At 34.4% G+C, this 50,987-nt stretch carries 47 protein-coding genes and 1 tRNA gene; 17 read left to right on the forward strand and 31 right to left on the reverse strand.

The genetic code is table 11. The features are described 5' to 3' along the window. On the forward strand, positions 1 to 210 hold a 210-nt coding region (locus N3C60_03605; protein ID MCX8083988.1), incomplete at its 5' end, for a PD-(D/E)XK nuclease domain-containing protein. 216 nt (positions 211 to 426) lie between these two features. Here N3C60_03605 and N3C60_03610 read toward each other — a convergent pair. The 14 genes from N3C60_03610 to selA form a co-directional block, all read right to left on the reverse strand. Further along, entirely contained in the window at positions 427 to 1,194 is a 768-nt protein-coding gene (locus N3C60_03610; GenBank protein MCX8083989.1) for a WbqC family protein, read from the reverse strand. 25 nt (positions 1,195 to 1,219) lie between these two features. Further along, positions 1,220 to 2,233, reverse strand: coding sequence for a radical SAM protein (locus N3C60_03615; protein ID MCX8083990.1), 1,014 nt, complete (start codon positions 2,231 to 2,233; stop codon positions 1,220 to 1,222). A 10-nt stretch (positions 2,234 to 2,243) separates the two neighbouring features. Continuing rightward, positions 2,244 to 2,759 (reverse strand): GNAT family N-acetyltransferase, encoded by a 516-nt coding sequence (locus N3C60_03620; protein MCX8083991.1) that lies wholly within the window; start codon positions 2,757 to 2,759, stop codon positions 2,244 to 2,246. A 245-nt stretch (positions 2,760 to 3,004) separates the two neighbouring features. Then, entirely contained in the window at positions 3,005 to 4,861 is a 1,857-nt protein-coding gene (asnB, locus tag N3C60_03625) for an asparagine synthase (glutamine-hydrolyzing) (protein ID MCX8083992.1), read from the reverse strand. A 75-nt stretch (positions 4,862 to 4,936) separates the two neighbouring features. Then, complete coding sequence (locus N3C60_03630; protein MCX8083993.1) at positions 4,937 to 5,899, reverse strand: radical SAM protein; 963 nt, start codon at positions 5,897 to 5,899, stop codon at positions 4,937 to 4,939. A 510-nt stretch (positions 5,900 to 6,409) separates the two neighbouring features. Continuing rightward, a complete protein-coding gene (locus tag N3C60_03635) occupies positions 6,410 to 7,474 on the reverse strand; it encodes a glycosyltransferase (protein ID MCX8083994.1) in 1,065 nt (354 codons plus the stop codon). Continuing rightward, positions 7,471 to 9,240, reverse strand: coding sequence for an asparagine synthase (glutamine-hydrolyzing) (gene asnB, locus N3C60_03640; GenBank protein ID MCX8083995.1), 1,770 nt, complete (start codon positions 9,238 to 9,240; stop codon positions 7,471 to 7,473). The genes N3C60_03635 and asnB (N3C60_03640) overlap by 4 nt, the downstream gene beginning before the upstream one ends. Positions 9,241 to 9,525: 285 nt before the next feature. Beyond that, positions 9,526 to 10,827, reverse strand: a complete 1,302-nt coding sequence (locus N3C60_03645) for a hypothetical protein (protein MCX8083996.1) — start codon at positions 10,825 to 10,827, stop codon at positions 9,526 to 9,528. Next, entirely contained in the window at positions 10,814 to 11,944 is a 1,131-nt protein-coding gene (locus tag N3C60_03650) for a DegT/DnrJ/EryC1/StrS aminotransferase family protein (protein ID MCX8083997.1), read from the reverse strand. Before N3C60_03650 ends, N3C60_03645 begins: the two co-directional genes overlap by 14 nt. A 9-nt stretch (positions 11,945 to 11,953) precedes the next feature. Beyond that, positions 11,954 to 12,982 carry a GDP-mannose 4,6-dehydratase gene (locus N3C60_03655; protein MCX8083998.1) on the reverse strand — a complete coding sequence of 343 codons (1,029 nt, stop codon included), beginning with the start codon at positions 12,980 to 12,982 and terminating at the stop codon, positions 11,954 to 11,956. 35 nt (positions 12,983 to 13,017) lie between these two features. Further along, positions 13,018 to 13,155, reverse strand: a complete 138-nt coding sequence (locus N3C60_03660; protein MCX8083999.1) for a hypothetical protein — start codon at positions 13,153 to 13,155, stop codon at positions 13,018 to 13,020. A 312-nt stretch (positions 13,156 to 13,467) separates the two neighbouring features. Further along, positions 13,468 to 15,384: a hypothetical protein gene (locus tag N3C60_03665; protein ID MCX8084000.1), complete on the reverse strand. Its 1,917-nt coding sequence runs from the start codon at positions 15,382 to 15,384 to the stop codon at positions 13,468 to 13,470. An 86-nt stretch (positions 15,385 to 15,470) separates the two neighbouring features. Continuing rightward, positions 15,471 to 17,273, reverse strand: coding sequence for a selenocysteine-specific translation elongation factor (selB, locus tag N3C60_03670; GenBank protein MCX8084001.1), 1,803 nt, complete (start codon positions 17,271 to 17,273; stop codon positions 15,471 to 15,473). Further along, the gene (gene selA, locus N3C60_03675; GenBank protein MCX8084002.1) at positions 17,270 to 18,652 is read right to left on the reverse strand and encodes an L-seryl-tRNA(Sec) selenium transferase; all 1,383 of its coding nucleotides are present in this window, start codon (positions 18,650 to 18,652) and stop codon (positions 17,270 to 17,272) included. Before selA ends, selB begins: the two co-directional genes overlap by 4 nt. A 54-nt stretch (positions 18,653 to 18,706) precedes the next feature. Here selA and N3C60_03680 point away from each other — a divergent pair, with 54 nt between their 5' ends. Genes N3C60_03680 through N3C60_03705 form a run of 6 tightly spaced genes read left to right on the forward strand, consistent with a single transcriptional unit; the run spans position 18,707 to position 25,859 of the window. Further along, the gene (locus tag N3C60_03680) at positions 18,707 to 19,798 is read left to right on the forward strand and encodes a M20 family metallopeptidase (GenBank protein ID MCX8084003.1); all 1,092 of its coding nucleotides are present in this window, start codon (positions 18,707 to 18,709) and stop codon (positions 19,796 to 19,798) included. After that, on the forward strand, positions 19,791 to 20,888 hold the full coding sequence (dprA, locus tag N3C60_03685) for a DNA-processing protein DprA (GenBank protein ID MCX8084004.1): 1,098 nt from the start codon (positions 19,791 to 19,793) through the stop codon (positions 20,886 to 20,888). Before N3C60_03680 ends, dprA begins: the two co-directional genes overlap by 8 nt. 9 nt (positions 20,889 to 20,897) lie before the next feature. Further along, positions 20,898 to 21,311 carry a DUF494 domain-containing protein gene (locus N3C60_03690; protein MCX8084005.1) on the forward strand — a complete coding sequence of 138 codons (414 nt, stop codon included), beginning with the start codon at positions 20,898 to 20,900 and terminating at the stop codon, positions 21,309 to 21,311. Between the two features lie 12 nt (positions 21,312 to 21,323). Further along, positions 21,324 to 23,675 (forward strand): type I DNA topoisomerase, encoded by a 2,352-nt coding sequence (topA, locus tag N3C60_03695; protein ID MCX8084006.1) that lies wholly within the window; start codon positions 21,324 to 21,326, stop codon positions 23,673 to 23,675. Beyond that, on the forward strand, positions 23,650 to 24,966 hold the full coding sequence (gene trmFO, locus N3C60_03700) for a methylenetetrahydrofolate--tRNA-(uracil(54)-C(5))-methyltransferase (FADH(2)-oxidizing) TrmFO (protein MCX8084007.1): 1,317 nt from the start codon (positions 23,650 to 23,652) through the stop codon (positions 24,964 to 24,966). The genes topA and trmFO overlap by 26 nt, the downstream gene beginning before the upstream one ends. Beyond that, positions 24,957 to 25,859 carry a tyrosine recombinase XerC gene (locus N3C60_03705; protein MCX8084008.1) on the forward strand — a complete coding sequence of 301 codons (903 nt, stop codon included), beginning with the start codon at positions 24,957 to 24,959 and terminating at the stop codon, positions 25,857 to 25,859. Before trmFO ends, N3C60_03705 begins: the two co-directional genes overlap by 10 nt. A 7-nt stretch (positions 25,860 to 25,866) precedes the next feature. Here N3C60_03705 and N3C60_03710 read toward each other — a convergent pair whose 3' ends face one another. Further along, complete coding sequence (locus N3C60_03710; GenBank protein ID MCX8084009.1) at positions 25,867 to 26,964, reverse strand: RtcB family protein; 1,098 nt, start codon at positions 26,962 to 26,964, stop codon at positions 25,867 to 25,869. A gap of 74 nt (positions 26,965 to 27,038) precedes the next feature. Between N3C60_03710 and N3C60_03715 the strand changes: the two genes are divergently transcribed. Both N3C60_03715 and N3C60_03720 read left to right on the forward strand, forming a co-directional pair. Beyond that, complete coding sequence (locus N3C60_03715) at positions 27,039 to 27,449, forward strand: DUF3617 domain-containing protein (protein MCX8084010.1); 411 nt, start codon at positions 27,039 to 27,041, stop codon at positions 27,447 to 27,449. Between the two features lie 96 nt (positions 27,450 to 27,545). Then, a tRNA-Gly gene (locus N3C60_03720) sits at positions 27,546 to 27,618 on the forward strand. 9 nt (positions 27,619 to 27,627) lie between these two features. Here N3C60_03720 and N3C60_03725 read toward each other — a convergent pair. Continuing rightward, entirely contained in the window at positions 27,628 to 29,247 is a 1,620-nt protein-coding gene (locus N3C60_03725; protein MCX8084011.1) for a methyl-accepting chemotaxis protein, read from the reverse strand. 16 nt (positions 29,248 to 29,263) lie between these two features. Further along, positions 29,264 to 30,160 carry an ADP-ribosyl-[dinitrogen reductase] hydrolase gene (gene draG, locus N3C60_03730; protein ID MCX8084012.1) on the reverse strand — a complete coding sequence of 299 codons (897 nt, stop codon included), beginning with the start codon at positions 30,158 to 30,160 and terminating at the stop codon, positions 29,264 to 29,266. 36 nt (positions 30,161 to 30,196) lie between these two features. Here draG and N3C60_03735 point away from each other — a divergent pair, with 36 nt between their 5' ends. From N3C60_03735 to N3C60_03770, 8 genes are all read left to right on the forward strand, one after another. After that, positions 30,197 to 30,991, forward strand: coding sequence for an NAD(+)--dinitrogen-reductase ADP-D-ribosyltransferase (locus N3C60_03735; GenBank protein ID MCX8084013.1), 795 nt, complete (start codon positions 30,197 to 30,199; stop codon positions 30,989 to 30,991). 150 nt (positions 30,992 to 31,141) lie between these two features. Beyond that, complete coding sequence (gene nifH / locus N3C60_03740) at positions 31,142 to 32,011, forward strand: nitrogenase iron protein (GenBank protein ID MCX8084014.1); 870 nt, start codon at positions 31,142 to 31,144, stop codon at positions 32,009 to 32,011. 39 nt (positions 32,012 to 32,050) lie between these two features. Then, on the forward strand, positions 32,051 to 33,487 hold the full coding sequence (gene nifD, locus N3C60_03745) for a nitrogenase molybdenum-iron protein alpha chain (protein MCX8084015.1): 1,437 nt from the start codon (positions 32,051 to 32,053) through the stop codon (positions 33,485 to 33,487). 10 nt (positions 33,488 to 33,497) lie between these two features. Next, positions 33,498 to 35,009 carry a nitrogenase molybdenum-iron protein subunit beta gene (nifK, locus tag N3C60_03750; protein MCX8084016.1) on the forward strand — a complete coding sequence of 504 codons (1,512 nt, stop codon included), beginning with the start codon at positions 33,498 to 33,500 and terminating at the stop codon, positions 35,007 to 35,009. 45 nt (positions 35,010 to 35,054) lie between these two features. After that, positions 35,055 to 35,258, forward strand: a complete 204-nt coding sequence (nifT, locus tag N3C60_03755) for a putative nitrogen fixation protein NifT (protein MCX8084017.1) — start codon at positions 35,055 to 35,057, stop codon at positions 35,256 to 35,258. Between the two features lie 65 nt (positions 35,259 to 35,323). Beyond that, a complete protein-coding gene (modA, locus tag N3C60_03760; GenBank protein ID MCX8084018.1) occupies positions 35,324 to 36,010 on the forward strand; it encodes a molybdate ABC transporter substrate-binding protein in 687 nt (228 codons plus the stop codon). Positions 36,011 to 36,019: 9 nt separating this feature from the next. Further along, positions 36,020 to 36,694, forward strand: a complete 675-nt coding sequence (modB, locus tag N3C60_03765; GenBank protein MCX8084019.1) for a molybdate ABC transporter permease subunit — start codon at positions 36,020 to 36,022, stop codon at positions 36,692 to 36,694. Positions 36,695 to 36,697: 3 nt separating this feature from the next. Further along, positions 36,698 to 37,531: an ATP-binding cassette domain-containing protein gene (locus N3C60_03770; GenBank protein ID MCX8084020.1), complete on the forward strand. Its 834-nt coding sequence runs from the start codon at positions 36,698 to 36,700 to the stop codon at positions 37,529 to 37,531. A gap of 5 nt (positions 37,532 to 37,536) precedes the next feature. On the opposite strand, the gene N3C60_03775 is transcribed toward N3C60_03770, so the two are convergent. The 14 genes from N3C60_03775 to dnaX form a co-directional block, all read right to left on the reverse strand. After that, the gene (locus N3C60_03775) at positions 37,537 to 39,408 is read right to left on the reverse strand and encodes a DUF115 domain-containing protein (protein MCX8084021.1); all 1,872 of its coding nucleotides are present in this window, start codon (positions 39,406 to 39,408) and stop codon (positions 37,537 to 37,539) included. Between the two features lie 83 nt (positions 39,409 to 39,491). Then, complete coding sequence (gene flhB, locus N3C60_03780) at positions 39,492 to 40,553, reverse strand: flagellar biosynthesis protein FlhB (protein ID MCX8084022.1); 1,062 nt, start codon at positions 40,551 to 40,553, stop codon at positions 39,492 to 39,494. Then, positions 40,553 to 41,332, reverse strand: a complete 780-nt coding sequence (gene fliR / locus N3C60_03785) for a flagellar biosynthetic protein FliR (GenBank protein ID MCX8084023.1) — start codon at positions 41,330 to 41,332, stop codon at positions 40,553 to 40,555. Before fliR ends, flhB begins: the two co-directional genes overlap by 1 nt. Position 41,333: 1 nt before the next feature. After that, positions 41,334 to 42,302, reverse strand: coding sequence for a dihydroorotate dehydrogenase-like protein (locus N3C60_03790; protein MCX8084024.1), 969 nt, complete (start codon positions 42,300 to 42,302; stop codon positions 41,334 to 41,336). Further along, positions 42,295 to 43,731 (reverse strand): phosphomannomutase/phosphoglucomutase, encoded by a 1,437-nt coding sequence (locus N3C60_03795; GenBank protein MCX8084025.1) that lies wholly within the window; start codon positions 43,729 to 43,731, stop codon positions 42,295 to 42,297. Before N3C60_03795 ends, N3C60_03790 begins: the two co-directional genes overlap by 8 nt. Positions 43,732 to 43,740: 9 nt before the next feature. Then, positions 43,741 to 44,493 (reverse strand): DUF169 domain-containing protein, encoded by a 753-nt coding sequence (locus N3C60_03800; GenBank protein ID MCX8084026.1) that lies wholly within the window; start codon positions 44,491 to 44,493, stop codon positions 43,741 to 43,743. After that, entirely contained in the window at positions 44,483 to 45,295 is an 813-nt protein-coding gene (gene larB / locus N3C60_03805) for a nickel pincer cofactor biosynthesis protein LarB (protein MCX8084027.1), read from the reverse strand. Before larB ends, N3C60_03800 begins: the two co-directional genes overlap by 11 nt. Next, positions 45,264 to 45,854, reverse strand: a complete 591-nt coding sequence (locus N3C60_03810) for an RlmE family RNA methyltransferase (GenBank protein MCX8084028.1) — start codon at positions 45,852 to 45,854, stop codon at positions 45,264 to 45,266. Before N3C60_03810 ends, larB begins: the two co-directional genes overlap by 32 nt. After that, positions 45,854 to 47,374 carry an Rne/Rng family ribonuclease gene (locus N3C60_03815; GenBank protein MCX8084029.1) on the reverse strand — a complete coding sequence of 507 codons (1,521 nt, stop codon included), beginning with the start codon at positions 47,372 to 47,374 and terminating at the stop codon, positions 45,854 to 45,856. The genes N3C60_03810 and N3C60_03815 overlap by 1 nt, the downstream gene beginning before the upstream one ends. A gap of 9 nt (positions 47,375 to 47,383) precedes the next feature. After that, complete coding sequence (locus N3C60_03820; GenBank protein MCX8084030.1) at positions 47,384 to 47,962, reverse strand: ADP-ribosylation factor-like protein; 579 nt, start codon at positions 47,960 to 47,962, stop codon at positions 47,384 to 47,386. Position 47,963: 1 nt separating this feature from the next. Further along, positions 47,964 to 48,446: a roadblock/LC7 domain-containing protein gene (locus N3C60_03825; GenBank protein MCX8084031.1), complete on the reverse strand. Its 483-nt coding sequence runs from the start codon at positions 48,444 to 48,446 to the stop codon at positions 47,964 to 47,966. Positions 48,447 to 48,480: 34 nt separating this feature from the next. Continuing rightward, positions 48,481 to 49,083 (reverse strand): recombination mediator RecR, encoded by a 603-nt coding sequence (recR, locus tag N3C60_03830; protein MCX8084032.1) that lies wholly within the window; start codon positions 49,081 to 49,083, stop codon positions 48,481 to 48,483. Between the two features lie 3 nt (positions 49,084 to 49,086). Continuing rightward, complete coding sequence (locus N3C60_03835) at positions 49,087 to 49,401, reverse strand: YbaB/EbfC family nucleoid-associated protein (GenBank protein ID MCX8084033.1); 315 nt, start codon at positions 49,399 to 49,401, stop codon at positions 49,087 to 49,089. Next, the coding region (dnaX, locus tag N3C60_03840; GenBank protein MCX8084034.1) for a DNA polymerase III subunit gamma/tau at positions 49,398 to 50,987 on the reverse strand (1,590 nt) is incomplete at its 5' end. The genes N3C60_03835 and dnaX, both read right to left, overlap by 4 nt.

Raw genomic sequence — 50,987 nt, forward strand, 5'->3', positions numbered from 1 at the left:
AGGATAGATCTGACCTTGAAGATGCCAAACGCTATTTACATCATCGAATTTAAGGTAGATACGAAGGATGCCTTAGCTCAGCTAAAGGAAAAAAGATACTACGAAAAATATCTAAACCTAAATAAACCGATATTCCTTGTGGGTATAGAGTTCGACTCAAAAATAAAAAACATAGCCAGATTAGAATGGGAAATAGTTACTATCAAATGATTTAATTTAACGAAAGTTGCTTATATTTCATAGTCATTGAATATGAAGTCAAAAGTACTGTAAACTCCACTTATGCTAAACTCACGTATTGAGCGGTTTTACTCTTCAGTAAAAATACAATACCATAACTAACTAAATCGATTCTTTATGAATGAATTTATTATCCAGACAATACTAAAAAGTGCTCCCAGTAAAACAAACTTCTCCTGCAGCTAGTCACTTTTCATCTCTCTTCAATAATCTTTTGTGGGTCAAAATGTCAAGACTTTCGCCACCATGATTAAAGAGTAAATCAATAACTGACAAATAGGGGACAAAATCACCGTATAATTGTCTGTATACAGGATGTTTATAATCCTGAAATTGAACTTTGATTCCATGTCTTATGAAATCTTCCTCATCAATATAATTTCTACCAGATGCCCCTTCATAAAATATATCAGCATTAAAAATCTTACAAATCTCAATTAAACGCTGAATTCTGTCTTTTGTCCTCATTCCAAGCGATGATGAGAGAACGATTTGTTTATTTTTTATCCCCAAAAAAGTAATTAAGTTTAATATAAGGTACATATCAATATCTATGAGATAGTTCCATTGTCTGTTGTATGTGTCTTCAAAAAAAGAGAGATAGTCTTTCAAAAAAGGAGATTTTGAGTAACTCATTTTTATGGAATTTAAGTGTTTCCTTCTCCAATTTTCCTTATTGTCAATCTTAATATCCTTAATGAGAGGATTTTGAGACAATTTTACATGCACAGGCACAGTGAGCCATTGTATGCCATTTGCGGTCTTTATGCGATTTCTATTTCTCCAACCTTCCTTGTCATATTGCACATCATCATAAATGACAAAAACATCACTTCTATAAATCTGTTCGAAAAATCCAAGCCAAGGAAGATAACCCGGTTGAAGTATGCCAATAATTTTATGCATATTTTTACATGTAGTATTGTTAAACTGTTTAACTACTTTCCTTATCAACCAAGTTTAGCTGAAATTCCATAGTTCATTCACTAACATATCCTTCACAATCCTGAAAAGCAAGCGTATGCTGTCTTTTTATTTCTGCGTTTTTAACGATCTTCCAGTAGTTATGCTTCCAAGAACGGTATTTCCAGTCTGGACAATTTCTGCATAGTTCAATTTCATTTGCCCTTCTCTGAAGATGCTTTTGCCGATAATATTCAAACCCCTCACCATGCCATATCTCTTTTATACTCTTTTCATGGACATTCCCCATATCAGTAACTGCTGCTATATCAAAACCACAAACCATAACTTTTCCTCTTGAGTCTATATTTAATCTTTCAAAAATAAAAGGACATGGTATCATTTCCTTTGGTGGTAAATATGGTGTAGGATCAGCTGACTTTGAAGGATCATTTATACCCCAAGTGAGATACTTTCTCTTTTGAAAATTATCAACAATTGGCTCCCAAAATTTGGCAACCTCATCTATATCAACCCCTACCTGATTTACACCACTTGCTATAATCTTTGTGGGGCTTTTAATCCTGTTTCTAAGTTCAACCATACGCTTTACATTTTTAAGTAGAACACTCCAATTTAAGCCTTTTCTAACTATTGCATAAGTTTCAGGGTCAGCAGCATCTACACTAAACTCAATCATGTCTACACCAGCTTCAAGGAGCCTAATGGAATTCTCTTCATTAAACATTGAACCATTAGTAATCAATCCAACTTTCGCACCTACCATCTTTGCATACTCCATCAATTCAACAGCTTTTGGATGTAACATTGGTTCACCACCGCCTGATATTCTTATCCAAGCACCATATTGACCGCACTGGTCTGCAATGATTTTAAATGTATCATCATTCATTAGTGGTCTATCTTTGTAATCTACCCTTATGTTTGAATTTGTATAAGGACAATTTGGACATTGTGCATTACAAATATAAACAAACGACAATACACACATCATAGGAAATTCTTGAGCTTCGGGCCTGATACCATATTGATCTATCTTGTGCTCAATTTCGTTTACTTTTTCATTCATTGTTTCTTCCTCAAATATCACTTATTTTGGCCATCAAAAAAACATCCTCATAATGACCATTCACAAACCTATCCTTTTTTAAGATCCCCTCTTCCACAAAACCTGCCTTTTCAAAAGACTTCTTTGCCCTAATATTTGATGCTAAAACATAAGCATAGAGCTTATGCAAATTCATTTTGTTAAAGGCAAATAAAGATATCATTTTTAATGCTTCTGTCCCAAATCCTTTGTTTTTACCTTCACTATCACCTATAAGTATCCTCACCTCTGCCTTTCTGTGCCTATAATCAACATTATAGAGCCATACATTACCAATGTATTTATTGGTAGTTTTTTCTTCAATGGCAAATACCACAATGTTTTGATTTTGCTGAATCGAATCATACCATCTTTCATGTTCAATCTCAGTCACTGGTAAAACCCTATCAACTAATGAGGCTATCTCACCATCATTAACCCATTGTCGATATATCTCAATATCTCTCTTTTCAAAAGGACGAAGTATAATTTTATCTCCTTTATACATAATTAACCTCAATTTTTAATCCTTACCCATTTATAACTTTTTCAGTATTGCATAAATCTCTTTACACCACATAATTCTTTTGCATCATTTACATAATACTCATCAAAAGTTATCCCGTCTTTTACACTTAAAATGAAAATCCTATAACTTTATATAAACAATCTAAATATACATTTAGCTAAAGCAATTAATAAACTAAATACTAAATTGAGAATAAAGGTATCCAACTTTTTTCGATTAGCTTACTACCCAAAATACCTCTCCCACCAAACTTGAAACATCATAAGATTCCAAACTCTGCCTGCAAATGCCTTGTTACCACTGTGATATTGATTAAGCAACTCATTTATATAGTTAACATTTAGTAAATCATGTTTTTTTAATCTATTATATGATAATATATCTTTAGTGTAATCTCTCAACTTGTCAACCATCCAATCAAAAATTGGCAAAACAAAGCCTTCTTTTGGTCTCTTTGTAATACCATGAGGTAAAAGAGGTTCTACAGCCTTTTTTAGTATATCTTTTACATTCCCATTTTTTATCTTCATTTCACCAGGAATAGTCGCTACAAATTCTACAAGCCTATAATCAAGAAAAGGAGAGCGGATCTCAACCGAGTGTGCCATTGAAAGGAAATCAACAAAAGCAAGCACCTGATCAGGTAGCTGGGTATTCCATTCAAATTCAAGTATTTTATTGAGAGCATCCTTAGCAGTCAATACCTTAAAACTATTCTTTAGTAGTGATAATGTGCTTATGCTGCCTATATTTGATTTGAAATTATCCGAAATGAGGTAGTTCTTTTCCTCATCTGAAAACAAATAAAGATAATATCTCCAAAGAACATCATCTCCTTGAGATTTTTCATAAAGCTCTTTAAGAAAATTTACATCACAAGGGGCAAAAAAACCAGCTTTATCTGCTTCATCTACATTCCCCCTAATCCTTGCCTCTTTGTATCTTTGCATAGGTTGAGCTAAACGATGAGAAAGATAACTGCCGAATAGTTCATCTGCACCATCGCCTGAAAGGGCAACTTTCACATGTCTGCTGATGAGTTTTGTAAGAAAGTATGTAGAAATAGTACCAGAAAAAGGTTGATCAAACGCATATATAACATTTTCTATATCATTAACTAACTCTCTATAAGACATTATATACTCATAATGCTCCGTTTTAAAAGTTTCCGAAACCTTACGAGCATAGTTTAGATCAGCTTCTTTATTCTTTAATTCATCTTCATATCCAAGAGAAAAGGTCTTTATAGGTTTATCAGAAAATCTTGTCATTAATGCAACTACTGTACTTGAGTCAACACCACCACTTAAGTATGCTCCAAAGGGCACATCACATATCATCCTTAACCGAGTCGCATCCTCAAGCAATCTGATTATACCTTTTGTAGCATCTAGTTCCGTAATAGAGTAATTCTCGTTAAATTTAATCCTCCACCATCTCTTTTTTTCAATCATACCATTTTGCCATACAAGCATCTCTCCAGGCAAAAGTGACCAAATGTCTTTAAAAGCAGTAAACGGTGCGGGTATATTTTTAAAGGTAAAGTAATGGTACAGTGCCTCATAATTCGGCTCTTTTTTATAATGGGGATGTGCAAGTAATGCTTTTATTTCTGAACCAAAAATTAGATTTTCCCCTATCAAACAATAAAAGAGTGGTTTGACTCCCATCCTATCTCGTATCAGATAAAGTCTTTTAAGCGATTTGTCCCAAAGTGCTATGGCAAACATGCCGTTAATTTTATGGGGAAAAGATTCACCATATTCCTCAAACAAGTGAACAATTAATTCAGTATCTGAATGATTTGTATAAAACTTATGACCCTTCTCAACAAGTTCTTGTCGTAATGCTTGAAAGTTATATATTTCACCGTTGAACACCGTCCAGAGGCTTTTATCTTCGTTATGAATAGGTTGTTTACCTGATTGCAAGTCAAGTATACTCAGTCGTCGCACCCCTAAATTGATAAAATTATCGGTATAGTATCCATCATCATCGGGGCCACGATGTGAGACCAGATCTGTTATTTGTTTTAAAGTTTCAAGATCAGATTTTCCAGTAAATCCACAAATTCCACACATAGTTAAAAGTCATAAAAAGAAATAACTTACTTCAAATACATTTCTTGGTATGTCTAGCCGTTAAACTGTCTACAATTATTTGTTATCCATACTGCAATAATCTGATCTAGCCGATTGCCAATCCTTACAATCTCTGCACATAGGAGGAAGCTCATTGTATCTACCTTCTATGTGAAGCTTTCGCAGAACCTTCAGCTGATTTTGCCAAACTGATTTAAGACTTTCTTTTGTAACATTGCCTACAACCACTTTTGCATCAAGATCAACGGGACAGAGTACTACTCTACCATCATCAGCAATTGACATGGTTTGCATTAACCAATGACAAGGCCATCTATCCTTATTCCCAAAAATCTGGTTAGGAGCATCAATACTCCCTGCCCAACTGACCTTAGGTCTAATCTTTGCAGTTACCCCTTGACTTGTCCAAAATTTTATAAACTCCTCTTTCTCATCTACATTCTCATCCATTTCAACAAACTGAACAACTACTTTTGGATGAGTAACTGAAAGTTCTTTTTTAAGCCGTATTAACGTAAGAATATTGTTTACAGTCTTATTATAATCACCTCCAACCCTCAATTTTGCATAAGTCTCAGGTGTTACAGCATCAACCCCAAAATAGATAGCATCAAGTCGTGAATCAATAAGTTCTTTTGCTGCATTTTCATCCATTAAGCAACCATTCGAATTTAGAACAATATCTGTAAGCCCCTTTTCTTTACCATATTTAATCATGTCAAAAATTGAAGGTTTCGTATTTTTTATAACAAAGGGATCACCAAAAAATACCATCCATACTCTCGTATCTTTATTATTTTCTGCGATCTCATCAAGTATTTTTGTCACCAACTCCCACTTCATTATACCTTTTTTACGGGTCATATTTTTATGAACACACATAGAACATCTCAAATTACAAAAACTTACAGTATCAATAAGTACAACTTTTGGAAACTCTATTATCTCATCAAGCCTACCTGCCTCTTTCTGCGACTTCATAATGAGTTCTTTTTGTAATATCTTAACTTTTGTCATGATGATTTCCCCAATAATTTATATTTCTGCATCATTTCTTATTACCTTTAAATCTAAAAATCAATTAACACGTACGTTTATCCTCAATAAGATATTAAAATAAATTGACTATTTTGATAAAGAGATTCAATGCTCCGCCTTTCTCAGCTACATTATAAGCTGAGCAAGAATAGACTATTTTGATAGTGAAACTTAGTAATAGATTGCGTTTTTAATATATACATTTTCTATTTTTGTCAATACAAAACAAAAAGGAACAGATATTAACCAAAAGATTAAACAAACAAAGCAGTTACCTACTTAACCTGATTAAAATAGTATAAGAAAAAGATTCTTCTATTTTTATGTGAAAATCATCAGAGTATTTCACAGGCTACATTCATAAAAGTATTAAATAAAAAATATCTTCATCCAGAACAGATTAAAACAAACCTTGAAAAATAAAACAAACAGAAAAAATCACTGTAACATCTTTTTGATAACTAAATATCTTATGAAAAAATACCAGATTTAGTAAAACTTCTTAATAATATCATCATACTTTTTTTTCTGATAGTTGTAATCCAAAAGTTTTATTACATCTTCATTAAGCACCGGTCTAATTGATTTATTATTAATAATCCAGATCATACTTTGAACCAATTCTTCAACTGTTTCAAAAAAAAGTACATTTTTGTAGACTTCCAAATAATTAATATGAGCAGAGCTTTTTCTATAAATTGGCCATGTTCCTATTGCTAAAGCTTCCATTAAGCTTTGTGAAAATCCATCAAATCTACATGCTGAAATAACAGCCCAGCTTTTTTTAATATACATAGGCATATCTTCGTACCTAACATCAACCCATTCAACATTATTTTCCAATCCAAATTCACGTACAAATTTTTTAAGAAAAAGATAGTAACTTTCAACCTTGCGGTGAAGACTAACTATAAGCTTAATATCTATATTATAAAAATTTTTAAATATATTAATAGCATATAAAATTATCTCTTTCTCATATAACGGCTGACAGCTTCTAATACAAAAGAAGGTTGGTATTTCCTCTTTTTTAAAATCATAGGAACTTCTTATAAAACTTTCAGATACACCCCAAGACAAAATCTCTATTTTAGATCTTTTTACCTTTGGAAAATTGTTTAAAAGCATCTTTTCCATTTCATTTGACTTAACAGTAATAATCCTTGATTTTTTCAATAGAATATTGGTAAAAATTTTTTTATAACCTTTAGCATCTTGATTTGTATCTATGTCGCCTCCCATAGTATGAACGATTACTCTTCTCCCCCAAAAACTGATAGCTAACGATTGTAAAATTCTGCTTCCCCAATGTACGATAATTATCTCCGGTTTTACAATCAGAAGTATAAACATTGTAATAAAAAAATTTACAATATAATTTAATAACTTATATTTCGTACTAAACTGATTATACACCTTCATACCTTCATAGAATTCTATTTTCTCATCACTTATATCATTTATGATGACAACCTTTTTTTGGGCGATTTCCTTTAACATTTTGACTCTCTCTCTTATTAAAGGGCTTTTTAAGTTACCAAACACAACCATCATACAAAGGAACAAGCCTTATATTTTTCTAAAAATCTATTTAAAACTAACATTGAAAAAGCTGAAATACTTAGTCTATCAGGATTTTTATCTAAGATTTGCATGAAGGCATTTCCTGTTTTAACTATACCACTTTTAATAAGTAAAGACTCTTTTGAATTAAAAACAAACTTAATTTCATCATAAAACTTTTTTTTCTGTCGAATCCAGTATCCAATTGGTGGATTAAACCCATGTTTTTCTCTATTCAATATTTTTTCTGGTATGATCCTTCTAAAGGCTCTTTTCAATAAAAACTTAGGCTCAGATGTAGGCAAAACCTCACTGTAAACCAACGATTCTGAGAATTTTAGCAATTCATTAGAAATAAATCCTGCCCTACCTTCCACTCCATATGCCATAGTCATTCTATCAAGTTTTACCATCATTTCGTTAGGAAGATAGAATTCCCTATCTAAATCTATAAAATATTTTGGATTAGCCCTTTTCCAATCGGTCATTAAAAATCGATTAGAAGAAGCACAATCTTTAAACAACTCCATATTCAAAAAAAATTTTTTTTCATTGTCGAAACAATAGTAATGCCATCCTTTGGGTTTATAATGAAATATGTATGATTGATAATTATACTTTGCTTTCAAATGCCATATATAACCTCCAAAAAGTTCATCAGCACCATCGCCAGAAATTATGACCTTCACCCCAACATCTTTAGCTAATTTCGACAATAACATTATTCCAATGCCAGAAATCGAACCAAAAGGTTGATCAGAGAAATCAACAAAACTGTCAAGATTTTCTAAAAAATCTTTTTCTCCTAACATTAATTTATAATGTTCAGACTTTATATAATCAGATACTAAATCCGAAAAATAACTTTCATTGGAAAATTTATGATATACATCAAAATTATCTTTAAATCCTACACTAAAGGTATTAATTTTTCCATACAGTCTATTCAGCAAAATTGAAACAATAGTACTATCCAATCCACCACTCAAAAAAGAACCGATTTTCACATCAGATATACTCCTGTTTACAATATTTTTTAAAACTAACTCTTCTGTTGTTTTTATCAAATCTCTTTTATCAACTGGATCAACACAAAAATCTATTTTCAAATAATCAAGACTATATTTATTCATATCATAAACACCATAAAAACCCCTCTGCACAGCAAAGATATTTCTAAAAATCGTATAGTTTTCAGGGATAAATGAAAAAGTTAATAGGTCATAAATTGCCTGATAGTTCAATCCAAACTTTATATATTTTGTAGAAGATATTATAGTTTGTATTTTAGATGATATTATCAACACATTTTTAGCTCTATCATGATACAAATATAATGGTTTTTCCCCCATTTTATCTCTTCCAAATATCAATAAACCTTTTTTGATATCGATAATAACAATTGAAAACATACCATCTAATAATTTAAAAAAATCTCTCTCAAATTTTTGATAAAGCAACAAAATAACTTCAGTATCACTGTTTGTTTCACATTTTAAACCGTATCGATGTTTAAGTTCAACATAATTAAATATTTCACCATTAAACAAAACATAAACCCCATTTTTAGACATAGGTTGATTAGCCTTGTCAGATAAATCAATAATTTTTAATCTAGTGTGACAAACAAAAATATTTATGTCATTATAATTAAAATTAAAAGAATTTTGATAATCAGGCCCACGATGAATTAAAGATTGAATCACTTTATTCCTATCAACTTCTTCTAAATTAAGTGAAACAAATATTCCGCACATAACAACCTGAAGACATCATTTTTATAATCATAATACCATACCATAGTTTTTTCAACAAGTTTTATTCAGATTTTATTAACACTTTAATGTTGATTTAATTTAATTTAAACCAATTATCCCAGGAATATTTCCTCGAACTATCAATATGTCGAAAAAAATTTAGCTTCATATTAAACAAGGTATCAAATTAATGTCTTAACTAATTTTTAATTATTAAAACATTGGAGAAAAATAATAATCATCCTATTAAATAAACCTAACTTCGTTTCACCAGCTTTATAAATATTAAATTTCATCGTATTTTCTCTGTTCAAGTATTAGTTGAGAGATTTTTACATTACTATTTAATGAGTGCAAAATCATTCTCCATACGTCGATATTATCTGACACATAATCTATTGAGAACTTTCTGCTTTTTATACTAAGTTCCTTAACTAAATCTATATTTTTAATTAAAGAGGTAATTTTTTCAATAAAATTTACCCTATTAACAACAACAACTGGTAATTTTTCAAAAAATTCATTATAATATTCATAATCGATATATCTATAAAAATCATTTAACGAATCATCTAAATATAAAATCACTACTTTACCCATTAACATAGCCTCTACTGCAGAAAAAGATAAAAAGCCATAGGTTATTTGTTCAATGAATATGTGTGATTTTTTTAATACTTCTACAAAATTATCCCTATCCAAACCAACATAACAACTATATTTAATCATGTCAAACTTATCTTCTAATATCTTCATTGTATGATTTATAAAATATGTACCTTTTCTAAATTCATCATTTGCCGCATGTACAATATTGACAGCGCCATTTATATCATCAAAACAGTAATTGTAATCATCCAACTTCAATATTTGGCCTCCATAAGTTATTATATCAGCTCTCGGAACAAAACGTATATAATCTATAAAAGATATAACCAGATCAGCATATCTACACCACAAAACTACTCTCTTTCTTCTCTTTTCATCAAGTAAAAAATACCTTTTTCTTGACATTGCATTAGCATACTGTCTTAACATGTTACCATCACCGTAAACTGACCATACATCTGCTCCATAGGGAAACATAACTATTTTTTTCTTAAAAACCTTATATATAAAGGGTTCTAATCTCCATACAAAAACACTTCTCTCCAAAAAACCACCATCGAAATAAAGAATAAACACATCATACCTACAAATTGCCCAAAAAAATGCAAAATATTTTCCTATTGTATAAGGATACTTACTAACAATAGGTACTACTTTATCTATCGTAATAATATCTATATTTTTTATGATAGAATATTCATCTTTATAACAAAAAAAATCTAAATCAAATTCATCTTCAAAAATCTGTTTCAGCAGTTTCAATGTTACAACAGGAGTTGTTCCCAGTAAAAATTTCTTTTTTTTTCTCTTCCTGACATTGAATACATTATACAGTAGAAGAATTGTTAAACTTATGATAAAAGGTATAATTAATATAAGCTCTAAGAGTAAATTTTTTAGTATATAAAAAAAATCTTTTATCTTGTAAGGTGGTTCAAAATCATCATAATTGATAACCCAACCCTTATATTTTATCATATTTCTTTAGACCACTCTTGACTTTTTTAATAACATATTTTATCTGGCTCACTTTTAAACTTGGATATAAAGGTAATGATATACACATATCACCTATCTTTTTTGCATTAGGAAATTCTTCAGATACATACCCCATATCCCGGTAAAGTTTTAAATCTGTGACGATTCTATAATTTACTGCGACTCCAATACCGTTTTCTTGTAAATAATCTAACATTTCATCTCTGTTTCTCGTCAAAATAACGAACAGATGCCTTGCAGACTTCGAGTTAGAAGGAGTTTTAATATAATTTATTCCAGCCTTCGAGAATTCATATTCATACATCTCCGCTACTGCCTGTCTACTTTCCCACAACACATCTATTCTTTTTAATTGTGGAAGCAATAAAGCTGCTTGTATATCAGACATATTATACTTAAAACCTAACTTTATCACATCCCAATGTTTATATCCATTTGTATATCTCTTTGAAGCATCTTTATTCATACCCTGATTTCTACATATCTTTAAAGATTCCATAAATTCAAAATTATTAGTAACAATTGCACCACCTTCTCCTGAAGTAATATTTTTAGTGGCATAAAATGAAAAACATGCTGAATCAGATAATTGACCTGGTCTTATATTATCCCTTATCCCTTCAATACAATGGGCAGAATCTTCAATAACTTTTAGATTGTATTTTTTCGCTATCATTGAAATCTTCCTGATATTGCACATATTTCCATAAATATGTACAGGGATTATTGCCTTTGTCTTTTTTGTTATTGCTTTTTCAATATCATCTTCCCTGATTAATCCAGTATCACAGTCTACATCAACAAACACCGGTTTAGCACCTACATTTAGAATAGCGTTAACAGTAGCAACAAAAGTAAGTGGTGTAGTAATGACTTCATCACCATTTGATACACCCAACAATTTTAAAGATAATAGCAAAGCTGAGGAACAAGAATTCAAGCCAATAGCATATCTAACTCCAAGATAATTAGCAAAACTACTTTCAAACTCTTCAACTTTATTATGATTAGTCAGAAAAATTGATCTCAATACTTTATTTACTTCATTAATTTCTGATTTACCAATATTATGTTTAAAAAATTCTACTTTCTTCATTTAAACGCCTTAATGAAATACTATCTTACCATTTTCTAAAACAATAGGTACTTCTCTCATCCATATTTGATTTTGCCAAGAATTATAATTATGTTTATACCATTCTACTGTTTTTATTAAACCAGTGTGAAAATCAGTCTTTGGGACCCAATTTAAAATTTTGGTTATTTTAGAATAATCTGCAATATGACAATCTACTTGTCCTGGCCTGTCATCAACAAATTGTATATAACTACTATCTTTTTCAAATATTTCAAGAACTTTTTTAGCAATATCTAATACAGACAAAGAATAATCTGTACCCACGTTAAATATCTCACCTATTATCTTACTACGATCAGAAAAATTTAAAATATTAAATATAGCTTCACAACAATCCTCAACATATACCCAATTTCTTACCGCACTACCTCTACCATGAACTTTAAGCTTTTCATTTAATAACACACTTGTAATAAATCTAGGTATGACTTTTTCCAAATGTTGTTTTGGTCCAAAATTATTAAAAGGTCTAACGATAACAACAGGAATCTTATAACATACGTAGTAAGAATAAATCAACCTATCAGCACCACATTTCGCTGCAGCATAAGGAGAGGTTGGATTCAAAGGAAAATTTTCATCAATTTTTATCCCGTTATAAGTAGATCCATAAACTTCTGAGGTTGATATATGAATAAACAATTTAATTTTTTTCTTATTTTTCAAAACAGCATTTGCTACAGTCTGGGTTCCTATTACATCAGTTTCAAAAAACCTTTTATTATCAAATATCGATCTTGTAACGTGAGTCTCAGCCGCAAAATGAACTACATAGTCAACTGTTGAACATAATTCATCAACTAATGAACTATTACAAACATCTCCGTACCAAAACTTTATGTTACTTGATTTATCAAACGGTATATTGCTTATATTAGCAGCATAAGTTAGATTGTCTAATATGATAATACCCATCTCTGGACACTTTTTAATTAAAAAATCTACAAAATTACTGCCAATAAAACCAGCTCCTCCTGTGATTAAAATTTGCTCCATAATATTATCCTTCCTCTCAAACGTTTTTCATTTCATCAAATACCATTCAACTCTTTAGAACCATAATTAAATGCTAAATCTAAAAAATACAATCTGCTAATAAAAACATAATCCAACAGCTCATAACTACTGATAAAATGAATATAATCACAGTCTATTATCCCAAAAAACATACAACATTCCTTCCTATAAAATAGTTAACTTCATATGTATTCTTAATATCAATATCAGATTTATATTCTTATTCAAACAATGTCATATTTCTTATACAATAATTTTTACTAGTCAAGTTTTTTCTTATGATATTTTGTAATGTAATTTAACAACTTCAAGTATTGCTATACTGTCATTTATTTTAGTTTATGTTATATATCCCAAGTAACATTTATAAACATAAAATTCAATTTACTTTAGCTATAGATTCCGAACAATATTGAGACGATTTACTGTTTCAAATTATTTTTAGTAATATCAACAAACTATATCTAAATTTTACATCCTAAAATACAATTTAAAACATGTTTGATACCTTTCTTGTACAATATATTTAAATGCCCAGAAAAAATAATATAATCCTTATCCACTTCATTTCTAAAATACTCAATGTCTGTTAATAACTTAACAACCTTATAACAATACTCTTCCTTATCGAATGCCACAAATGGGGAATTTCTAATAGCAGATTTAATTTCTTCAATTTCACATTGCTTATAAATATCTTTAAAAAAATTATAAATATCTTTATCCTTAAGAATATCACACAAATATTTTTCTAACACGTCATAACTAATTAGTTGAACAACTCCTTTTTTTTTGAATCTGTACTCCCAGACACTCTCCCCATGCCCTAAAGGGAATGTGTCTAACCAGAGATCAATAATATGACCGTATATGTGAGGATCCACGAAACCAGGCATATAAAATCTATCTGAAATTTCTAATTTTTCTACTTTTTCCCTTATTGTCTTTTGATCTCCTGTACCTGCTGCAATAAAAATAGTGTTTGGACACTTCTTCATTATTTCCGCCACTGTTTCAAGGTATTCATCACTGTCAGTTTTAATTAATCTACCTATGGTACCAAGTATAAAAACATCCTTTGGATATTTACCTCTTTCCTGAGCAACTTTATTCATATCCACAGGGGGGTTATAAAATAGTTCAACAACTGGAGGATAGATAAAATTAGTAAACTCAAAAGGAGTGTCCTTTACACCACAATGAGTTATTCTTTTATCGATACCTATGACATCCCACACAAAATTTCCGTGACTCCAATAGATCTGCTTTGGAGCTGCCCTCGTAGAATACAGAAATGTAAAAAGAAAGTTTGAATTACACATCACTAAAATATCAATATCATCTTTAATTATCCTTTCTCTCATAATAAGGCATTTTTTTACTCTATTATATAAATGCCCCCTTACTAATTCATCATTTTGTAATGCCTTTTGACAACTAAAATATCTTATACCAAGATCTGTGATCATTTTTATACAATTGTTGTCTGAAAGACTTTTTTCCATTGTCTCTATATCATAAACAAAGTACTCACATTTACCATCACTAACTTCAATCAAACCTTTAAGTAATGAATAAAGAACTTTAAATGGGGAATTAAATACTATCCTATCGTAAACAAATCCAACTCTTATGGGGCTATTGTTTGAAATTTCCCTTTCCACTGGCTTTAGTTGTAATATTTGCATCCCTTTATCAGCTAAAAATTCAGATAAAGGTTTATCCAGATCGCTGCATATCTTTCCAAATTCCTCTTGTGTTTGTGCAACATTCATAAATACATGATTTATAGAAAAATTCCATGTAAGCAACACTTCTAATTTACCTCTTTTCAATGCTTCCCTATACAAACCAACAACATTTTCATATATATTCCAAAACTCTCTGTTTGTATTATATACAGACATTAATACCTGACTAAACCATAACAAATTTAACTTCTGTTCATCCTCATTCTTATTCCATATAGAACCCTTCAATACTGTCTTACTGTAAAAACCTAACAATTGATTTATATCAGGATAAAAAGCTTTTATAGAATATAATACTATGTCTCCCAAAACCCTAAAATGGGATAAAAAAAGATGATTAAAGTTTAGGTCAACCAAATTTGATATATATTCTTTTTTAGCCTCTTCTTTACTCAAAAAACAGTACTCCAACAAACTGGAATATAATAAAATTATAAATTTATCTACCGTCCCATTAACAACTTTAAACTCTTTTTTAAGTCTTCTTATAGTCTCCTTATCTTTTTTATCTGGATTTATAGGAACATCTAACTGATTAAGAATCTCTAAAAGTTCTAAGATAACTATATGATTAAACTTTTTTTTCTCAACTAAATCATATATTCTACTTACATATTCTCGCACTATCATAACGATAGAACTTATCCCCATTTTTCAACGGTTTTGAAAATATAATCAAATTATATAAAATTAGCAATATTTTTATACATTTGTAATCATTTTTTTAAAAACCTTTTGTTATCCTTTTTAACAAACAGCCCTGTCATATCCAAAAATTCTAACAAAGGTATAAGTATCTTACGGGGTGCAGTGATAATAGTTCGCACATTTGAGATATCCACATAACCATCTTTTCTACACAAATTAACCACATCAGAGATGAACTTTGTAAGAATTTCCAAAGCTATATAGTTATCATTTTTGTCAATTTTCTTTATTAAACCTTTATTGGATAAAAATTTGAGAGCTTTTTCTATTTCGACCTTATCTGTATTTATTACTTCACTGATAACCGCAGAATTGCTCATTTCTAACCTATTTAACATGAGATTTAAAACATCCATTGCAAGTCTTTTGAAGCTATCATCCTCTCTGACCAAACCACCATCACGAACCACAAAACCATTTTTTCTACCATAATCCACAATCCATTCTGAAATATACCTCTTCAATACACCATCTTTCATAGATTCAAGTTCAGATAGATTTAATCGCCCCTCCTCATCTACTTTTCCAGCTAACTCATCTTTGAGTTTTTTTATCAAATCTATGTCGTAATACCTCCCCTCCAACTCAAAAAACCTCCCCTCTAACTGATCATTACTCAGCAAAAATCTTTGAAAAACAGTGTTTATCTCCAGATATGTATTACTCTTGAGATAAATACTAATAGCATCTATCCACCTCTTCTCTTCCATCGCCTTTAACATCTCTTTAAGTTCAGATTTTTTACCTTTAAAGGTTCCAGAAAACAGAATTTTTCCACCTGCTACAGTCATTTTAGGATTTGGTATTCGTAAAAGAAATTTTGCTCCACATATCAATGGATAATCTTTCCTGAATACAACCCTTACCCACACAGCACTTTCAAATCTCTCTAAAACATACAGTCTACCCACCATATCCGCAGTACCAATCAAAATCTGATATTCACCACCATGCTTGACATTAAAAACTAAACCTGTATCGAAATAATCTATCCTTGCAAAAGCTTCGGAGTAATTCTCAAGACTCATCAAAGATGTAACAATGTCACCTCGATCTAATTCATTCCTCTCAACATCAGAAAAATTTATAGCTAATCTACAACCAGCACCAACCTCATCTACTTTTTTATTATGTACAGAAAGCCCTCTTACTTTCAACAACTTCCCTTTAGGTAATACCTTTAGAGAATCACCCACCTTTATACTTCCCGATAAGCAGCTACCTGTTACGACAGTACCAAAACCCTTTACACTAAAAACCCTATCAATATGCAGCATAAAAAAATTCCATCTACTTCGTCTTTCGTACACATCAGCAAACTGTTTTAGTTTTACTAAAAGATCATATCGACAATTCGTATCGTAAACAGACCACAACTGATACTCCAATCTTTTAAAACCATATCTATTAAAAAAGAGCCTTATACTCTCCAATCTGCTTTTGACATCACCAACAAATTTATCGATTTTAGTAACCACCACAACCACATACTCAATACCCAAAAACTTTACTATATTGGCATGTTCAATAGTCTGGGGCATAACACCCTCATTTATGTCAACAGCGAAAACACAAAGGTCAAATCCAATAGCCCCAGCAGCCATATTTTTCAGATAATCTTCATGACCAGGTACATCCACAAAAGAAAATGAATATTCCCCATCCTCAATATAGGCAAAACCCAGATCGATGGTTATTCCTCTTTTTTTCTCCTCTTTGAGCCTATCTGGGTCAATACCTGTTAAAGTTTTGACGATAGTAGACTTACCATGATCTATATGACCAGCCGTACCCACTATGATATTCTTCATTTGCAACCCAAAGCAGCATATAATTTAATCACAGCATGAGCTATCTTGCCGATATCCTCATCAGAAACAACGAGAAGATCAAAAATCAAAAACCCCTTTTCCACTCTACATATTATAGGTTCTTCAAGCATTCTCAATCTTTTTGCCATCTGTTCACTTTTATCACCAAAATAAACAGCAACCCCATAGGAATCCAATTCATACATCGGACAAGCACCACCTCCAACATACCCTTTTAGAGCCCTAATCTCCAAATAGTCTTCTCTAAACAGACTTGACTTCAATATAGACTCCTTAATTCTCTCAGCATTTTTTATCAATCTATTTTTATCTAAATCTATGGCATTAAATATCGATAACGTTTTTTCTTCTTTTTTCACATATTTCAATAAAACGCTTTGTAAAATCGACAAAGTTATTTTATCCACTCTTAGCATCCTGAGGAGTTGATTTTTCTTTATTCTATCAATCAACACCTTTTTGCCCAAAATGATACCACACTGTGGTCCTCCCAAAAGCTTATCACCACTAATACTTACAAGGTCCACACCTGATTTTATAATAGACTTGATCGTTTTTTCTTCACAAATCCCAAAATTTTCAGATAACAGCCCACTACCTGCATCATAATATGTTACCACTGAATATGTTTTACCAATCTCTGCAATAGATTCTAAAGACACTTCTTCTGTGAAACCCACAATCTTATAATTGCTCGTGTGGGATTTCATGAGCATTGCTGTTTGCTCAGATATATTTAATATATAGTCATTTGGTTTTGTTTTATTTGTAGTACCTACTTCCTTTAAAATAGCTCCACTATTCCTCATCACATCCGGTAACCTAAAACTACCACCTATCTCTACAAGCTCCCCCCGAGATACCAACACCTCTCTATTTTGGGCAAATGTGTTTAGGATGATGAATACAGCAGCAGCATTATTATTCACCACAAGGGCATCTTCAGCACCCGTTAAATACCTAAAATACTCCACACAGTGAGTATATCTGTCTCCCCTTTCACCCGTCACAAGATCCAATTCGAGATTACAATATCCTCCGGAAATTTGCATTGCAGTATAAAAAATATCAAAAGGTATTGGACAACGTCCCAGATTAGTATGAACCACAACACCCGTAGCGTTGATCACCTTTTTCAAATACCCTCCCAAAAACTCCTTATATTTTTGATCCAGATCTTGAATAACGTTATCAGGATCAACATAACCTATCTTCTCAGACTTAATATCTTCCCTTAGCTTAGAAAGAATAATGTTTAATATGTATTTAAGAATATCTCTATCGTAGTTATCATCAAAATGCTTCAAAATTTCATCAACTTTTGGTATCTGCCTTAAAAGTTCGTTGACATTGCTCATATTTCACCATATTATATTTTTTCAGGAATCTAACATAATTTTTAGAGTGTGTAAATGATATCGGTGGATATAGCTGATTATAAAACCTTCGAAGAGATAACATCTTTAGCTGAGCCATCTTTAAAGGAATACAAAACAACCGACTATATTGAACATTACATAAAAAACCTTAATATTAAAGACTATAAAAGGTTAGAAACAGGACTTTTTGGTACCATCAATGTCGGCTCTCAAAAAACAACAGCCATCAGAGCAGACATAGACGCCTTGCCATGTGGTGATGGCACATTTAAACACCTTTGTGGGCATAACCTACATACAACCGCATTACTCATAACTCTGCGACTCATTACCCAAAACAAAACAAGACCAAAATCCAATCTAAGATTTATCTTTCAGCCAGCTGAGGAAATCATATCTGGTGCTAATATCATGATAAACGCTGGATGTATGGATGGAGTAGATGAGATTTATGCCCTTCATGTTGATCCAGAAACCGAATTTGCTGTTGCTGGTTTGAAAAATGGTGCCGTTATGGCAGGCTCATCCCACTTTAACATAAACTTACACGCAAGAGGAACGCATGCAGCTTATCCCCATAAGGGTGACGATATAATAGTCGCTCTCACTAGCCTCATACAAAATGCCCAAACAATAGTTTCAAGAAAAATAAACCCAATAATACCTTCTGTCTTATCCTTTGGAAAAATCAGGGCTGGTAGTGCAGCAAACATCCTTCCAGAATTTGCAGAAATCTCTGGAACATTTAGGTACATAGATGAACCCACTAAAGAAAAAATAATATTTGAATTAGAAACCCTCTTATCTTCAATCAAATTATTCTATGGTATAAACTATACTTTGGACATATCCCAAGGCACTCACCCTGTAATAAACTCTAAGGAACTGATTGAAAAAACAATTACAATCTTTCAGAAAAAAGGTATACCCTATTCTGAGAATACTCCCCTTTCTATGGGGGGTGAAGACTTTTGTTTTTACTCCAAATATGCCCCATCCCTTTTCATCAGATTAGGGATCAAAAAAGAAGGTATTTATCCATTACATAATCCAAACTTCGTAGTACCTAAAGATATTCTCGAAAAAGCAGTAAATCTATGGAAAGCGATTATAGAAGATGAGTAGAGAAGATCTTATTGCCACATACTTGTCATTGTCAAACATAAAAGGGATCTCCAATATATCTATAAATAACATATACAGAACGTTAGGCTCTTTAAAAAATATCTTCAAGATCGATCCCAAGTATCTTCAAGAAGCTGGTTTATCACAACCTCAAATCGAATCTATCCAAAAGCGCTCCTTTGATGAAAAATATGTATCAAGAGAATTAGAACTCATAAAAAGATACAAAATCGATATACTACTATTGGAGGATGAACATTATCCAGAACTATTGAAAAACATACCTGATCCCCCTGCACTACTTTATATATATGGTGACAAATCGGTACTAAAAAAGCCATCCATCGCAATAGTTGGCTCAAGGGAGTCCTCAATAAAAGGTAAGTCATTTGCTAAAAAGCTTTCCAGAGATTTAGCAGAAATTGGCTTTAACATAGTTAGTGGCTTTGCTTCTGGTATAGATATAAGCGCCCATTTAGGTGCTATGGAAAAGGGTTTTACCACAGCCGTGTTTGGCAATGGTTTATTAAAAATCTACCCATCCTATCACAAGAAATACATACCAGAATTTTATAAAAAAGGTTGTATAGTATCCGAATTCCCATTAGAGGAGTTGCCTGGTCCCCATAATTTCCCTAAAAGAAATAGAATAATCAGTGGTTTATCACTGGGTGTCGTTGTGGTAGAGGCTGCAGAGAAAAGCGGATCATTTATCACAGCCAAGCTTGCCATTGAATATCAAAGGGATCTTTTTGCAGTACCAGCATGGCCAGAAGATCAAAACAGAGGAACAAACAAGCTGATAAAGGAAGGTGCCAAGCTTGTGGAAAACTATTTCGACATAGTAGAAGAGTATTCAAATTTATTTACCATATCAAAAGATATTGACAAAAACAATTATAATACTATTATAAACACGAATGAAAAATTTACAGATATTATTAACATACTCAAACAAAAACCAGCAACAATTGATGAGATCTGCATGCTATCGGGTAAAACTGCTTCAGAGGTACTACAGATACTTACAGAAATGGAGTTAAACGATCTCATCATTATTACAGGCGACGGAAGATATACATTAAATTAGGAGGAAAGTATGGACAAGATATTTATAGCACTAAATATAATTATTGATTACATAGATAGTTCAAAAAAGATTGATGAGGTGGAGCTTACAGATAAGCTTGTCAGTTTTGGTTTTGGAGATCACGAGATAAGACAAGCGATGTCTATCTTTGATATCAAAAGTTATGATGGGGTCCCTTACTATAGGTCTTTTACCAAAAAAGAGTTATCAAAACTCTCTCCAGAAACAATGCTCTTCATTCAAAAATTATATCTTTATGGAGTACTTGAACCAGAAATAATTGAAGAAAGCATAGATAGAGCATCTGATACTAACACCCAAAAAATCTCCCTTGAAACATACAAAAACATACTTCTCTTCACCCTGATGGATTCCAGAAACCTTTATGTGGAACATATAGAAAACGATGAGGATTTCTCTTAAAACGAGAAAACTATGTCAAAAAATTTAGTCATTGTCGAATCCCCCTCAAAAGCAAAAACTATAGAGAAATATTTAGGCAAGGATTTTAAAGTAGCTGCCTCGATGGGGCACATTAAAGACCTTCCTGAAAAAGAGATCGGCATAGACATAGAAAACAATTTTAAACCCCAATACAAGCTTCTCAAAGGCAAAAAAAAGATAGTGGATGAAATAAAGAAATTAGCCCAAGAATCAAAAGCCGTGTTTCTGGCCCCAGACCCCGACCGTGAGGGTGAAGCCATCGCATGGCATATAGCAGAAGAGATAAAGAATAAAAATAGCAACATATATAGGGTCTCATTCAATGAAATAACAGAAAAGGGTATTAAAGAGGGGATAAAAAATCCCACACAGATAAACATACAACGGGTCAATGCCCAGCAATCAAGGAGAATACTGGATAGGCTCGTTGGTTATCAGGTGAGCCCTCTTCTCTGGAAGCCTATAAAATATGGACTTTCTGCTGGTAGGGTGCAAACTGTAGCCTTAAGACTCATCGTTGAAAGGGAAGAGGAGATTGAAAAGTTTGTCCCCAAAGAGTATTGGGTCATAAATGGCTTCTTTAAAATATCAGATTATGAGATCAAAAGTAAGTTAGAAAAGATCGATGGGAAAAAAATAGATCTATCAAACGAACAGGAAGTCTTAAATATCCTAAAACACCTCGAAGGTAAAGAGGGGACAGTAGCAAAAGTTGAAAAAAAAGAAACCAAACAGGCTCCTTACCCACCCTTTATAACATCTACTCTACAACAAGAGGCTATAAGAAAGTTAGGTTTTACCGCAAAAAAGACCATGATGATAGCTCAACAGTTATACGAAGGTGTCGAGATAGGTTCACAGGGTCCCACAGGTCTAATCACCTATATGAGGACTGACTCTACCCGCATATCTGAGGTAGCAAGAAAAGATGCTATAGAATATATACAAAAAAATTTCGGCAAAGAGTACACTGCAACCTCTTCCAGATCACAGAAAAGTAAGAATTCTAATATCCAAGATGCCCACGAAGCAATAAGACCCACAAACATCTTCCTCACCCCTGACGAGGTAAAACCATATCTCAATAATGATCAGTATAAACTTTACAAACTCATCTGGGAAAGGTTTATTGCTTCCCAAATGTCCGATGCAATCTATGAAAAAACCATGATAGATATCGATGTGGATAAATACACCTTCAGAGCTAATGGGAAGGTACTAATTTTTCCTGGCTTTATGAAATTATACAACGAATCCTCCGAAGAGAATGATGAAGAAGATCTCCAAACATTACCCCCAGTAAACAATTCAGATTTAGCCAAACCCCTTAGATACGAACCAAAACAGCACTTTACCACACCCCCTCCAAGATATTCAGAGGCAAGTTTGGTGAAAACATTAGAACAAAAAGGTATCGGACGACCAAGTACCTATGCAACCATCATCTCCACCATTGTGGAGAGAGGCTATGTGGAACTCAAAGAAAAACGTTTTTACCCCACGGAACTCGGTAGGTTTGTAGCAAAACTCCTCATAGAGAACTTTGAGCATATTTTTGAAGTGGGTTTTACCGCTGAGATGGAAAAAAAATTGGACGAAATAGAGGAGGGGAAACTTGACTGGCTCGATCTTTTAAATGAGTTTTATCAGTCATTTAAACAAGAATTAAAAAAGGCTGATGAGAATTTCATTGCAAATCTTAGTACGGAAATAAATTGCCCAAAATGCAAAAAACATAATTTGAATATAAAATTTGGTAAAAATGGTTTCTTTTTAGCTTGTGCTGGCTATCCTGAATGCGACTTTACATCCAACTTTACTAGAGATGAAAACGGACGTATAATCTTAAAAGAGAGTATTGGGCAGCTCGAGGAAACAGACATCGTCTGTGAGAAATGTGGATCCAAAATGGTAGTAAAACGATCCAAATTTGGAGAAATTCTAACCTGTCCAAAATATCCAGAGTGTAAAAATCTCAAAAATTTTCTAAGGGATAAAAATGGTAAAATAATTGTCATAGAACAAGGAACACCTTTGGAAGAAAAATGCCCAGAATGCCACGGGGATCTTCAACTTAAAAAAGGTAAAAATGGTCTTTTCATAGGGTGCAAGAACTATCCAGAATGCTCTTTCACAGCAAATTTTACATTAGACGGTAATGGCAAAATAGTGATCAAAGCAAAACCCATAGTAGAAGAATTTGATTGCAATAAATGTGGTTCTAAAATGGTTCTCAGGAAATCAAAAAGAGGTATGTTTTTCGCTTGTTCTGCCTATCCAACATGTAAAAACACAGTATCAGCTATAAAAAAAGAAGATGGTACCATTACCCCAAAAAGTTGATTATGTAACAATCATAGGTGGTGGTCTTGCTGGATCAGAAGCAGCATACCAGTTGGCATCAAGGGGAATAAAAGTTCGTCTTTATGAAATGCGCCCCCTTAAGCAAACAGAAGCCCACCAAACAGGATTATTAGCTGAACTGCTCTGTTCAAACTCATTAAAATCTATGGACTTGGAAAACGCCAGTGGACTACTCAAAAAAGAGTTGGAGCTCATGGGAAGCCTATTGATAAAAATAGCTTTAGAAACAAAGGTCCCCTCAGGTAATGCACTTGCTGTTGATAGAGAGCTTTTTGCCCGCAAAATCACAGATATTTTATCAAGTCATCCAAATATCGAAATTATCAGACAGGAAGTCCTTCATTTACCAGAAGAGAGACCACTTGTAATTGCCACAGGTCCCCTCACGTCAGACAGTTTTTCTAAAGCTCTACAGGATCTTACAGGGGATCAACTCTATTTCTTTGACGCCATATCACCCATTGTGGATGCCGACACAATAGATTATAGTAAAACATTTTTTAAAAGTCGCTATGGTAAAGGTGAAGACGACTATCTGAACTGCCCTATGACCAAAGAACAGTATCAGACATTTTTCGATGCTCTGATAAATGCTGAAAAGGTAGAGTTCAAAGAATTTGAAAGGATAAAATTTTATGAAAACTGTATCCCTATAGAAGAATTAGCAAGGAGAGGATCTAAAACACTGCTGTTTGGGCCCATGAGACCTGTAGGCCTTGAGCACCCTGTGACTAAAGAGAAGTATTACGCTGTGGTACAACTAAGAAAAGAAAATTTAACTGGTACAGCTTACAACATTGTGGGATTTCAGACAAAGATGAAATTCCCCGAACAAAAAAGGGTCTTTCGCCTCATACCAGGCCTTGAGAATGCTGAGTTTCTTAGATATGGCTCTATACACAAAAACACCTATATAAACTCACCCAAGTTATTGACAAATAACTATAGACTAAAAGATGAGAATATCTATTTTGCTGGACAGATTTCTGGAGTAGAAGGTTACGTGGAATCCATCGCTAGCGGTCTTACAGTTGCTTTAGATATTTTTTGCAGACTAAAGGGGATGGATATGACATTCCCAGTGGATACAGCGCTGTTTTCCCTTCAAGAATATGTTAAGTCTTCCGATCCAAAAAACTTTTCTCCATCAAACTTCCATTTTGGTATGCTCTCAAATATAGCAATCAAAGATAAAAAGCTCAAAAAACAGTTCCAATCAGAACGAGCAATAAACAAAATCAGAGATTTGGCGAAAAAATTATGTATCTAAACGAAGCCATAGACAGCTTTTCAAATTTTCTAAAAATAGAAAAAAATGCAAGCAATCACACCATCAGATCCTATATGAATGATCTAATAGAACTACTTAATTTTTTAGAAAATGACAAAATAACAGTCATAGACATAGACTATTTTTCACTTAGGACTTATGTAACTCAACTGTACGAAAAAAAACTATCCAAAACCACCATAGAAAGGAAGATCTCAACGATAAAATCCTTTTTTAAGTTTCTCATCCAAAAGGGGATTTTAGAAGAAAACCCGGCAAGAATGTTAAAATTTCCTAAGAAAGAAAAAAAGCTCTTTAAAGTCTTCAATATAGATGACCTTTTTAATCTTTTAGAGATACCTGATAAGTCAACAATAATGGGGATGAGGGATGCCCTTTTGATGGAACTTATGTACGGAACAGGTGTAAGGGTTTCTGAACTTGTAGGGATAGAAATAGATGATATAGACTTTGTTGGGATGAGACTCAGGATAAGAGGTAAAGGGAAAAAAGAGAGGATGATACCACTGGCAGATTTTCATATCAGTTTTCTTAAAAAGTACCTTACTCTAAGAGATGAAATAGCCTCAAAAAGAGAAGTAAAAACGAATAAGATATTTATAAACAAATATGGTACAACATTGACAGATAGGAGTGTAAGAAGGATAGTAGAAAAATACCTCAAAATAGCTGGACTTCCCCTTGACTTTTCACCCCACTCCTTTCGCCACTCTTTTGCTACACACATGCTCGAAGGAGGTGCTGATCTGAGAACAATTCAAACACTTTTAGGTCACTCCTCCCTTTCCACAACACAAAAATATACCCATCTAAATCTTTCTGATATTCTAAAGATCTATGATCAAACCCATCCTTTTGCAAAGATGAAATAGCTTTTATCTATTCTGCTGCTTTAAAATTGTATATAGGTGTAAGCTTTTTAACTATATCCACGGTCTCACCGATATACCTTATAATTTCATCTGGTGACTTATAGGCCTGAGGGGCCTCATCCAATGTCCATTTATTCACAGTAGTAGTGTAAATACCCTTCATCACCTTTTTAAAATCCTCAAGGGAGATCACCTCACGGGCCTTATTTCTGGACATTATCCTACCAGCTCCATGAGGAGCAGAAAAATTCCAATGGGGGTTACCTTTACCCACACATATCAGAGAACCATCCTTCATATTCATAGGTATTAATAATCTCTCCCCAGCCTCAGCCGATACAGCACCTTTTCTTAGAATCTTTTTCTCCAGATCTATATAGTTATGTATTGTGTGGAAGCTATCATAGATATCAAACCCCAGTTGGTGAGCCAATACCTCAGCCATAGCTTCTCTGTTTATCTTTGCATACCTCTGCATAATCCTCATATCATGAAGATAATCCTCCATCTCTTCCCCTTCTAAATACTCCAAGCCATTGGGAACTTTGATCCCCTTCTTTTTACATATCTTCTTTGCAAGATTCTGATAATATTCAGCCACCTGTTTCCCCAGATGCCTACTACCTGAATGTATTATAAGATAGGAACCATCACTTTTAGATAATTCGATGAAATGATTACCTCCACCAAGCGTCCCAATGCTTAAATACCCCCGATTCAAATCCACATGTTTGGCACACCTTAATCTATCAATATCTATCTCCTCAGCTCTTAGATGTGCTTTTTTCCTAACAGCTTTTCCACTGGGGATGTTTTTATTTATAGCTTCATCCAACCTTTCCAGATCTTTAATGTCGGAAATCTCAAGCAAATACATACCACAGCCTATATCCACCCCCACAAGATTTGGCACAATTTTATCAGATATAGTCATAGTGGTCCCAATTACACAACCAGCACCAGCATGACAATCTGGCATTATCTTTATTTTAGCATTTTTTGCTATTACACTATTACAAAGATCTTTAACCTGTGATAAAGTGGTATCATCCACATTATCTGTTAGTATGTCGGCATGTCCAAAATCACCTTTTACTCTTAACATAATACACCAAATTTTATTGTTTTTTTCTTAATATATATTAAACTGAAATATCTGCAAATGAAAAGGAGGACTTCATGTTAAAGCATATTCTTTTTTTAATTACCATGTTTCTCATTACAACCCCCGTTTATTCAGCTTCTCCAAATATCAAAGAGGGGCTTTGGGAAGTCAGTTCAAAAATAGGTGTACCAGGCATGAATCTCCCAGAAACAAAATTTAACCAATGCCTAAAAAAAGAGAACTATGTTCCAACAGAACCAAGCACCAATAAAGAAAAACAAAACTGCAAAACCTACGATATCTCTGTAAAAGGGAACACTGTCTACTGGAAGTTCGAATGCAAAACTGATGGAATAACCACAAAAGGTAAAGGTGAAATAACCTACAAAGGGGATACATTTGAAGGGAAAACAACCATTAGCCAACCGGGTATGGAAATGACCCAGATCATGAAAGGGAAATGGATTGGCCCTTGCCCAAAATAAAACACGTATAACACATTGATAAAAATGCAAGACTTTCTTAACACAAAAAAATATGTTGACTTTTCATGGAAAATTATGTATCAAATCCATCCCCAAGCGGGTGTAGCTCAGCTGGTAGAGCGCGACCTTGCCAAGGTTGAGGTCACGGGTTCGAGTCCCGCCACCCGCTCTCTTTTATCTATCCCAAAACAAACCTTTTCGATATATTTGTAAAACTATTAGAAATATCTTCAAGCGCCTTTATTATATTTAAAACCTCGTCCGATACACTCTTGATGTTATCCGACTTCTCCACCAGGATTGCCACTTCATTAGTTATCTCAGATGAAGCTGTTCTCATCTGATCTAAAGATACAGCAACTTGAGATATATTTTCTTTTAGCATCGACATCTCCTGTACAATACTTCTTAATGAAACGATAGCATTATTTGAAAGTTCGACACCTGTATTAACCTTATTAACACTATTATTGATCTTAATCATGAAATTATCTATCTCTTTTTTGATATCTTTTATCATTTTATCAATTTCTGTTGTAGAGCTTCTCGTTTTCTCAGCTAATTTTCTCACCTCATCAGCAACTACTGCAAACCCCCTACCATTTTCACCCGCCCTTGCTGCCTCTATAGCTGCATTAAGAGCTAACAAATTGGTTTGTTCTGCTATATCCCTTATAACATTGGAGATATCCTCAATCTGTTTCGATTTATTTTCAAGATGTTGAACAGATTTAGAAAGATCTTCTATGACAGTTGCAATAAATTTTACTTCATCCATTGTCTTCTCAACTATTTTTTTACCATCTGCAGATATGTTTAAAGTGTTTTGGGAATAACTGTTTATATCTTTAGCATTTATGGCTATTGCCTGTATCGTCTGATTCATCTCATCCGCATTTGACGACAGTTGGTTTACTAAGTCGTTTTGTTCTGTTATAATCTCATTGCTTTGTTTTATAAGTGAAACAACATTATCGGAAGTAGTATTTAAAATCAGAGATGAAGACTTAAGATTGGAAATGATCTCGTGTAAGCTTTTTTTCATATTCATTAGCTCATAAACTATCAATAATATCTCGTTATTGACATTATACTTAGCTTCTTTTGTCAAATCACCTTTTGTCATAGACTGCATAAAATTTCGAACCTCATCAATACCCCTATAAATATTTTTTATCGTCGGAAAGATCATAAAAGCAATAATAAAAATAGATATTACCAGTAAAATGGAATTAACAAACATCGACCTCTTATAAACATTGTCAAAGGATATTATTCTAGCATCAGCAAAACTGTTCCCAAGACTAACAGTTTTTTCCACAGCACTTCTATGTTTTTGATAATATCCATGAAGTTCTTTAAAAATTTCGTTCATACCATTTATATCATTCTTTTTAAACAAAGGTAGAAACTTACTAAAATAATCATGCCAAAACTTATCCGCATATACCCTTTGCTCTCCTAACAAACTATTCTTCAAGCCCATATCAATGGTGCTTTTTTCCCAATATTGAACCCTTGAGTCGTAATCTTTCTTTAGTTCCTCCATCTTTTTAATATAGTTTTGTTCTGTTTGTCCGAAATCCTTCATAAGAGTTACTATTAAAAAAGGCTCCACAATATATAATGGCGGTGGCAGAATATCTGCAATTAAATCTTTCCCTTCGCTTAAGAGATCTTTTTGTTTTTTCAGTAAATAACTAGAATGATAAATACCACCTACAAGAAAGATAATGATCAAAGATACTATGATCATGTTAAAAAAAAGAGACCTACTTTTAAGCTTTTTACATAACATAAGCACCTCCCTTCACTTAACTTAATATTAACATATTTTTTTCACTATCTCCACCCACAAGTAAAATAGTTTGTAAACTGATTAAACTTAGTAGTTGTTTATTTATCTTCTTCACCCATCTCTTAGGGATAGCATCCACACCGTAAGTTGCCCCAGCTAACGCGCCAGTAAGTGCTCCAATTGTATCAGCATCGCCACCGTTATTTACAGTTGAGATCAATGTATCTTCAAAACCGTTTCCATCAAAGTAAAAATGTAAAACAGAACGTAGGGTATCCACAACATACCCAGAATTTTCCCCCTTATACCTGCTAAAACTAAAGACATGATGTTTTTTTATGCAATCAGAGGCTACTTTTAATGCAGATAGTTTGTCACCGGATAGAAGCAATTCATTCAAAACATGACAATAGATGCCAATGGCCGTATCTGAGAGTTGATTGTTATGGGTTATTCTCGATTGGTCCTGTGCCATTTCGATTGCAACATTCACATCACCTTTTGAATAGATAATAAGAGGCAACACACGCATCAATCCTCCATTGCCAGCAGAGTACTCATCCACATTAGCATAAAGAATCTTTTTTTTCATATATCTTAAAATACCCAGCCTTGTGGAATTCCCTATATCTACAGGTTTGCTCTTCATCCACTCAACAAAAGACTCAGCAGCAGCTACAGTATCATATCCACCTGCATACAATATCGAATTGCCAAGAGCCAAACAAAGCCCTGTATCATCAGTAACTTCCCCAGGCTTAAGATTAAGCCATCCACCACCAACTATATCCCTTAAAACACCATACTTAGATCTTATTTCATTTGGTGTCATAAACTCAGTGGTAGCACCGAATGCATCCCCTATAGCAAAACCGATATACGCTGCAATAGCTCTATTTAAAAAATTTTTCATTGACTCATCTATTTTTTGTAATAATATCTAATTATTATGAATATATTGCAAAATTACTGCCACTCCAAAAACAAGGTTAATCTCCCATCATACCTCATCGCCTGTAAAGAGTATAACAATTTTATAGACATCGACTCAGAACTTAAAATTGATGGTGTCATAGAATACCATAGAGATCTGTTCAATAGAATATTGGAATGCGAGTCTTTACATGAATCTGCTGAAATATTTGACAGGTACATGAAAGAACTCTTTCACCTAAATGAGAAAATAAAAAATAAGCCGGTAAATAGTTACATAAAGATCCTAAGGGGGTGGTTGTTTGACTCAAATAGACCAGAAGGAGCAGTATTAAAAGGATGGGTAGAATCAAGATTTGGCCTGATACCCACATTTCACAAAGGTAAAATAACCTCTTTGGACTGTGAAAACTATCTAAGATACCTTCAAGAAAGAATGAAATCAGAAGTTTCATCAAACCTCATAGATCATCAGTTTGACCTCCTTTATACCTACACCCAATATTGTATAAAAAATTTCTTCAGAAAATATATCCCTTACATAACACTTTATAGAGGTGTAAATAAAATTGAGGAATACGAAATATTAGAAAAGAAAAACAATAGCTATACCCTTTTGATAAATAATATATCATCTTTTTCTTTATCAAGAGAAATTGCCGAAACCTTCGGTGATTTTATAATTGAAATAAAAGTTCCTTTCACTAAAATAGTTTTTTTTCAAGATGTATTACCCATATTAAAGTTTTCGGGTGAAATGGAAATAATAGTCATTGGCGGTATCTACAACGCTAAAATCTCATATTTCTGAATTTATCCATTTTGTAACATTTCTTACAATACATTATCCCAATTTATAACAAAACATAGAAAGCATAAATTTAACATATTGACAAACAATAACTTTTGCATCGATGGCACGGATATTGTTGTTTATTGTTTTATAAAAAGGAGGTTTTTTATGGGAAAACTCAGACAGATAGCTTTTTATGGAAAAGGTGGTATAGGCAAATCCACCACAAGCCAAAACACAGTGGCTGCTATGGCCGAAATGGGTAAAAAAGTAATGATAGTTGGTTGTGACCCAAAAGCAGATTCCACAAGATTGATACTTCACACCAAAGCACAGGCAACAATAATGGAACTTGCAGCTGAAGCCGGTTCTGTCGAAGATCTCGAGTTGGATGATGTATTAAAAACGGGTTTCTTAGGTATTAAGTGTGTTGAAGCTGGAGGTCCTGAGCCCGGCGTGGGTTGCGCTGGAAGAGGCGTTATCACTGCTATAAACTTTCTTGAAGAAGAAGGTGCCTACGAAGACGATCTGGATTTTGTTTCCTATGACGTCTTAGGTGATGTCGTATGTGGTGGATTCGCAATGCCTATACGAGAAGGTAAAGCCCAAGAGATCTACATCGTAACATCAGGTGAAATGATGGCAATGTACGCTGCAAACAACATTTCGAGGGGTATATTAAAGTATGCAAATTCTGGTGGAGTCAGATTAGGTGGTCTCATCTGTAATGAAAGAAAAACTGATAGAGAAAGGGAATTGGTTACAGAATTAGCTAAAAGACTTTCAACCCAGATGATCCATTTTGTGCCAAGGGATAATATTGTTCAGCATGCAGAGTTGAGAAGAATGACTGTTGTTGAGTATGATCCGAGCAGTAAACAAGCTGATGAGTACAGAACACTGGCCAATAAAATAATAAACAACAAACTGTTTGTAATACCCACACCTGTCACAATGTCTGAGCTTGAAGATCTGCTCATAGAATATGGTATCATAAAAGAGGACACATCTAACATAGGTGTAGCAAAATCTGCTTAAAGGGAGTCTCTACTCCCTTACCTATGAACAGGAGGATATATGGAACGTTCAAAAGAAGATTTAAAACTACTCGTAGAGGATCTCTTGTCTGAATATCCAGATAAAGCAAAAAAGACAAGGGAAAAACATATAGCTATAGTTGACAAAGATGAAACAAGTTGTTCGATAAAATCGAATAGAAAGAGTGTTCCTGGCGTTATGACGATAAGAGGTTGTGCTTATGCTGGATCCAAAGGGGTTGTTTGGGGCCCCATAAAGGACATGGTACATATAAGCCATGGACCAGTAGGCTGTGGCCAATACTCTTGGGGAACAAGAAGAAATTACTACAACGGAATCACAGGTATAAACAGTTTCGGTGTAATGCATATTACATCAGATTTTCAAGAAAAGGATATCGTATTTGGTGGTGATAAAAAACTTGAAAAACTAATCGACGAAATCGAAGAGATGTTCCCCCTTAACAGAGGTATAACCATCCAGTCAGAATGTCCCATAGGGCTTATTGGGGACGATATAGAAGCTGTTGCCAGAAAAAAATCTGCCGAAATAGGAAAGCCTATAGTACCTGTTAGGTGTGAAGGTTTTAGGGGTGTGAGTCAATCACTTGGACACCATATAGCTAACGATGCAATCAGAGATTGGATATATGAAAAGGATATAAATGGTGTAGAGGTACCTGACTCCCCATACAATATTGCTCTGATGGGAGATTACAATATTGGTGGTGACGCATGGAGTTCCAGAAAGATCCTCGAAGACATGGGGCTAAATGTTATTTCCCAATCCACCGGTGATTGTACCCTCAGTGAATTAGCTAATATCAGAAAGGCTAAGTTAGTACTTTTACACTGTTATCGCTCTATGAACTATATTGCAAGATATCTCGAAGAAAAATTTTCAGTTCCCTGGCTTGAGTTTAACTTTTTCGGTCCCACTCAAATCTACAAAAGCATGAGAAAAATAGCTCAACATTTTGATGAAAAGATACAAAAAAGGACAGAAGAATTGATAAACGACGTTTACAAACCACACATGGACAAGATTATAGCCAGATACAAAAAGAGACTTGAAGGTAAAAAAGTGGTTTTATATGTCGGTGGGTTACGACCAAGACATATAATGCCAGCTTTCCAGGATCTGGGTATGGAGGTTGTTCTTACAGGGTACGAATTTGCCCACAACGACGATTACCAAAGAACAATAGAATATCTGGATGGAACAACTGTAATCGTTGATGATATGACCGAATACGAACTTGAAAAGATAATAGAAAAATTAAAACCAGACCTTTTCGGCTCAGGTATAAAGGAAAAATATCAAGTTCAAAAAGCTGGAATCCCCTTCAGGCAGATGCACTCATGGGACTATTCAGGGCCATATCATGGTATAGATGGGTTTGAGATCTTTGCAAAAGATGTGGATATGGCGGTAAATGGTTATATCTGGAAAAAACTTTCACCGCCGTGGAGCTAAAGGAGGAACTATGAAAAACTGTGCCGAAACATGTAGCTCATCGATGTTTAAATGCGATAGCTATATAAAAACATTTGAAACAAAGAGGATATATGAAAATCCTCATGATGAAGAAACTATAAACAAGGTACTTGAATATACCAAGACTGAAGAGTATAAAGAAAAGAACTTTCAAAGAGAAGCCCTTGTCATAAATCCTCTTAAAGCATGTCAACCACTTGGTGCTTTTTATGCAGCCATAGGCTTTAAAGACACTCTTCCATACTTGCATGGTTCTCAAGGTTGTGCTGCTTACTTTAGATCTCATTTCTCCAGACATTTTAAAGAGCCTTTCCCTGCAGTTTCCGACTCAATGACAGAAGATGCAGCCGTCTTCGGCGGTCACAACAATATGTATGAAGGGCTGAAAAATGCCTATACCCTATACAAACCTAAAAATATCGCCATCTGTACTTCATGTATGGCAGAGGTTATTGGTGATGATATAGATGCTTTTGTAAACAATGCCAGAAAAAACGGTGATATCCCTGAGGATCTACCTGTAGTTACTGCCCATACACCTTCCTTTGTGGGATCCCATATCACAGGATATGACAATATGCTCTACTCCTTCGTCCGCACTTTTGGAATGGAGGGTATAAAAGAACACGATGGTATAAACCTCTTTTTGGGATTCGATACTTATATCGGTAATTTTGATGAGATAAAAAGGATAGCCAAAGCTTTTGACATTAAAATTACTATTATAAGCGATCCTTCAGATATGCTAAATTCACCTACCGATGGTAAGTACACAATGTACAGGGGTGGTACTGCTTTAAGCGATCTAAAAAAAGCTCCCGGGGCAAGAGGTTCCATATTCCTTCAAAAATACTCCATGACCAAAACCATTGAACATGTGAAAAATCAATGGGGTCAGAGAACAAAAGTGATAAACCCCATAGGCCTTGAAGGTACAGATGAATTCATCAAAGCCCTTTCAGAGATATCAGGGAAACCTGTCCCAGACTCCATAAAGACAGAAAGGGGTCAATTAGTAGATGCTATAGCTGATTCTTACTATCATGTACACGGTAAAACCTTTGCAATAAACGGTGATCCTGACCTCGCAGTGGGAGTGACTAAGTTCATTCTCGAATTGGGTGGTATCCCCAAGATCGTATTGGTAACAAACGCCACTAAAAAATTTGAAAAAGAGATCAAACAGCTTTTTACACAGTTCAATGTAGAAGACGAATGTGAAGTGTTTACTGGCAAAGATATGTGGCACTTAAGATCACTGCTTTTCTCAGATCCAGTGGACTATATAATCGGAAATACTTTTGCAAAGCTTCTTACCAGAGATACAGGCATACCATCAATCAGAATAGGTTTTCCCATTTTCGACAGACACCATTTGCACCGGTACCCAATCATTGGATACAAAGGGGGACTAAATCTTTTAACATGGATTGTAAACAAGATATTAGATGATCTGGATGAAAAAACTAAAGATTTACCAAACTATGATATAGTTAGATAAGGGGGAGAACAATCTCCCCTTTAAAAGAATAATGAGGTGATTACTATGAAAGTAACAATAAATAAAAAGTCTGATGGTCTTTATGCGTATGTTGCCAAAAAGGATCTGGAGTCAAAGATAGTTGATATAAAACAAGATGGAGCCTTTGGTGGAGTTTTTACATTGGAAAACGGCTGGAAGCTTTATATCGAACCACAGGATGAATTACCAAAACTCCCCAAAACCTTTGATGCAAAAAAGCTTGAGTAAGAAGGGTCTTCAATATGAAAAAAAACATAATATTCATTATAATTTTTAGTTTGCTATCGACTTCTATGTTATATGGTGACGAGCTCAGTATCTATTGTGCTGTTGGCGTTAAACCTGTGGTCGATGAAATAATTGAACATTTTAAAAAACAAACCAATACAAAGATAACTGTTTCTTATGGCAGTTCAGGGAAGGGATTTGCCCAGCTGGAACATGGAGCCAGATACGATATCTTCATATCTGCCGATATCTACTATCCAAAAATGATGATTGAAAAAGGTCTATCTTCAAACAATTATATTATTTATGGTCGAGGGAAACTTGCTCTCATATACTCAGATCAGTTCTTAAAAAACAAGAAACCCGATTTCAATCTCTTAAAAGAGGCAAATAAAGTGGCTATAGCAAACCCTAAAGTGGCCCCCTATGGTAAATCTGCCTTACAAGTACTCATGAAATATGGATTTAGCGACATTGTAAACAGCCGTTTGGTATATGGTGAAAATCTATCAAATGTATTATCCTACTTAGAAAAAGGGTTTGTAGATGCTGCATTCTTAAGTTATTCCATCGTTATTCAAAACGAACAACTCAAATCCCGCAGTATTATAATTAGTGAAAACGACCACGAACCATTGGAACACGCCCTCATAATAACAAAATATGGGGAAACAAATCAATCCGCAAAAGAGTTTGTAAACTTTTTCACAAGTAAACAGGGTAAAGAAATAATAAAAAAATATGGTCTTTAAAGGGTATATATGTTTGATGGTATGTTTTTAAACACAATGTTTTTGACACTAAAATTAGCTTTACTAACGACAATCATACTACTTTTTATCTCTATACCGATCGTTTATGTTCTACTATTTAAAAGAAGCAATCTAACCTCCCTTTATGAAACCATATTGACGATGCCGATAGTTTTACCCCCGTCGGTGATCGGATTTTATATACTTATCATCTTTAGCCCGAAAAGCACCATTGGAAACTTTCTTGTGGAAAACTTCGATTTTACCTTTGCATTTACCTTTGAAGGGATAGTGCTGGCCTCTGTCATATTTTCCATACCATTTATGGTAAACCCCATTTTCAATGCAGCAAAAAATGTACCCCAAAACCTTATTGAAGCATCTTATTCACTGGGCAAAAGCCAATGGACAACGTACATCCGTGTAGTTCTACCGAATGTAAAAGGGAATATTTTAGCTGCATCTGCCATAACTTTTGCCCACGTAATCGGTGAATTTGGAATAGTGTTTATTGTAGGCGGCAACATCCCAAATGAGACAAAAGTTGCCAGTATTGCCATCTATGAAGAATTAGAAACACTAAACTACGGTATGGCCCATAAATATTCAATTACCATATTTAGCTTATCATTCCTAATGCTATTAATAGTCTATCTCATGAATAAAAGGTTAAACAGGAGCTAACAGATGTTACGCCTTTTCTGTAAAAAGAAGTTATCAGGTTTTGATGGAACTTTTACACTTGATATAAACCTAACCATAGAAAAGAATCAATTTCTATCTATCACAGGTCAAAGTGGCGCGGGTAAAACTTCTATTCTTAGGATCATAGCAGGGTTTATGCAACCTGATGAAGGATACATAGAATTTGATAATGAGGTATGGTTTGACAGCAAAAAAGGTATCAATGTACCTGCTCAAAAAAGGAAAATAGGTTACCTTTTTCAGGATTATGCACTTTTCCCAAATATGACGGTATTTGAACAACTTAAATTTGCCATGGGAAAAGAATACAAAAAAGAAACCATCGAGTATTTTTTAAATATTTTTAACTTACATAATCTCAAACATAACTACCCAAACACCCTCAGTGGAGGACAAAAACAGCGTGTAGCCCTAATAAGGTCTATATTGAAAAACCCAAAAATACTACTTTTGGATGAACCTTTCTCAGCCCTTGACAACGAAACCAAAGAGATTATCCAAGATGAAATAAAAAAAATTCATAAACAGCTAAACCTCACATCTATTCTCGTTTCCCACAATGATAACGACACCTACAAATTGGCTAGCCGTGTTCTGGAAATCCACAAGGGTAAGATAACAAAGGACCAGACCATCTCTAATGACATCAAACAATACACAGAACAAGGTGTACTTGTAGAATCAACAGTACTTTCAAAAAATAACAATTACTATATCATTCATATAAAAAACTTATTCTTAAAAGTACCAGAAAACCTCCTATTAAATTATAAAGACAACACAAAACCGAGATTACACATCAGATTTCATTCTTGAGAAATTCAGCCAAGCTGCTCCTTCATCTTACGCATAGAGTTCCTCATCGCTTCTATCAGTTTAATGAGAACCAGATACATATCATCTACAAGGGCTACTACACTGAAATTTTTCTTATGTTCCGGTAAAGAAGAGGCAATAACCGCATTTATTTCTATGAAGCTTGTTATGTAATATGACTGCACGAAATGCATAAAAATTTCATAAAATTTTTTTGAGCCTAGTAAAGGTAAAGGCAATTGCAACTGATTAAAGAGATTATTTGCCAATGATTCATCAAATCGTCCTGTTTTTTCATAAGTCTCTATAATTTCCTTTTGAAATCTCTCAGTGTAAACTCTTCCTTTATTCAACTCTTTGATCACTTCCTCAGCAAAATTAATAGCATCGTTTACCTTTATTTTGAGCATATCTCTGTATTTAAGGATCTCATCTTCTGTTGGGTAACGTAAAGTAGCCTTTATATTGTCCACCACCTTTAAATCATTCGTTAGATACTGATCGGCTACCTCCTTGAAACTCATAATCTTTGTTCCAGGTATTTTGGCACCACCCTCAGTAGCATTGATTACAGTCCCAGCATATTCAGCAACATCTTTTTCATAAAATTTTAGAAATTTATACCATACATCTGTTGTCTTTATCTTAGGTACATAGTTTCCTTCTACTTCCAATATCCTATCTGGTGAGTAATACTGCTGTTCCTTTTCACCAAAAGTAGCACCTTTAGCATGAGTTACATCATTTTCACCAAAGGCAAGATCCTGTCCAATCAAGATAATCGGATTACACCCTAAATATTCAAGAACCTTAAAAGCCATATTTGCAGCAGATGGACCAATATCCAATATCCCCTTCTCTATCTCCAACCACTGGAATGTGGCAAAATTTCTATAAACAATAATCCTATTACCTGGAAAATTTGCATAGGTCTCTGGTCTTATAACAGGACACGCAGAAAGATAAACATCTTCCACATCCTCTTTTGTCAAACCCTCAAAAAGCTTAGCTGTAGCCAAAACCCTTTCAAGGGATGTGACCAAATGGGGCTTTAGACCGTACCTTTTCATCACCCTCACCGAAGCATCTGCAGCACATATAACTGCTTTATCCTCTAACCCTTTTAATTGCTCTATGTTTTTATTTAGAGATGGACCTGTAGCCACGACAATACCTGGTTTCCCCTTAAATTTATCTTTTAACTGATTGATACCTGGATTTTTTATAATCTCATTTACATTCAAAAAGATGTTTTCTATTCCAATAAGAGAATCCCATGGATCGTTACCATAATGGAGTAATACCTCTTTTATAGCATCCTTAAGGTGATTTATAATCTCTTTAAAGTATGATGGATTCATAGTAAGTGAAAATTTATTATCTATAATGTTCATAGCTTTTACATGAAGCTTAAGGTTTCCCATCATGAGAATGTTTCTAAAATTTAAAAACATACTTGAAGCAGGTTCACCTATGAATAAGAATATATACTGATTTTTTATAATAGATTCAAGATCTATAACCTTTAATGCATTATAAAAAGGCTCTATTTCAGGATCAACTACGATATACGCAGACTCATTGGAAAAATAATTCTGAATCATCGTGATCAACTCATACCCCAGCCCAAAACCGAAAATAACATTCAGTATTGGTAGTCTTATTTTCTCCCTAAGCTCTTGTACAATAGGTGTAACAGGATCATTGTTATCGTACACGTAGCTGTTACTTGGTTTATGAAATAGATTTGGATACTTTTTGGGATGATTAGAAGTGATTATCATATAGTTGCCTGTTGGCACGAAGCTATTAATCCTTTCATACAGCTGGGGACGATATTTTTTAAGATTTTCTAAGTTCTTCTTATAAAAATCCATATAAACTCCATCTAATCATTATTTAGGCATTTTAATGAATTGCAAACTTCTTGCCAGAAAAATAGGAAATTTTCTCCAAACTTTTACGCTACTCTGTTTTTTAATCTATAAACCATAGCCAATATTTCAGCAACAGCTTTATAGAGATTTTCAGGGATCTCCTCACCGATTTCCACTGAAGCAAAAAGTGTTCTCGCAAGGGGTGGATCCTCATGTATAACCACATTATTTTTTAAAGCTATCTCCTTTATTTTGAGGGCTACCAATCGCTGCCCTTTTGCCACAACCTTTGGGGCTCTATCCTTACCCATGTCATATTTTATCGCCACGGCATAATGGGTTGGATTTGTGATAACCACATCCGCCTTAGGTACCTCTTCCATCATCCTTTTACGTGCCATTTCCCTCTGCATACTCCTTATTCTCTGCTTTATCAAAGGGTCCCCTTCCATCTGTTTAAACTCTTCTTTTACTTCCTGTTTAGTCATTTTTAGGTCTTCATTGTACTGCCACTTTTGATATAAAAAATCCACAATAGAGATAACAAGAATTATTATGGCAAGTTTAAAAGCCACTTCATATATAAATTTACCAAGAAAATAAATTGATGACACCGGATCTGCATCCGATAGGGTTATTATAGTTGGTATTTTGCTTTTTATGATAAAATAAGCTGCTATACCGATAAAAAATATCTTCATCAAAGATTTTACCAACTCAAACAACCCTTTTTTAGAAAAGATCCTCCCAAAACCAGCTATTGGATCAAGCCTGTCCCATTTTGGAACCAAACTTTTGCTGGAAAAAACCACCCCAAACTGAACAATATTCGATAAAATAGCCACCATAACAAGGACAAACATTAAAGGTAACGTAACACTACCCATCGATTTAAGAACATCTACCAATAATAGGTACGCGCTCTCTTTATTTAGCCTGAAATCAGACAAAGAAAAGTATTTAATAAAATCCTTTTGGAATTGATCAACAATGACAGGCATATAAAAATAAAGTACTAGTACCGCAACGAGAAATGTTATCCCCGTTGCTAGTTCTCTACTTTTGGGGACATTACCCTCTTCTATCGCCTGCTGTCTTCGCCGCGGCGTGGCTTCTTCCGTCCTATCTCCATCCTGCTCAGGCATTATGCACCCAGATACTTGAATAGTCTTAGTATGTTATTGAGATAATCGTACATAAGCATCTCAAACATACTAAAGAAAAAGCTCATACTGGCTATTATTATAAACAATCCTCCAGCAATCTGTATAGGAAAACCAATGATCAGAATATTAAGTTGTGGTACAAGTCTTCCCATAATCCCTAAAACTACCTGTGTCACCAAAAGGGTAACAAATATTGGAGCTGTGATCTTAAGTGCAGTTAAAAATATATTGGCAAATATCTTTACGATGAAGATATAGGATTCTTGATTGAACACAAATACCCCCAGAGGTATCATCTCAAAAGATTTTACAATCGCTTGGATAACATACAGATGTCCACCAATGCTTATGAAAAAAAGAATCATCACGATATTTTGAAACTGTGCAACAAGTGAGATCTGTGTATTACTCTGGGGATCAAGAACATTTACTATACCAAACCCCATCTGAGTACCTATTATCTGGCCCCCAAACTGTACCCCCACAAAAATGAATCTTGCTATTAGCCCTGTAGCAATACCTATCATCAATTCTTTAATGATAATCAATATGAGTAAGAGATTATTAGCTTTTGACAAATCTATTAAGGTAATAGAAGGGAATATCAACAATCCCAATAAGATAGATAAAAAAAGTTTAATCCTTGCAGAAACTATTTCACTACCAAATACAGGTGCAGTAAATATGATACCACTGATTCTAATTACCGTTAAGAAGAACATTGCTATCCTATTGATATCAAAAAACATCTCAAACATTCTAATATCTATCACCTGCGTATTTCATATACTGGATCCTTTCAAAAGCCTTAAAACCACTATCAAATTTTGACGCTATTCCTATAATATCGTTGATGGATTTAAACCCCTTCCTATCTAAATATTCTTTCATCCCTTTTATCATCTCTGGGATAACCTGGAAACCGTTCTTATATATCGCAGATACCACTTGGAAAGTTTTAGCCCCAGCCATTAGATGCTGTAAGGCTATGTTGGCATTATGTATCCCAGTACTCGAAGATATATCGATTTCCACCTGACTTCTACAAACAGCTACATATCTTAAGACCTGATATGTTTCCTCAATACAGCTATATACTTCAAGACCCGCAAACTTCATATGCTCCACATCAATGGACATTCTAAAAAACTTGTTAAACAGGGTAACACCATCTGCCCCTGCATCTTTTAAACCTTTTACCATCATAGGAACAGAGGTGAAATAATAACCTATTTTAACAAGTATAGGCATATTCACAGCTTTTTTTACCGAATGCACTATATCAAAATACTTTTTTTCTATAAGTCTTGGGTCTTCTGCTACATTAAAAGGTATATAAGCAATATTTAGTTCAAGGGCATCAGCCCCTGCATCTTCTATCTGTTTTGCATAATCCACCCACCATTTGCCACCCAAACAGTTTACACTGGCTATAACCGGAATAAACAGATTTTTTTTTGCATCCTTTATAAAATCAAGATATTTTATGGAACCATATAACTTTGAAGAATCATTTAAAAAATATTCATAGGCTTCAGGGTGGTAATCATCATTACTACCGACCTCAGTGGAGAGTTCCTCTTCAAACAGGGACTTAAGCACCACAGCACCTGCACCCATCTCTTGAGACTTCAACAAACCATCAAGATGTTTAGTCAAAGTAGAACTACCCACTATCAAAGGACAACGCAACTTTAATCCTAAAAAACTTACACCAAGATCAGCCATTATTCACCTCAACAGAAATTCTATTCAACTCATTTGTAAAGATAGATCTATACCTATTCATATCCTCCATACTTTCAGCTTCAAACCTCATAACAAGTACCGGTTGAGTATTACTTGCTCTAAGTAAACCCCAACCATTTTCAAAATTAACCCTTATCCCATCTATGGTAATAATTGATTGTATCCCATACAACCCCTTATCCTTATATTCTTTAAATATGTCACTCATCTTTTCAACTACCGCAAACTTTTTATCATCATCACAATCTAATCTTATCTCTGGTGTGTTATATACCTTAGGTAAACCAGCCACCAAATCGGAACATACCTTTATGTTACCCTCTAATAAGTTATCCACATAAGCCTCTAAAAACCTCACAGCAGCATATATAGCATCATCAAACCCAAAAAACCTATCTTTAAAAAATATATGCCCACTCATCTCACCAGCCAATTCAGCTCCGGTTTTTTTTAGTTTATCTTTGATGAGGGAATGGCCAGTTTTCCACATAATTGCGTCAATTTCCATCCTTTGTAACGAGTCAAAGAGTAGTTTTGAAGATTTCACATCAGCTATCACAGTAGGCTTTACGTATCTTTTTTTCAGCTCTTTAGCATAAACATAAAGGAGCATATCCCCCCAAATGATATCACCCTTTTCATCCAAAACGCCTATCCTATCGGCATCCCCATCAAAAGCTACAGCAAAATCAGCATTGTGTTCTAACACAGCCTTTCTTACATCCACCAAATTTTCCTCAACTGTAGGATCAGGGTGATGGTTAGGAAATCTTCCATCTGGCTGACAGTAGAGTTCTATTACTTCTACTCCGAGCTCCTTAAAGATCTTAGGTGCAACCAAAGAAGCGGTTCCATTGCCTGCATCAATGACTACCTTAATCTTTTTAACTCTTTCCATTTTATCCATAAGAGGAGCAAACGTCTCCATATAAAAATCTATATAATCGACTAAAATATCATATCTTTTAATCACACCCTTTTCATCTGCTATATTGTAATCACCATTTAGCACACTATCCATGATTGACAAAATCCCTTCAGAGTGAATAGTATCCTTTCCAATACCAAATTTTAAACCATTGTATTCTGGTGGGTTATGGCTCCCTGTAATCATTATAAAACCATCACTATTTAGTTTGAATGAGGAAAAATAGGCCACAGGTGTAGGGCATATATGCAGATCAATAACATTACAACCTGTATCAGTTATCCCCTGAACAACCCCTGAAAATATCTCATCTGAAGAAAGTCTTACATCCCTGCCTACAGTAATAAAACTTTCGCCTTCTTTGTTACTTTTTATCTTTCTGGCCAGCACATTACCAATCTTTCTTGCCACATCACTATTAAATTGAGTTGGGACCACACCCCTAATATCATACTGTCTAAAAATCTCTTTACTTACCATCCAATCTCCTTATATATCATTTTCTTTCGTAATATAACTATCTGGTAAATCACATAGATCAGGCATCTGAAATGGTATCGGATATCTAATACCATTCTTATGTGTAGCCTCAAGCCCTTCAACAAGCTCATCTATATAATCATAAGGAAAAGACACTATCAATTCGAAATCCTGTGCCATCGCAAACCTTCTATCCCCAAGACATGGTATTTCTACAATAGGCTTTTTGGATATATATACCTCAGCAACACCTCTGGAACATACTCCTGCATCCCCCGAAGTCTTAAAAATAAATTCACCACCTCTTCGGTACAAAAACGCCTGAATAAAACGCATAGCCTGAGCTGAATTAACATATAGTACAACAAGATCCGGTATCACACCATCTACCGGTCTATTTATAGGAAATGTGAGCACCTGAACAGTGCCAGCATTTATCCTCGGCATCATAGCCTGCATCTTTTTTGCAGCTTCCATGTCCTTTTGATAGACATTACAATTTACATCACCGTTTATGATTCTTTCTGGAGTTTGTATTAGACCAGTACATGAAGCTCCTAAGACACAATAACTATCCTTTGCTTTTGCCAAAGTAGACCAACCATAGTATCTTGAATATGCTATCTGCTGGCATATACTCATCTTTTTATCATTCACCTTTATCTTAGGTAGTTCAAGATCTCCTCTGATTATCTTTACAGCTACTGGATTAGTTTGGGGTATGATTGTTTTATTCAAAACTGTCAAAAGCTTATCTAACATCGGCATCCTCCTTTTCTTTTTGCCTTAGTATTCTAAAGGCTGCTAATGCTGCACCAAAACCGTTATCGATATTAACAACAGAAACTCCATTAGCACAACTTGTTAGCATTGCAAAAAGTGGAGTAAATCCGTTTAAAGCAGTACCATACCCAACAGAAGTCGGTACAGCTATCACAGGATGAGGAAACAAACCAGCAACCAGTGATGGCAAAGCCCCTTCCATACCAGCAATAACCACAATTACATCAAAGGATTCCACTTCGTCTTTAATTTTAAAAAAACGATGGACACCAGCCACCCCCACATCGGCAAAAATCTTTGCATCGACACCACAACTATCCAGTGTCCAAAAACACTCCAAAGCCACTGGAATATCTGAACTACCAGCAGTCACTATCGCCACCTTACCTTTATGCCTTTGCACCTTCGAAGTGAGATACCTTACAAAACCTGCTTCTTCAATAGCCTCCATCATAGGGTAACGAAGGAGAAGAGCATCTATTTTCTCCTTGCTCAGCTTTGTACAGATAAATGAAATGTTATTTGTCATATACCGATCAGCAATCTTGATTATCTGCTCCAGTGACTTTGACGCACCAAAAACAAATTCATCAAAACCAAGCCTCTCTTTTCTAAATAGATCTACTTTCAACTCATCGGAGAACAGCATTAATAGGTTTGTGGAGAACGATTCTTTGTCTAATTCCCCTTTTAAAAGTCTATCGGCAAGATTCAAAAAAAACTCTTTATTCATCTTTTGATTTCCCCATCTATCCCTTTCTAAAACCTTTACATATAACATATATCTCAAAAGAGTTTTTCCTCGTTGCGTCGGGTCTTATAATCTTTACATCAGCAAAGCAACTTTTCAACCCTTTTATCAAACCCTCTCGTTCCTCACCATCGAAAAGTTTAAACAAAAGATTGCCATCTCTTTTTAAAACCCTCTTGGAAAAACTCACGACAGTTTTAACAAGATTTACACTATTTACATGATCCACAAATTTCTGCCCAGTTGTATTGGGAGCAACATCCGATATAACTGTATCAAATTCATCAGTAATACTCGTAATCTTCTCAAATGTCACCTCATCCAGTATATCACCTTTTATAAATGTAAACCTTTTATCAGTTATAAGTTCCATATCAAGCATATCGACACCCACTACACACCCCTTTTCCCCAATCAATTCAAGAACCACTTGACTCCAGCCACCAGGTGCAGCACCCACATCTAAAACCTTATCCCCTTTTTTTATAACTTTATATTTTTCATTTAATTCCTTCAATTTGTAGGAGGCTCTTGATCTATACCCTTCTTGTTTAGCTTTTTTATAATAACTATCTTTTCTAATATACATCAGCCTTTCTCTAAAGGGATTACTTCATAATGTTCTATATGGTAAGAATAATTAGGTTTAATCTCAATATGTAGCTGGAACATCATTTCGATGTCATCAATATTATCTTTCTCATTATTCAAAATAATATCTACCACATCTGGATGTGCCTCGACAAATATCTTCTTATTGGTAAAAAATGGTGCTATCCTTCTGATCTCCCTTAAGATATCGTAACATACCGTAAGCTTGGACTTTACCACTCCTCTACCTTCGCAGTAAGGACAAGGCTCTGTTAGTATTTTGTTCAAACTATCCTGCACCCTTTTTCTTGTTATCTCAAAAAGCCCCAACGGTGAAATATTAACAACTGAAGACTTTGCCCTATCCTTTTTCATCTCCTGTAAAAGAGTTTGTAGCACCTTTTCCCTATGCTCCTCCTTCTCCATATCTATGAAATCCACAATAATTATACCACCAAGGTTCCTCAATCTCATCTGCCAAGCGATTTCTTTAGCAGCTTCTAAATTTGTTTTTAAGATTGTTTCATCAAAATTTCTTTTACCAACAAACTTACCGGTATTAACATCGATGACAGTAAGAGCCTCCGTCTGATCGATTACAATGTACCCTCCCGACTTAAGCCATACTCTTCTCTCCAACAACCTGCTTATCTCTATTTCAATATTGTAGTAATCAAAAATAGGCATCTCATTTTCATAAAGTTCTATCTGAATCTGGTTATTTGACAAATAGTCTTTTACAAACGATTTTATTCTAAGATAATTGGCTTTCGTATCTAAAACAATCTTTCTCACCTCATCATTTGCAAGATCCCTAACGGTTCTAAATAACAAATCCAACTCTTCATATATAAGCTTAGGAGCACCTGATTCTTTGGCCTTATGGGAAACCCTTTCCCATGTTTTAAGAAGGTAATTCAGATCCGATCTCAATTCATCCTCACTGGAATTTTCACAAATAGTTCTAGCAATAAGACCAACATTCTGTGGCTTTATACTCAAAAGGATATTTTTTAGTCTTTCCCTTTCCAACTCATCCTCAATTTTTCTTGATACCCCGACATGATTGTAATAAGGCATAAGGACAAGATAACGGCCCGGAATTGTTATATTGGTAGTCAGTCTCGCCCCTTTCTGTCCAATAGGCTCCTTTGCCACCTGAACAATGATCTCCTGACCCTCCTGTAAAAGATCCTCTATTGGAACATATATTTTGTTAAGCCCATTATCCGAATCTATATCCTCTACCTCTGCAATGCGTTCCTCTAAAAGAGAAAAGTTTTCTGAATCATCTATGTAGAGATCTCCTGCATGTAAAAATGCAGCTCTCTCATGACCTATATCAACAAACGCTGATTGCATCCCAGGCAGTACTTTAACTACCTTCCCCTTGTAAATATTACCAGCAATACCTTTGTTTTTAGCCCTCTCCAAAAAGATCTCTGACAAACTATTGTTTTCAAGCACCGCCACACGAGTCTCATTAGGAGTAGAATTTATTATAATCTCTTTTGCCACTTACCCTCCCTATTTCATCTTCATCATCACTGCTTTTGATATAGCTTTTAGCGTTTCAAAAACCCCTTCACCTTTTATGGCCACAGCCTCAAAAGACTCCACTTTTCGGGTATTCAAGATCCTTTCCATCTCCTCTACAGATTCTATATCTGGTAAATCCCTTTTATTCCATTGCATCACCAAAGGGATCGTATCGTAATCCAATCCATTTTCCTTAAGATTATCAATGAGATTTTCCAGACTATCCATATTAGCATCCATTCTATCCTTTTGAGAATCAGCTACAAAAACTACACCATCTGCACCCTTAAGTATCAATTTTCTACTTGCATCATAAAACACCTGTCCTGGCACAGTATAGAGATGGAGTCTAACTTTGAACCCCTTTATCTCCCCCAATTTAAGGGGCATAAAATCGAAGAAAAGAGTTCTTTCCGTCTCTGTGGCCAGTGAAACCATTTTACCTTTTTGAGTCGGATCTGTCTGGTCATAGATATATTGGAGATTAGTAGTTTTACCACAAAGGCCAGGGCCATAATAAACTATCTTAAAGTTGATCTCTTTTGTGGAATAGTTAATAAAAGACATATCAAGACCCCTTTTTGAACATTTTATCTATATCGTCATCTGTTATATCATTAAATAACCCAGCAACGTTTTGCTCAGCATTGACGCTTTCTGCTATAATCTGGGAAATACTTTTTACATATTTTTTCATTTTAAGCCTAACAAGCCCTAAGGATGTACTATCATCAAACAAAACAACCAGAATAAGCTTTCCATCCACAAGTGTAATATTAAGATGTTCATTTTCCCCCTCATGAAAAAGTACGGAGAACTCCTTTTCACCAAGAAGCTTCGCTATACCATCTGTAGCTGCCACATTACCAGCAACGAGCGCAGCAAGAGAAGTGGCATCAAACTCCTGAGATTCTCCAGAACTTGCAACCATTTGACCACTTTTATCTATCAAAAAGGTGGCTTTTGAATTCGTTTCTTTCCTCAACAAATCGATCTGTAAATAAAGCTTTTCTGATACTTCATTGTTACTAAACCATGCTGGATTATTCATAAAAATTCACCCCGATATGGGTTTATTTTTAATTTTAATACATCTCTCTTCTGTTCTCAAGGGATTTTAGTATCGTTATTTCATCAGCGTACTCAATATATCCACCTATAGGAATACCTGTAGCAATTCTTGTTACCTTTATGTTGTAGTGCTTACTTATAAGTTTACTAAGGTAGATCGCCGTTGTATCACCCTCTACATCTGGATTTGTAGCAAGAATTACCTCTTTTACTCCATCATGTTTGATTCTCTCAAGAAGCCCATTTATCCTCAGATCATCCGGAGTAATCCCATCCAGTGGAGCAAGCCTACCCCCTAATACATGATAAACCCCTCTGTACCTACCACCAGATTCAAACAAAAAAACATCCTTAGCCTCTTCAACCACACACACTGTTGTCTTATCTCTGTTTTCATCCACACAGATTTGGCAATACTCCTCATCCGCCAAAGAGCCACACTTAGCACAGAACTTTGTATTTCTTTTTAGCTCTAAAAGAGCCCCAGCAATCTCTTCAACATCTTTCACACTCATCTTTAATAAATGCATTAATAGCCTAAGGGCAGTCTTCCTTCCAATACCGGGAAGTTTTGATAACACCCTGATACATTTTTCAAAAGATTTTGAATAGGTCATCTATCAAAACAATCCAGGGAAGTTTATACCAAGACCTCCAGTCAGTTTTGCCATCCTTTCACTCAGGAGATTTTGTGCTTTTTTAATCCCCTCATTTACTGCGGCTACAATAAGATCCTGAAGCATCTCAACATCCTCAGGATTAACAACATCCTTTTCTATACTTATACTCAGTAGTTCTGCTCTACCATTGAAAACGGCCTTTACCATACCACCACCAGCAGTAGCTTCAACTGTCTCTTTAGCTACTTCTGCTTGCACCTCTTCCATCTTTTTTTGCATAACCTTAGCTTGTTTCATTATCTGCTGAATATTCATCTTACCTCCAGATCTGATTTTTTATTTAATTTTTCGATATTTTCTATTTCTCCACCAAACTCTTTGAGAATCTTCTGGATCATTGGATTCTTTTCCACCTCTTTTCTAAGCATCTCCTCTTGGAAAGATCTGATTTCAGCCTCTGTTTTAACTAGGCTTTTTTTTTCTCCACCTTCATCAAATGTAATCAAGATCTCAAATTCACTTCCAAAAAAATCCTTAAAGCTCTTAATAAGAGACTTTTTTTTCTCAGGTTCAGTTAGCATCTTATAGGAGAAACTATCAAGAAAAGATACAATAAATCTATTACCATTCCTCTCCACAGCACCCTGAGCTATCAGAGCAGCAATAGATGGGTTTGTCTTACCCAAATTCTCAGCAAAATCTTTCCATTCCTTTTGGACTTCTGTCAATGTAGGCTTTTTCTCAACTTTCTTATTATCCTTTTCTTCAGGAACTCTACTGGCTACACTTGTAACATTTCCCAAACGGTCCGCAGGCAAAATTTTATCGATATTAGCCGCTTTAAAAACCCCAAACTCAAAAATATATCTTTCCATCGGCAAATATTTCATATCAGATAATGTCTTTTGGAAAACCTGAAAGAGGGCAAAAATCTTATTCATACTCAGCTTTGCCTTCAATCTCTCATAAAACTCTATCTCATCCCTTGTAAGAACCTTTTCAGGAAATCCACCGTTTATACCATGTAAAAGGTTTCTGGTATGAGTAATAAAAGTTTCTATAACAAACTGAAAATCGATCCCCTTCAAAGCCAACTCCTCAATAAATTGGAAAATCTTCTTAGTATCGGACTCCACTATCGCCTCATAGAGATCATTTGCAAGTCTCTGTTCGGATAGCTCTAAAATCTCATTCGTATTCTCAAAGGTAATAACCCCTCCGGTAAAGGCAACCAATTGATCGATCAATGATAGGGCGTCCCTCATACAGCCATCTGAGTTTCTTATTATGAGATTTAAAGAATCATCATCACACTGAATACCCTCTTTATCCATCACTTCTTTCAAATACTTTCTCATATATTCAGTAGGTATCTTTTTAAAATCATACCTTTGACAGCGGGATAAAATGGTCATAGGAATCTTGTGGGCATCTGTAGTAGCGAGTATAAATATTACATGTTCTGGAGGCTCTTCAAGGGTTTTAAGCAACGCATTAAATGCCTCATCCGTTAGCATGTGAACTTCATCAATTATATATACTTTATACCTATTACTTACCGGTAATATCCTAACATTTTCTCGAATGTTTCTTGCCTCTTCCACCTTTCTATTGGATGCCCCATCAATCTCAATAACATCGACCGATGTACCATTATTTATATCTTGACAGCTTATACATCTATTGCAAGGATTTACCCCATCTGGGTTGTGACAATTTACAGCTTTTGCAAAAACCCTTGCGGCTGTAGTCTTACCAATACCTCTGGGACCTGTGAAAAGGTAGGCATGCGATATCCTGCCCAGCTCAATTGCATTCATAAGGGTTTTAACAACAAACTCTTGCCCTACTATCTCATCAAAATTTTTAGGTCTATATTTTCTCGCAAGCGCTTTATACCT

The organism is Calditerrivibrio sp. (assembly GCA_026415135.1).
Classification (GTDB): domain Bacteria; phylum Chrysiogenota; class Deferribacteres; order Deferribacterales; family Calditerrivibrionaceae; genus Calditerrivibrio.

Bases quoted from the DNA above. Each gene is read 5' to 3' on its own strand.
- N3C60_03615 (MCX8083990.1), bottom strand. From the start codon at position 2,233: ATGAATGAAAAAGTAAACGAAATTGAGCACAAGATAGATCAATATGGT.
- N3C60_03620 (MCX8083991.1), bottom strand. From the start codon at position 2,759: ATGTATAAAGGAGATAAAATTATACTTCGTCCTTTTGAAAAGAGAGAT.
- asnB (MCX8083992.1), bottom strand. From the start codon at position 4,861: ATGTGTGGAATTTGTGGATTTACTGGAAAATCTGATCTTGAAACTTTA.
- N3C60_03630 (MCX8083993.1), bottom strand. From the start codon at position 5,899: ATGACAAAAGTTAAGATATTACAAAAAGAACTCATTATGAAGTCGCAG.
- N3C60_03635 (MCX8083994.1), bottom strand. From the start codon at position 7,474: ATGATGGTTGTGTTTGGTAACTTAAAAAGCCCTTTAATAAGAGAGAGA.
- asnB (MCX8083995.1), bottom strand. From the start codon at position 9,240: ATGTGCGGAATATTTGTTTCACTTAATTTAGAAGAAGTTGATAGGAAT.
- N3C60_03645 (MCX8083996.1), bottom strand. From the start codon at position 10,827: ATGATAAAATATAAGGGTTGGGTTATCAATTATGATGATTTTGAACCA.
- N3C60_03650 (MCX8083997.1), bottom strand. From the start codon at position 11,944: ATGAAGAAAGTAGAATTTTTTAAACATAATATTGGTAAATCAGAAATT.
- N3C60_03655 (MCX8083998.1), bottom strand. From the start codon at position 12,982: ATGGAGCAAATTTTAATCACAGGAGGAGCTGGTTTTATTGGCAGTAAT.
- N3C60_03660 (MCX8083999.1), bottom strand. From the start codon at position 13,155: ATGTTTTTTGGGATAATAGACTGTGATTATATTCATTTTATCAGTAGT.
- N3C60_03665 (MCX8084000.1), bottom strand. From the start codon at position 15,384: ATGATAGTGCGAGAATATGTAAGTAGAATATATGATTTAGTTGAGAAA.
- selB (MCX8084001.1), bottom strand. From the start codon at position 17,273: ATGAAGAATATCATAGTGGGTACGGCTGGTCATATAGATCATGGTAAG.
- selA (MCX8084002.1), bottom strand. From the start codon at position 18,652: ATGAGCAATGTCAACGAACTTTTAAGGCAGATACCAAAAGTTGATGAA.
- N3C60_03680 (MCX8084003.1), top strand. From the start codon at position 18,707: ATGATATCGGTGGATATAGCTGATTATAAAACCTTCGAAGAGATAACA.
- dprA (MCX8084004.1), top strand. From the start codon at position 19,791: ATGAGTAGAGAAGATCTTATTGCCACATACTTGTCATTGTCAAACATA.
- N3C60_03690 (MCX8084005.1), top strand. From the start codon at position 20,898: ATGGACAAGATATTTATAGCACTAAATATAATTATTGATTACATAGAT.
- topA (MCX8084006.1), top strand. From the start codon at position 21,324: ATGTCAAAAAATTTAGTCATTGTCGAATCCCCCTCAAAAGCAAAAACT.
- trmFO (MCX8084007.1), top strand. From the start codon at position 23,650: ATGGTACCATTACCCCAAAAAGTTGATTATGTAACAATCATAGGTGGT.
- N3C60_03705 (MCX8084008.1), top strand. From the start codon at position 24,957: ATGTATCTAAACGAAGCCATAGACAGCTTTTCAAATTTTCTAAAAATA.
- N3C60_03710 (MCX8084009.1), bottom strand. From the start codon at position 26,964: ATGTTAAGAGTAAAAGGTGATTTTGGACATGCCGACATACTAACAGAT.
- N3C60_03715 (MCX8084010.1), top strand. From the start codon at position 27,039: ATGTTAAAGCATATTCTTTTTTTAATTACCATGTTTCTCATTACAACC.
- N3C60_03725 (MCX8084011.1), bottom strand. From the start codon at position 29,247: ATGTTATGTAAAAAGCTTAAAAGTAGGTCTCTTTTTTTTAACATGATC.
- draG (MCX8084012.1), bottom strand. From the start codon at position 30,160: ATGAAAAATTTTTTAAATAGAGCTATTGCAGCGTATATCGGTTTTGCT.
- N3C60_03735 (MCX8084013.1), top strand. From the start codon at position 30,197: ATGAATATATTGCAAAATTACTGCCACTCCAAAAACAAGGTTAATCTC.
- nifH (MCX8084014.1), top strand. From the start codon at position 31,142: ATGGGAAAACTCAGACAGATAGCTTTTTATGGAAAAGGTGGTATAGGC.
- nifD (MCX8084015.1), top strand. From the start codon at position 32,051: ATGGAACGTTCAAAAGAAGATTTAAAACTACTCGTAGAGGATCTCTTG.
- nifK (MCX8084016.1), top strand. From the start codon at position 33,498: ATGAAAAACTGTGCCGAAACATGTAGCTCATCGATGTTTAAATGCGAT.
- nifT (MCX8084017.1), top strand. From the start codon at position 35,055: ATGAAAGTAACAATAAATAAAAAGTCTGATGGTCTTTATGCGTATGTT.
- modA (MCX8084018.1), top strand. From the start codon at position 35,324: ATGTTATATGGTGACGAGCTCAGTATCTATTGTGCTGTTGGCGTTAAA.
- modB (MCX8084019.1), top strand. From the start codon at position 36,020: ATGTTTGATGGTATGTTTTTAAACACAATGTTTTTGACACTAAAATTA.
- N3C60_03770 (MCX8084020.1), top strand. From the start codon at position 36,698: ATGTTACGCCTTTTCTGTAAAAAGAAGTTATCAGGTTTTGATGGAACT.
- N3C60_03775 (MCX8084021.1), bottom strand. From the start codon at position 39,408: ATGGATTTTTATAAGAAGAACTTAGAAAATCTTAAAAAATATCGTCCC.
- flhB (MCX8084022.1), bottom strand. From the start codon at position 40,553: ATGCCTGAGCAGGATGGAGATAGGACGGAAGAAGCCACGCCGCGGCGA.
- fliR (MCX8084023.1), bottom strand. From the start codon at position 41,332: ATGTTTGAGATGTTTTTTGATATCAATAGGATAGCAATGTTCTTCTTA.
- N3C60_03790 (MCX8084024.1), bottom strand. From the start codon at position 42,302: ATGGCTGATCTTGGTGTAAGTTTTTTAGGATTAAAGTTGCGTTGTCCT.
- N3C60_03795 (MCX8084025.1), bottom strand. From the start codon at position 43,731: ATGGTAAGTAAAGAGATTTTTAGACAGTATGATATTAGGGGTGTGGTC.
- N3C60_03800 (MCX8084026.1), bottom strand. From the start codon at position 44,493: ATGTTAGATAAGCTTTTGACAGTTTTGAATAAAACAATCATACCCCAA.
- larB (MCX8084027.1), bottom strand. From the start codon at position 45,295: ATGTTATATGTAAAGGTTTTAGAAAGGGATAGATGGGGAAATCAAAAG.
- N3C60_03810 (MCX8084028.1), bottom strand. From the start codon at position 45,854: ATGTATATTAGAAAAGATAGTTATTATAAAAAAGCTAAACAAGAAGGG.
- N3C60_03820 (MCX8084030.1), bottom strand. From the start codon at position 47,962: ATGTCTTTTATTAACTATTCCACAAAAGAGATCAACTTTAAGATAGTT.
- N3C60_03825 (MCX8084031.1), bottom strand. From the start codon at position 48,446: ATGAATAATCCAGCATGGTTTAGTAACAATGAAGTATCAGAAAAGCTT.
- recR (MCX8084032.1), bottom strand. From the start codon at position 49,083: ATGACCTATTCAAAATCTTTTGAAAAATGTATCAGGGTGTTATCAAAA.
- N3C60_03835 (MCX8084033.1), bottom strand. From the start codon at position 49,401: ATGAATATTCAGCAGATAATGAAACAAGCTAAGGTTATGCAAAAAAAG.